This window comes from Pseudomonas sp. GW821-FHT09E04, assembly GCF_059416185.1.
Genome location: NZ_JBWKOR010000003.1, coordinates 397,998 through 455,668, shown reverse-complemented (window position 1 = coordinate 455,668; position 57,671 = coordinate 397,998). Strand labels below are relative to the sequence as shown.

At 60.2% G+C, this 57,671-nt stretch carries 45 protein-coding genes and 1 pseudogene (1 of these 46 only partly in view); 13 read left to right on the top strand and 33 right to left on the bottom strand.

Annotated features, from left to right (window positions below; all coding sequences use genetic code 11):
* Together AC07N4_RS13210 and AC07N4_RS13205 are read right to left on the bottom strand one after the other, a co-directional pair.
* Positions 1-2,235, bottom strand: coding sequence for an Ig-like domain-containing protein (locus AC07N4_RS13210; protein ID WP_096821331.1), 2,235 nt, complete (start codon positions 2,233-2,235; stop codon positions 1-3).
* A gap of 35 nt (positions 2,236-2,270) precedes the next feature.
* The gene (locus AC07N4_RS13205; protein ID WP_096821332.1) at positions 2,271-3,614 is read right to left on the bottom strand and encodes a hypothetical protein; all 1,344 of its coding nucleotides are present in this window, start codon (positions 3,612-3,614) and stop codon (positions 2,271-2,273) included.
* Between the two features lie 307 nt (positions 3,615-3,921).
* Between AC07N4_RS13205 and AC07N4_RS13200 the strand changes: the two genes are divergently transcribed.
* The 5 genes from AC07N4_RS13200 (at position 3,922) to AC07N4_RS13180 (ending at position 12,420) form a co-directional block, all read left to right on the top strand.
* On the top strand, positions 3,922-5,370 hold the full coding sequence (locus tag AC07N4_RS13200; RefSeq protein WP_096821333.1) for a sensor histidine kinase: 1,449 nt from the start codon (positions 3,922-3,924) through the stop codon (positions 5,368-5,370).
* 158 nt (positions 5,371-5,528) lie between these two features.
* Positions 5,529-8,336 carry a multicopper oxidase domain-containing protein gene (locus tag AC07N4_RS13195; protein ID WP_493066697.1) on the top strand — a complete coding sequence of 936 codons (2,808 nt, stop codon included), beginning with the start codon at positions 5,529-5,531 and terminating at the stop codon, positions 8,334-8,336.
* A 17-nt stretch (positions 8,337-8,353) separates the two neighbouring features.
* A complete protein-coding gene (locus tag AC07N4_RS13190) occupies positions 8,354-9,424 on the top strand; it encodes an SCO family protein (protein ID WP_493066698.1) in 1,071 nt (356 codons plus the stop codon).
* A 103-nt stretch (positions 9,425-9,527) separates the two neighbouring features.
* Positions 9,528-11,021, top strand: a complete 1,494-nt coding sequence (locus tag AC07N4_RS13185; protein ID WP_493066699.1) for a sensor histidine kinase — start codon at positions 9,528-9,530, stop codon at positions 11,019-11,021.
* Positions 10,990-12,420, top strand: a complete 1,431-nt coding sequence (locus tag AC07N4_RS13180) for a sigma-54-dependent transcriptional regulator (protein ID WP_096821337.1) — start codon at positions 10,990-10,992, stop codon at positions 12,418-12,420. The genes AC07N4_RS13185 and AC07N4_RS13180 overlap by 32 nt, the downstream gene beginning before the upstream one ends.
* Here AC07N4_RS13180 and AC07N4_RS13175 read toward each other — a convergent pair.
* Entirely contained in the window at positions 12,411-12,779 is a 369-nt protein-coding gene (locus tag AC07N4_RS13175; protein WP_096821338.1) for a hypothetical protein, read from the bottom strand. The two genes, AC07N4_RS13180 and AC07N4_RS13175, sit on opposite strands and share 10 nt — an antisense overlap.
* Positions 12,780-12,916: 137 nt before the next feature.
* Here AC07N4_RS13175 and AC07N4_RS13170 point away from each other — a divergent pair, with 137 nt between their 5' ends.
* Positions 12,917-13,723 carry a class I SAM-dependent methyltransferase gene (locus AC07N4_RS13170; RefSeq protein WP_493066700.1) on the top strand — a complete coding sequence of 269 codons (807 nt, stop codon included), beginning with the start codon at positions 12,917-12,919 and terminating at the stop codon, positions 13,721-13,723.
* Between the two features lie 55 nt (positions 13,724-13,778).
* Here the strand turns inward: AC07N4_RS13170 and AC07N4_RS13165 are convergent.
* The 18 genes and pseudogenes from AC07N4_RS13165 to AC07N4_RS13080 all read right to left on the bottom strand — a co-directional run.
* Positions 13,779-13,919, bottom strand: a pseudogene (locus AC07N4_RS13165) (addiction module antidote protein); the annotation flags it as partial.
* Positions 13,920-14,065: 146 nt separating this feature from the next.
* Positions 14,066-14,758, bottom strand: a complete 693-nt coding sequence (locus AC07N4_RS13160; RefSeq protein ID WP_192560360.1) for a GNAT family N-acetyltransferase — start codon at positions 14,756-14,758, stop codon at positions 14,066-14,068.
* Positions 14,759-14,872: 114 nt separating this feature from the next.
* On the bottom strand, positions 14,873-15,664 hold the full coding sequence (locus AC07N4_RS13155) for a ChbG/HpnK family deacetylase (protein ID WP_493066701.1): 792 nt from the start codon (positions 15,662-15,664) through the stop codon (positions 14,873-14,875).
* Positions 15,636-16,820: a GNAT family N-acetyltransferase gene (locus AC07N4_RS13150; RefSeq protein WP_273537473.1), complete on the bottom strand. Its 1,185-nt coding sequence runs from the start codon at positions 16,818-16,820 to the stop codon at positions 15,636-15,638. The genes AC07N4_RS13155 and AC07N4_RS13150 overlap by 29 nt, the downstream gene beginning before the upstream one ends.
* 4 nt (positions 16,821-16,824) lie before the next feature.
* A complete protein-coding gene (locus tag AC07N4_RS13145) occupies positions 16,825-17,514 on the bottom strand; it encodes a GNAT family N-acetyltransferase (protein ID WP_102622398.1) in 690 nt (229 codons plus the stop codon).
* A 70-nt stretch (positions 17,515-17,584) separates the two neighbouring features.
* On the bottom strand, positions 17,585-19,504 hold the full coding sequence (locus tag AC07N4_RS13140) for a hypothetical protein (protein ID WP_493066702.1): 1,920 nt from the start codon (positions 19,502-19,504) through the stop codon (positions 17,585-17,587).
* Positions 19,501-20,808, bottom strand: coding sequence for a lipopolysaccharide biosynthesis protein (locus AC07N4_RS13135; protein ID WP_096821373.1), 1,308 nt, complete (start codon positions 20,806-20,808; stop codon positions 19,501-19,503). The genes AC07N4_RS13140 and AC07N4_RS13135 overlap by 4 nt, the downstream gene beginning before the upstream one ends.
* Entirely contained in the window at positions 20,805-21,806 is a 1,002-nt protein-coding gene (locus AC07N4_RS13130; protein WP_096821345.1) for a polysaccharide deacetylase family protein, read from the bottom strand. The genes AC07N4_RS13135 and AC07N4_RS13130 overlap by 4 nt, the downstream gene beginning before the upstream one ends.
* A gap of 13 nt (positions 21,807-21,819) precedes the next feature.
* Positions 21,820-22,956 carry a glycosyltransferase gene (locus tag AC07N4_RS13125; protein ID WP_493066703.1) on the bottom strand — a complete coding sequence of 379 codons (1,137 nt, stop codon included), beginning with the start codon at positions 22,954-22,956 and terminating at the stop codon, positions 21,820-21,822.
* On the bottom strand, positions 22,949-23,917 hold the full coding sequence (locus AC07N4_RS13120) for a glycosyltransferase (protein ID WP_096821347.1): 969 nt from the start codon (positions 23,915-23,917) through the stop codon (positions 22,949-22,951). Before AC07N4_RS13120 ends, AC07N4_RS13125 begins: the two co-directional genes overlap by 8 nt.
* Complete coding sequence (locus AC07N4_RS13115) at positions 23,914-25,284, bottom strand: O-antigen ligase family protein (RefSeq protein ID WP_273537465.1); 1,371 nt, start codon at positions 25,282-25,284, stop codon at positions 23,914-23,916. Before AC07N4_RS13115 ends, AC07N4_RS13120 begins: the two co-directional genes overlap by 4 nt.
* On the bottom strand, positions 25,281-26,375 hold the full coding sequence (locus tag AC07N4_RS13110; RefSeq protein ID WP_493066704.1) for a glycosyltransferase family 4 protein: 1,095 nt from the start codon (positions 26,373-26,375) through the stop codon (positions 25,281-25,283). The genes AC07N4_RS13115 and AC07N4_RS13110 overlap by 4 nt, the downstream gene beginning before the upstream one ends.
* The gene (locus AC07N4_RS13105) at positions 26,372-27,964 is read right to left on the bottom strand and encodes a GumC family protein (RefSeq protein WP_096821350.1); all 1,593 of its coding nucleotides are present in this window, start codon (positions 27,962-27,964) and stop codon (positions 26,372-26,374) included. Before AC07N4_RS13105 ends, AC07N4_RS13110 begins: the two co-directional genes overlap by 4 nt.
* A gap of 17 nt (positions 27,965-27,981) precedes the next feature.
* Positions 27,982-29,007 carry a polysaccharide biosynthesis/export family protein gene (locus tag AC07N4_RS13100; protein ID WP_096821351.1) on the bottom strand — a complete coding sequence of 342 codons (1,026 nt, stop codon included), beginning with the start codon at positions 29,005-29,007 and terminating at the stop codon, positions 27,982-27,984.
* Positions 29,008-29,028: 21 nt separating this feature from the next.
* Positions 29,029-29,676 carry a CpsD/CapB family tyrosine-protein kinase gene (locus AC07N4_RS13095; RefSeq protein ID WP_096821352.1) on the bottom strand — a complete coding sequence of 216 codons (648 nt, stop codon included), beginning with the start codon at positions 29,674-29,676 and terminating at the stop codon, positions 29,029-29,031.
* On the bottom strand, positions 29,676-30,422 hold the full coding sequence (locus AC07N4_RS13090) for a sugar transferase (protein ID WP_096821353.1): 747 nt from the start codon (positions 30,420-30,422) through the stop codon (positions 29,676-29,678). Before AC07N4_RS13090 ends, AC07N4_RS13095 begins: the two co-directional genes overlap by 1 nt.
* An 18-nt stretch (positions 30,423-30,440) precedes the next feature.
* On the bottom strand, positions 30,441-31,478 hold the full coding sequence (locus AC07N4_RS13085; RefSeq protein WP_493066705.1) for an NAD-dependent epimerase: 1,038 nt from the start codon (positions 31,476-31,478) through the stop codon (positions 30,441-30,443).
* Complete coding sequence (locus AC07N4_RS13080; protein ID WP_493066706.1) at positions 31,475-32,827, bottom strand: UDP-glucose dehydrogenase family protein; 1,353 nt, start codon at positions 32,825-32,827, stop codon at positions 31,475-31,477. Before AC07N4_RS13080 ends, AC07N4_RS13085 begins: the two co-directional genes overlap by 4 nt.
* A 391-nt stretch (positions 32,828-33,218) precedes the next feature.
* Between AC07N4_RS13080 and AC07N4_RS13075 the strand changes: the two genes are divergently transcribed.
* The 5 genes from AC07N4_RS13075 (at position 33,219) to AC07N4_RS13055 (ending at position 39,843) form a co-directional block, all read left to right on the top strand.
* A complete protein-coding gene (locus AC07N4_RS13075) occupies positions 33,219-34,916 on the top strand; it encodes a sulfatase-like hydrolase/transferase (RefSeq protein ID WP_493066707.1) in 1,698 nt (565 codons plus the stop codon).
* 50 nt (positions 34,917-34,966) lie between these two features.
* The gene (locus tag AC07N4_RS13070) at positions 34,967-35,620 is read left to right on the top strand and encodes an ABC transporter ATP-binding protein (RefSeq protein ID WP_493066708.1); all 654 of its coding nucleotides are present in this window, start codon (positions 34,967-34,969) and stop codon (positions 35,618-35,620) included.
* Positions 35,617-38,088, top strand: coding sequence for an FtsX-like permease family protein (locus AC07N4_RS13065; RefSeq protein WP_493066709.1), 2,472 nt, complete (start codon positions 35,617-35,619; stop codon positions 38,086-38,088). Before AC07N4_RS13070 ends, AC07N4_RS13065 begins: the two co-directional genes overlap by 4 nt.
* Positions 38,078-39,145, top strand: a complete 1,068-nt coding sequence (locus AC07N4_RS13060) for a lipocalin-like domain-containing protein (protein WP_493066710.1) — start codon at positions 38,078-38,080, stop codon at positions 39,143-39,145. Before AC07N4_RS13065 ends, AC07N4_RS13060 begins: the two co-directional genes overlap by 11 nt.
* 113 nt (positions 39,146-39,258) lie before the next feature.
* On the top strand, positions 39,259-39,843 hold the full coding sequence (locus AC07N4_RS13055) for a hypothetical protein (RefSeq protein ID WP_096821360.1): 585 nt from the start codon (positions 39,259-39,261) through the stop codon (positions 39,841-39,843).
* 328 nt (positions 39,844-40,171) lie between these two features.
* Here AC07N4_RS13055 and AC07N4_RS13050 read toward each other — a convergent pair whose 3' ends face one another.
* Complete coding sequence (locus AC07N4_RS13050) at positions 40,172-40,993, bottom strand: glycosyltransferase family 2 protein (RefSeq protein ID WP_102622409.1); 822 nt, start codon at positions 40,991-40,993, stop codon at positions 40,172-40,174.
* 244 nt (positions 40,994-41,237) lie between these two features.
* Here AC07N4_RS13050 and AC07N4_RS13045 point away from each other — a divergent pair, with 244 nt between their 5' ends.
* The gene (locus AC07N4_RS13045; RefSeq protein ID WP_273535306.1) at positions 41,238-42,056 is read left to right on the top strand and encodes a VanW family protein; all 819 of its coding nucleotides are present in this window, start codon (positions 41,238-41,240) and stop codon (positions 42,054-42,056) included.
* 55 nt (positions 42,057-42,111) lie between these two features.
* A complete protein-coding gene (locus tag AC07N4_RS13040) occupies positions 42,112-43,086 on the top strand; it encodes a tetratricopeptide repeat protein (RefSeq protein WP_102622795.1) in 975 nt (324 codons plus the stop codon).
* Positions 43,087-43,131: 45 nt separating this feature from the next.
* Here AC07N4_RS13040 and AC07N4_RS13035 read toward each other — a convergent pair whose 3' ends face one another.
* The 11 genes from AC07N4_RS13035 to AC07N4_RS12985 form a co-directional block, all read right to left on the bottom strand.
* Positions 43,132-44,157 (bottom strand): hypothetical protein, encoded by a 1,026-nt coding sequence (locus tag AC07N4_RS13035; RefSeq protein WP_273535257.1) that lies wholly within the window; start codon positions 44,155-44,157, stop codon positions 43,132-43,134.
* 130 nt (positions 44,158-44,287) lie between these two features.
* Positions 44,288-44,785 (bottom strand): hypothetical protein, encoded by a 498-nt coding sequence (locus tag AC07N4_RS13030; RefSeq protein WP_102622797.1) that lies wholly within the window; start codon positions 44,783-44,785, stop codon positions 44,288-44,290.
* 168 nt (positions 44,786-44,953) lie between these two features.
* Positions 44,954-45,424 (bottom strand): hypothetical protein, encoded by a 471-nt coding sequence (locus AC07N4_RS13025; protein WP_102622798.1) that lies wholly within the window; start codon positions 45,422-45,424, stop codon positions 44,954-44,956.
* A 157-nt stretch (positions 45,425-45,581) separates the two neighbouring features.
* Positions 45,582-46,052, bottom strand: coding sequence for a hypothetical protein (locus AC07N4_RS13020; RefSeq protein ID WP_493066711.1), 471 nt, complete (start codon positions 46,050-46,052; stop codon positions 45,582-45,584).
* Entirely contained in the window at positions 46,049-51,085 is a 5,037-nt protein-coding gene (locus AC07N4_RS13015; protein WP_493184134.1) for an RHS repeat-associated core domain-containing protein, read from the bottom strand. The genes AC07N4_RS13020 and AC07N4_RS13015 overlap by 4 nt, the downstream gene beginning before the upstream one ends.
* Positions 51,082-51,822 (bottom strand): DUF4123 domain-containing protein, encoded by a 741-nt coding sequence (locus AC07N4_RS13010; protein ID WP_493066732.1) that lies wholly within the window; start codon positions 51,820-51,822, stop codon positions 51,082-51,084. The genes AC07N4_RS13015 and AC07N4_RS13010 overlap by 4 nt, the downstream gene beginning before the upstream one ends.
* Positions 51,812-53,854 (bottom strand): type VI secretion system Vgr family protein, encoded by a 2,043-nt coding sequence (locus AC07N4_RS13005; protein ID WP_495077480.1) that lies wholly within the window; start codon positions 53,852-53,854, stop codon positions 51,812-51,814. The genes AC07N4_RS13010 and AC07N4_RS13005 overlap by 11 nt, the downstream gene beginning before the upstream one ends.
* Positions 53,855-53,984: 130 nt before the next feature.
* Complete coding sequence (locus AC07N4_RS13000) at positions 53,985-54,500, bottom strand: Hcp family type VI secretion system effector (RefSeq protein WP_007918282.1); 516 nt, start codon at positions 54,498-54,500, stop codon at positions 53,985-53,987.
* Positions 54,501-54,820: 320 nt separating this feature from the next.
* Positions 54,821-56,200: a 2-oxoadipate dioxygenase/decarboxylase HglS gene (hglS, locus tag AC07N4_RS12995; RefSeq protein WP_493066066.1), complete on the bottom strand. Its 1,380-nt coding sequence runs from the start codon at positions 56,198-56,200 to the stop codon at positions 54,821-54,823.
* 111 nt (positions 56,201-56,311) lie between these two features.
* Positions 56,312-57,250 carry an alpha/beta fold hydrolase gene (locus tag AC07N4_RS12990; RefSeq protein ID WP_102619566.1) on the bottom strand — a complete coding sequence of 313 codons (939 nt, stop codon included), beginning with the start codon at positions 57,248-57,250 and terminating at the stop codon, positions 56,312-56,314.
* 16 nt (positions 57,251-57,266) lie between these two features.
* Positions 57,267-57,671, bottom strand: the end of a protein-coding gene (locus AC07N4_RS12985; RefSeq protein ID WP_493066067.1) for a flavin-containing monooxygenase. The gene runs 1,050 nt beyond the window's last position; 405 of the gene's 1,455 nt are visible here — the last part of the coding sequence; its start codon lies off the right edge, out of view; its stop codon occupies positions 57,267-57,269.

Below are 57,671 nucleotides of genomic sequence, written 5' to 3'. Positions count from 1 at the left end.
TCAGAGGGTGGTCACCGAGATGGTGCGTACGGTGCCCTGGGACGAACGGATGGTGGCGGTCGGGTTGGCCGATGGCACCACCGTCGTGTTGTTCAACGTCAGCCGCCAGCGTCCGGTGACCGGTACCGTCGTCGTGCCCAGGGTGACCAGTCCGGTCGGGGTGGTGACCTGCACGGTGATGGTGTTGCCGGTGGTCACCGATGAGGTGCCGGCGAAGTCCCAGTTGAAGCGGTTGCCGGAACGGGCCTGCACGGTCGAGGTGGTGATCGTGAAGGTTTCCGCCGCTGGCCGTGGCGACACTTGCACAGTGACCGTGGCCGGCGTTGACTGGGCGCCGAAGCTGTCCCGGGCGATGTAGGTGAAGGTCGTGGTGAAAGCGGTGGTCACGGTGGCCGGTGGGGTGTAGGTGATCACCGTGCCGTCAGTGCTGACGGTGCCGCGTCCTGCCGGCGGTTGGGTCAGGCTGGCGACGCCCAGCGGCGTGTTGCCTTCCGGATCGGTGTCGTTGGCCAGGACGTTGATCGGGATCGCCACGCCCAATGTGGCGACGCTGTCGGCGACGGCGGTCGGTGGCCGGTTCGGCGCGACGCTGATGGTCACCGTGGCCGGGTTCACCGAGGCCAGGCCTTTGCTGTCCTGGGCCTTGTAGGTGAAGGTCGTGGTCAGCGGTGCGTTGACCACGGCTGGCGGGGTGTAGACCACCGAGGTGGTGCCGTTCAGGGCAACGGTGCCCTGGCCGGCCGCCGGTTGGGTCAGCGCGGTGATGGTCAGCGGTACGTTGCCGTCCGGGTCGTTGTCGTTGGTCAGCACGTTGAGGGTGATCGGCACGCCGAAGCTGGTGCTGCCGGTGTCGGCGACGGACAGCGGTGCCTGGTTTTCACCGGTGTCCGGCGCGTTGCCGACGACTACGACCGGCTCGGTGTCGCTGCCGCCAGCGGCGGATTTGACCGTGACGGTGGCCGGCGGCTGGGTCAGGTCGGCGACGGTGATTTTTTGCAGGGTGCCGGTTTTCGACAGGCGTCCGTAACCTTGGGCAACCATGTCCGGCACGGCGACTTCATCAGTCGACGTGGCTTCGATCAGCAGGCTGTGGTTGGCCCAGCTGTAGCGGGCGGTCTGGATTTTCACCACGTCGGTGAGCTTGGCCGATACCGAAGTCGGGCGCGTTGTCCCGGCCGGGTTGGTTGCAGTCACGACAATCACCGATGGCAGGGTCCCGTTGCCCAGACGCTGGCCGAAGAACAGACCGTTGTTGTCACCCAACAGACTGGTCTGGCACGGCGTTTTCGGTGGACCGGGCAGCAGCGCCAGGGTTTCGCGGAAACACAGGGTCGAGCTGCTGTCAGCCTTGGCGAACACTTCGGTACGCACACCGGCCGACGTCCGGCGATAGGTGGCGCGATCGAGGGCGACGTGGGTCTGTTGACGGTTGTCGAGGACCTTGCCGGCGACGGTGAACAGGGTGGTCTGAATCGAGCCGGCGCCCGAGGGACCGTCGATCCGCACGAAGTTGGTGTTGAACGGGCTGCCGGTCACCGCTTCGGTGAGGTTCGGGTCACCGACGAAGGTTTCGATGCTGCCGGTGTCCGGGTTCACTTCGGTGTACGGGCCGTTGATGCTGCGCAGGAACGGTCCGATGGCGCCGTTGAGCGCACCGCTGAAGTTGCCCGGAGCGCCGATGCCGACGTCCTTGGTGATGTTGATTGCCCGCCGGCCTGGCGTGGTGACAGTGACCGTTTCCACACCGTACGGGTGGGTGATGGTGTAGGTCCCGGCCACGGGCACGTTCACCCGGATGCGGATCCGCGCAAAGCTCTGCTGATCGCCATCCACCGGGTTTCCCGAGGCGAAGGCCGCTTCGATCCCGGCAACATACGCGTCCATACCGAAACCGGCGCCGTTGTTGGGGATGTTGGTTTCCGCCAGGAACCAGAAGGCTTCCGGTGGCCAGTTATCGGGGAAGACCATCGGCAGCGTGTCGTCGAAAATCCCCGGTTCCGGCAGCAGGGTGCACATGTACGCCGGCGGGGTGGCGGCCGGCACTCGCGAGCTGGCGGCGCGGGACTGGCAGAGCTCCATCGACAGCAGGTTGTTGTCCTGGTACCACATCGGGAATTTCCCGGTGGCGAAGGTGTAGGGGCCGGGATCGACGGCGGCCAGTTGCGCGAACGCACTGCCGGTCAGCGAGATTGTCAGCCCGAGCGCGTTGAGCGCGAAGCGTGGCCACTTGTTCATGATGCCTCCTGATGCGGATCTGGGCATGTGAGCGTTCATTGCACGATGACCACTTCTTCGGTATCGCTGCCGCCGTTGGACGACGTCACTCGCACCTTGGCCGGTGGGATCGGGGTGATCCCGGTGGTCAGGGTTTTCACTGCGCCGTCACCGCCCAGCGCACCGATGGCGGCGCCGCTGCCGGAGGTGGCGGTGAGTACCGGCGGCGAGGTTTCGTCACTGGTCGAGGCCACCAACGTCAGTTGCCCGGAGCTCAGGCTGTACTCGGCGCGCTGGATCACCACCAGGTCGGTCAGGGTCATGGGCAGGGTGGTCGGCGAGCTGGTCGCGATGGCCAGGTGGTTGTCGGCGGTCACTTGCAGCGTGGTCGGCAAGGTCGGGTTGACCTGCGATTGCGCGTACCAGCTGCCGGTGCTGTCGGCCTCTTTGAGGTTGAGCACCGGCGTGCTGCTGGTGACCGCGACGGTGGCCGGAGCAGGCGGGGCTTTGACGAATACGTCTTGTTGGGCGACCGGGGCGCTGTCGCCGGGTTTGCGCGAGTAGGTGCTGCGTTCGGTGATCAGCGGTGTTGGCCGAACCACCGTCGACAACTTGCCGGAGACGGCAAACACCGTGGTGCGCAGATCGATCCCGCCGGGGCCTTCGATGCGGATGAAGTTGGTGTTGAAAGGACTTCCGGTCACCGCTTCTTCAAGGTTCGGGTCGCCGATGAATTGTTCGGCACCGCCCGCCGGATTGGTCTCGGTGTACGGCCCGTTGACGCTGCGCAGGAACGGCCCGACGTCACCCTTGAGCGCGCCGTCGTAGGTTTTCGGACTGCCGATGCCGATGTCGCGGGTCATGTTGATCGCGCGGCGACCGGGGGTGTCGACGGTGAACACTTCGACGCCGTACGGGTGAGTGATCACGTAGGTCCCGGCGGTGGGTACATCGACCCGGATGCGGATGCGGGCGAAGCTGATCTGGTCGCCTTCCACCGGATCGCCGCCACTGAACGCCGCTTCGACGGCCGAGCCGTAGGACAGGTTGATGCCCCGGGCCGCATCGACAACGGTGCCGTCGGCGGTGAACCAGAACGCTTCGTCGGGAAAGTTGCTCGGGAAGACGATCGGCTGGGCGTCGTCGAACACACCGGGTGTCGGAATCAGCGAGCACATGTACGAAGGGGCGCCAGGCGTGCTTGGCACGCGCGAGCTGAGCGCTTTGGACAGGCACAGGTCCAGCGTACGACCGTGGGTGTCCTGATACCAACTGGCAAATCCGCCGGTCGCCGGGGCATAGGGTCCGGGATCGACGGCGAACAGAGCGGCCTGGGCAATGCCCTGGGCCAAGGCGCTCACGACCAGGACGGTCGCGGTTTTGGACAGTAAAGGGTGCATGAGTTAATCCCTCTATCGAAGTGCCTGCCCCTTGGGGGTGGGTCAGTTGCAGAGGGGCTTTACAACTTCCATACCAACGACCCCGTAACGGTCGGGAGAAGCCCGTGGCGCAAGGGTTGGCAAGTGAGGGTGGGGATTTTTTGCAGCGCGGGCATCGGGCGACAGTCCCCAGGATTGGGGATTGTGGGGCTCAGTCGGCAGAGCGGATTTGCAGATCGATGATCGTGGGGCCGTTCACCCCCCGCATCCGGGCAATCACCCAACGGTGGGCTATAACCCTATAGGGACGTATCGGGAAGTCGCCGCCATGAACATGCAGTCAAAATCGCTACCGGTCGAGGAGAGCAGCCTGCGGCTGGGCTCGCGCAAGCAGCCGTTCAATCTGCTGCGCTGGTTTTCATTGATCAGCATGGCGGTGATCGGCACGGTGGCCGTGGCGCTCGGGACGGTGTCTACGCGATTCGTGATCGAGGAAAGCGTACAGCGCGATGCCTTGCTGACCGCGCAGTTCATTCAGGCCATCGCGTCGGCGGAAGTGCGTCACGTCTCGATCCCCAATATCCGCACCATGGGCGAGTTGCTCGACCCGCGGCAGGACAACGATTTTCCCGACGTAGACCCAGCGGCCCGGGCCAATGCCCGAGGCGAGTTTCTCGATCACATTGCCCACTTGCCGGACGTGATTCTCGCCAACATTTATGCGCCGGATCGTCTGGTGATCTGGTCGACCAACCCGGCGCTGACCGGTACGCGGATTCACGCCGATGAAGACCTCGACCGGGCGTTCAATGAAAAGATTCCGGTCTCGGCCAGTTACCACGACGTCGACAAGGGCCGTGAAGAGCAGAAGTTCGTGGTGCCGCCGGAATACATCTTTATCGAGAACTACATCCCGTTGTTCGACGCCGATGGCAAGAACGTCACGGCGATGGTCGAGATCTACAAGGAGCCCAAAGACCTGATCGCCCGCATGGAGCGCGGTCTGACCCTGATCTGGCTGGCCACGGCGCTGGGCGGCGGGCTGATTTATCTGGGGCTGTACTGGATCGTGCGTCGGGCGGCGATCCTGTTGGCGGTCCAACAAAAGCAACTGATCGCCAACGAAACCTTCGTTGCGCTGGGCGAGATGTCCTCGGCGGTGGCACACAGTTTGCGCAACCCGTTGGCGACCATCCGCTCCAGCGCCGAACTGGCCCTGGAATTCGACGCGGGGCCGGCGCAGAAGAACATCAAGGACATCATCGGCCAGGTCGATCGCATGTCGAAGTGGGTGCGCGAACTGTTGCAGTCACTGCGACCGCTCAACGACGAACCGGAGCCGGTGAACCTGGTGGCGGCGCTGCACGAGAGTCTGGTCGCGTTCGAGCAGCAGATCGCCAAAAACGCGGTAAACGTGGTGTTTCATCCGCAACAAACGCCGATGGTGCTGAGCCAACCGGTGCAACTCACGCAAATCCTCAACAGCCTGTTGGCCAACGCACTGGAGGCGATGGACAAGGGCGGCACGCTGACCATTACGCTTGAGCCAACGGACAGCCGAGGTGTCAGCGTCATGCTCAGTGACACCGGCAAAGGCATGAACGAAGAACAGCGCAGCATGGCGTTCCGGCCGTTCTTCACCACCAAGCAGGGCGGGCTCGGCGTAGGGCTGGTGCTGGTCAAACGGATCATGGAGCGCTTCGGCGGCGGCGTGACCCTGGACAGCCGCGAAGGCGAGGGCACCACCGTTCGTCTGGCGTTTCAGCTCATCCAGTAAATTGGGGTGAACTTCCCCCAGGAGCGGGTGTCAGGCCCCGGTCACCGGGGAGTGGGGAATGCAACAGCGTCTGTAACGGCTTGTTTCAACGGGGATTAATACTTTGGCGAGGTAATTGCAAAACACCATCACCCCTTCCTTAGATGAGGCGGCTGGTGATGGACAGAGCAACGCGTTACCCCAACAAGTTATTCCTGCTGACGCCGTTAAGCGTCTTTCTGGCATTGACCCTCGGCACCATGGCGGGGGTTCGAGCGAGCCCGATCGATGACGAGAACCAGCCGGAAGCCTCCGACCCGTCGGCGTACTACGACGAGCCGGCCGATGAGCCGGCGGCACTCAACGCCATCCTGACCATGCCCGAGGCCAACGAAGATTCCTTCGATCTGCCTGACGGGGTGAAAGGCACGCGCAACACCACGCGTTCGGAAAACATCCTGCCGCCGACCGTGCAGACCAGTTTCAATTACCCCACGAATGGCAAGCCGAGCCCGTTGTACGGCGCCCAGCCGTTCACTCAGCAAATCGTATTGTTCGAAGAGTTCGGCCCGGAAAAACTCGACCCGACCACCCCGGCCGCGCCGTTGGGCTTTCCGCCCGCTGCCATCGGCCCGGCGCCGGCCCAGGACCCGAACAGCGTTGCCCGCAGCGCGCCACCCGGCACGGCGCTGGACGCGTTTTTGCGTCAACCGGGGCTGACACCGTTCCCGAGCCAGTTCTCCAACGTCGTCGACCGTAACCCGTGGCAGTCGCAAATCGAGTTGTTCCTCAACCGTCACATCGGCTCGTCCGCCGAAGGCCGGCCACCGGGAAAAGGCTGGGCTCACCAGCGCTGGAACGAGTTCTACCCGCAAGTCGCCTACAAGACCGTGCAGACCGGCGCGCGTCTGAATGGCGGTCTGCGTGACAGTCGGCAGATGCACGGTTATGCCGTCGGCGAGTTCGGCCCCGGCGGTCTGTACCACAACGTCGCTGGCGTGCCGGCGACTGATGGCACGGCCAAGGGCGTCGATGCACGTTTCCACCCGGCGATGCCAGTGCAGAACCACAATTCGGTGTGGACCTTCGACGGCACGCTGCCGCCGAAACTGCTGATGGTGCGCTACGGCCAACCGGTGATGATGCGCCACTACAACGGCTTGCCGATCGATCCGTCAGCCAACCGCGGTTTCGGCCTGCACACCATCACCACCCACGAGCACAACGGCCACGCACCGGCGGAAAGCGACGGCTATGCCAATGCATTTTTCTTCCCCGGCCAGTATTACGACTATCGCTGGCCGATCCAGCTCGCCGGTTACGACAGCATCAACACCAAGGCTGAAGACCCGCGTGCGGCGTTCCCGTGTGCACCGGGGGAAACCCTGTGGGTCAACGACCTTGCACCTGCGAAGAAGACCTGCGACCACGGCACCATCAAGATCCGTGGCGACTGGCGCGAAACCATGAGCACCCACTGGTTCCACGACCACATGCTCGATTTCACCGCGCAGAACGTCTACAAGGGCAACGCGGCGATGATGAACTACTACAGCGCCCTGGATCGCGGCAACGAATCGGTGAACGACGGGGTCAACCTGCGTTTCCCCAGCGGCAGCGCCTTGCCGTGGGGTAACCGCGACTACGACGTCAACCTGGTGTTCGCCGACAAGGCCTGGGATCAGGAAGGCCAGTTGTGGTTCAACCCGTTCAACACCGATGGCTTCATCGGCGATCAGGTGCTGGTCAACTGGCAGTGGAAACCGACCCTCGACGTGCGTGCCCGCAGTTATCGGTTCCGCATCCTCAACGGTTCGGTCTCGCGCTACTTCAAACTCGCGCTGGTACGGGAAATCAAAGGCACCGGCGGTGAATTCCAGGGGCCGAAGAACTCCGGTGTTTCCTACAGCCGGGTGCCGTTCCACATGATCGCCAACGACGGCAACATCATGGAGCACAGCGTGCCGTTCGATGGCTCGATGGATCTGGATGCCGACGGCGACAAACAGAACCACAACGCGATCCTGCCGACCCAGGGCATCGCCGAGCGGTTCGACATCATCGTCAACTTCTCGAAAAACGGCATCAAACCGGGCGACAAGCTGTTCTTCGTCAACCTCCAGGCCCAGGACGACGGCAAAGGCCCGAAAGAGACGATCTCGCTGTCCGACGTGCTCTCCGAGAAGTACCTGGCGGTGATCAAGCAGACCAGCAAAGGCCCGCAATGGGACAGGGGTGATCCGGCAGTGGGCAAGGTCTTGCAGCTCAACGTCAAGCCTTTCACCGGGCAGGACCTGGCCATGGACCCGGCAGCCTACGAACCGGCCAAACCGGGCAAGGCTGAAGGCATGGTGATGATCCCGCTGAAGATCCACCGCGACAACGCCGCCGACAAGGCGCTGCTGGCCAACGCCCGTCACCGGACCTTCACCTTCGGCCGCAGCGACGGCACCGATGAAGCACCGTGGACGGTCAAGACCGATGGCGGCTTCGGCTTCCACATGGACCCACGCCGGTTGAACGCCTCGACCAAATTGGCCAGCGGCCCGACCGATGCCGGCACCGCGGGGTTCGGCACCCTGGAAGTGTGGAACATCAAGCTTGGCGGCAAGGGCTGGAGCCATCCGGTGCACGTGCACTTCGAGGAAGGGATCATCCTCAGCCGTGGCGGCAAGGCCCCGCCTGAGTGGGAAAAATGGGCGCGCAAGGACGTCTATCGCATCGGCTCGGAAGCCGACGGGTTGGACAGCGTGGAAATGGCAATCAACTTCCGCGAGTTCGCCGGGACTTACATGGAGCACTGTCACAACACCCAGCATGAAGACAACTCGATGCTGCTGCGTTGGGACCTCGAGAAACCCGGCCAACTGCAATTGATGCCGACACCGCTGCCGAGCTGGGATGGCGTGCGCTACGTCAACTCCGCCGCGCTGCCAACCTTCCGCACTGGCGATGGCTTCGGCCCGCAAGTGACCGTGAAGAAATGAAAAGGGAGGGAGCCGACATGACCCAGCCAACGCCGCGCTCCCGCGCCTTGGGCATGCACTTGATCCTGGTGCTGGTCACCTGCCTGCTCGGCAGTCAGGTGCTCATCGCTCATCAAGTGCAGCCCGAAGGCGCCAGCGAATCCGCCACCCCGTGGGGTGGCGACTATTTCCCCAACACCCTGCTGACCGATCAGGACGGCAAGCAGGTGCGCTTTTTCGATGACCTGATCAAAGACAAAGTGGTGGTGATCAACTTCATCTTCACTTCATGCAGCGACTCCTGCCCACTGGAAACCGCACGCCTGCGCCAAGTGCAGAAACTGCTGGGGGATCGGGTCGGCCAGGACATCTTTTTCTACTCGATCAGCATCGACCCTTTAAGCGACACCCCCGAAGTGCTCAAAGCCTATTCGCAACGGTTCAAGGTCGGCCCTGGCTGGAAATTCCTCACCGGCGAATTCGAAGATGTCACCGACCTGCGCAAGAAGCTCGGGTTGTTCATCGAAGGCGTCGACAACGGCCGCACCAAGGATCACAACCTGAGCCTGATCGTCGGCAACCAGAGCACCGGGCGCTGGATGAAGGCGTCGCCGTTCGAGAACCCGTGGATCCTCGCCGATCAACTGGCCAACACCCTGCAGAACTGGAAGCAGCCAAGTATCGAGGAAAGCTACGCCAATGCGCCGGACATTCGTCCGCCGAGCAATGGCGAAGAACTGTTCCGCACTCGCTGCGCTTCATGTCACAGCCTCGGCCCGCAGGACGGCGAAGGCATCGGCATGCGCAACATCGGCCCGGACCTGATCGGCGTGACCCGCCAACGCGATCCGGCCTGGCTCAACCGGTGGATCCGTGAGCCGGATCGAGTACTGGCGGAAAAGGACCCGATCGCACTGCAACTGTTCGAACAATACGAGCGGATTCCGATGCCCAACCTGCGCCTGGACGAGCTGTCGGCGCAGTCGATCATCGACTTTCTGCGCGATGAAACCGAGCGTCAGCACCCCACCACGCAGCCCTTGGCTGACGGGGCGTTGACGCCAATAACACCGGCCGCCAGCAGCGAAACGGTGAGTCGCATGCGCTAGCGGCTAAATAGCATCATTGAGTCCTGTATCACGGTCATTGCCACCTACACTCAGTCGTGAGGTGGCTGTAACCGGTTCGATACACAACGCCAGGGCACCCCCCATGCAACGACTGGAAGAACAAAAAACACCTGCGCCGAATGTCGCGGCAGCAGCCATCAAGAGTTGGGGCGGACAGTTCAATCTGCTGCGCTGGTTCTCGCTGGCCAGTTTTTTCATCATCGCGGCGGTGGCGCTGGGGCTGGGCTATATCTCCACGCGTTTTGTGGTCACCGAGAGCGTGGAGCGCGATGCGTTGCTGACGGCGCAATTCGTCCAGGCCATCGGCGATGCGGAAATGCGCCATGCCGGCATCACCCCCCTGCGCACCATGGGCGAAATGCTTGACCCGCGTCAGGACGAAAATTTCCCCGACGTCGATCCGGTGGCCCATGGCGCGGCCCGGGCCGAATTTCTCGATCATGTCGAACACTTGCCGGACATCCTGCTGGCGACGGTCTACGCCCTGGATCGCTCGGTGATCTGGTCGACCAACCCGGAGCTGATCGGCGTGAAATTCGAGGACGATGACGAGCTGGACGAATCCTTCGAAATGAAAGTGCCGGTGTCCTCCAGCTATCACAAGATCGACGACGAGAAACCCGAACAGAAGCTGTCCCGCGAACCCAAATACCTGTTCATCGAAAACTACATTCCGATGTTCAACGCCGACAAAAGCAAAGTCATCGCCATGGTCGAGATCTACAAGGAACCGGCGGATCTGGTGGACCGCATCGACCGTGGTTTTGCTTCGATCTGGGCGGCGACGATCCTCGGTGGCGCGGCGATTTATCTGGGGCTGTTCTGGATCGTGCGCCGTGCCTCGACCTTGCTGCAGAGCCAGCAACAGCAACTGATCAGCAACGAAACCTTTGTCGCGTTGGGCGAGATGTCTTCGGCGGTGGCTCACAGCTTGCGCAACCCGTTGGCGACCATCCGTTCCAGCGCCGAACTGGCCCAGGAAGTGGCCAGCCAGAGCGCCCAGCGCAATATCGGCGACATCATCAGTCAGGTCGACCGCATGTCGCGCTGGGTGCGCGAGTTGCTGGTGTCGCTGCGGCCGATGAACGATGACGGTGAAGCGGTGGACCTGCTGGCGGCGGTCGAAGACACCCTGGGCGCGTTTGATGCGCTGATTCGGCGTAGCGGGGTCGACGTGCGATTCAACCCGCAGGACTGCCCGCCGGTCGTCAGCCAAAGGGTGCTGCTGACGCAGATTCTCAATAGCCTGTTTGCCAACGCCCTGGAAGCGATGCCCAAGGGCGGCGTGCTGAGCGTCGACATTGAAACGTCCCACGCCGGCCAGGTGTGCATGACCCTGGGCGACACCGGCAAGGGCATGAGCGCGCAGCAGCAACAGCTGGTGTTCAAACCGTTTTTCACCACCAAGCAGGGCGGCCTCGGGGTTGGCCTGGCACTGGTCAAAAGAATCATGGAGCGTTTTCAGGGCTCGGTCGTATTGACCAGCCGCGAGCAGGAAGGAACCCGCGTCAGTCTCAACTTTAAAGTGGCATCGGGAGGGGAATATGGAACACAGCATTCTGCTGGTCGAGGATGACGAACTGTTGGCCGACAATATTCAGACCTACCTGGAGCGCAAAGACTTCGAGGTGACGGTTTGCCATTCGGCTGAAGACGCGCTGGGGCAACTGGAAAGCTTCATGCCGGACATCGTGCTGACCGACAACTCGCTGCCGGGCATGAGCGGTCACGACCTGATCCAGAAGCTGCGCATCAGCGCGCCGGATCTGAAAGTGATCATGATGACCGGTTACGGCAACGTCGAAGACGCGGTGGTCGCGATGAAGGAGGGCGCCTTTCATTACGTCACCAAACCGGTCGCGTTGCCGGAGCTCAAACTGCTGCTGGACAAGGCTCTGGCCACCGAGCGGATGGAGCGCACGCTGTCGTTCTATCAGGAGCGCGAGGCGCAGAAATCCGGGGTGCAGGCGCTGATCGGCGAATCGGCACCGATGCAGCACCTGAAAAACACCATCGGCCAATTGCTCGAAGCCGAACGCCGCATGACCAACGGCGATCTGCCGCCGGTGCTGGTGGAAGGTGAGACCGGGACCGGCAAGGAACTGGTGGCGCGTGCGCTGCATTTCGACGGCGCGCGCAGCAAAGGCCCGTTCATTGAATTCAACTGCGCGTCGATCCCCGCCAACCTGGTGGAATCGGAGCTGTTCGGTCACGAGAAGGGCGCGTTCACCGATGCCAAGGATCGTCGCGTCGGGCTGGTGGAAGCGGCTGACGGCGGCACGCTGTTTCTCGACGAAATCGGCGAAATGGATCTGGTGCTGCAGGCCAAACTGCTGAAGTTGCTGGAGGATCGCACCATTCGCCGGGTCGGCTCGGTGAAGGAGCGCAAGGTCAACCTGCGGGTGATCAGCGCCACCAACTGCAACCTCGAACAGATGGTGCAGCAGGGCAAGTTCCGCCGTGACCTGTTCTTCCGCCTGCGGATCATCTCGATCAAGGTGCCGCGCCTGTATGCCCGGGGCGACGACGCGTTGCTGCTGGCGCGGCATTTTCTCGCCAGCCACGGCAAGCGCTATGGCAAACCGAATCTGCACTTCAGCCAGCAGGCCGAAGAGCTGCTGCTCAATTACACCTGGCCGGGCAACGTGCGCGAACTGCGCAACATGCTCGAACAGACCGTGCTGCTGGCGCCGAACGACATCATCGCCGCGCACCAGTTGAACGTGTGCATGAGCCTGGTCGACGAGCCGCCGCTGCATCAGCATCACGAGGTGCCGCACTTCGAACCGCGCCCGGCGAGCAACACCGAGTCGATGAACCTGCCGGAGGTCGAGCGCGACATGGTGCGCAAGATGCTCGACAAGACCGACTGGAACGTCACCAAGTCCGCCCGCTTGCTGGGCCTGAGCCGCGACATGCTGCGTTACCGCATCGAGAAGCTCGGCCTGGCACGCCCGGACAAACGTCAGTGGTAGACCGCGTTACTCCGAGGGTTCGGCGGGCTCAGGCACTCCAGCAGGCACGTCGGGTCCAGCACCTCGTCATTGACGTAGATGCCGCGCTCGGCATCGTACGTGCGGATAAACACCCGCACCGTCGCATCGGCCACGGTCGGCAGTTGTGAATCGTGGAAGTCGTGGCGATCGGGGATCACCACGAAATCCTGCGGCGTGGTGTCATCGAACGGCCGTGGCGGCTGGGCATTCAGCGACGGCGGCGCCGGGTGGGCGAAGGGCTGGTTCGGCCCGTAGTAGTTGAAGTTGCTGTCGAGGGCTTGTGCCTGTGTGGCGGCGAGCAGACAGGCGGATAACAGCAGCCGGTTGAATGTTTGCATGGCGACACCTGTGGAAGCGGTTTTCCCCAAGGCTATTAACTATAGCCGCCCGTTGGCTTACAAGTTCGCAACAACCTGGATCGGCAGGCTCAACTAGACTCGGGCCGCTCAATCAAGAGCATCGTCCGGAGTGCGCCATGGAAGTGCCAAACAACAAGAACGCCATCGAAAGCAATCGTCAGGCGTGGAACGATTCAGCCCGTCATCATCAGGAATCGCCCGAGTGGCAGGCCTTGTTGACCGAGGTCGCCCAGGCTGATTTCTCCTGCCTCGACTCAACCCTGCTCGGTTTGCTGGAGCAGGTCGGCGTCGATGGCAAGGACGTCGTGCAACTGGGTTGCAACAATGGCCGCGAGAGTCTCTCGCTGTTCGCGCTCGGTGCGCGGAGTGTCGTCGGGGTCGACCAGTCGGCGGCGTTTCTCGAACAGGCCCGGGAGCTCAACAGCCGCTCGCCGCACAAGGCCGAATTCGTCGAAACCGATATTCATCACCTGCCCGAATCACTGCGCGGTCGCTTCGACGTGGCGCTGATCACCATCGGCGTCCTCAACTGGATGCCCGACATCGGCGAGTTTTTCCGCCATGTCGCCTCGACCCTCAAACCGGGCGGGCAACTGGTGATCTACGAAACCCACCCGTTCCTGGAAATGGTCGATCCTGACGCCGAGGATCCGTTCCGCCTCGCGACCTCGTATTTCCGCGAAGAACCGTTCGTGCAAGAGGAACCGATTGTCTACGTCGGCAAGGTCGAACAACAGGCCGCGCCGTCGTACTGGTTCGTGCACAACCTCGGCGCCATCTTCACCGCCGCCCTCGAAGCGGGGCTGAACATCGCGCATTTCAAGGAATACCCGCATTCGAACCGGGAAGAGGCGTATGACCAGTACTTGAACCGCGAGGCGCAGATGCCGATGTGTTTTACGTGGGTGGGGGTGAAAAACTGAGGCAGGTACAGAAGGGAGGGTCGAAAGCCGCTCTCCCTTTTGGGGCAAGTCGGATACGGGCTTCGGTCACGTATCCGATAGCTCGAAGTAACTCTTCATCGTCACCCTCTGCCAGTACCTGAGAGAGGTATTCACGGATGGCATTCAAATCAACCAGCAATGCCTTCATATCAAAATCGGATTTGTTTTGATTCATCGGTCTGCCTCTGTGTTTCTGCCTGAATGTATTCATTCACATGGCTGAAAGCAGTCAGCGGGAGCCGAAACTGAATGGCGCTGTTTCTTATACGAGAGTAGGAAGAATCTGCAGCGTCCACTGACGCCGCAGACTCAATGAGTGGATCAAGCCTGCGCCGCCGCCGTCACCACCGGCCGCCCCGGTTTGCGCAACGGTTCCAGACGCGAACCTTCATACCGAGTCTCACGGAAGAACCGCCACTTTCCAAACAACCCATAGACGTGGGTGACGCGGCCCTGTTCGTGATAGCCCATGCGAATGTGCAGTTTCAGCGCCGGGATGTTGTGGGTTTCGCAGACGTCCACCACCTTGTGGCAACCCTGGGCGGCCATGGCTTGCCAGAGGGTGACTTGCACGTCCACCGACAGGCTGCTGCCGAAGTAGGCGCGGGTCATTTCGCCGCCGAACTCGAAGAACTCGCCGGGTTTGACCGGGAATTCGCAGCCGTAGTAATGGCGGTCGTGGTAGTTGCGGGTGCTGCCCCAGATGAAGCCCACTGCGTGGTCGTCTGCGTCGAGGTACATGTGCCCGGTGTGACCTTCGGCTGCGAGTTCGGCCATGGTCTGCACGCGGTCACCGAAGTGTTTGGCGAAGGCACCGGTGTTGTGCGGCGTGATGTCGACTTTGCGCAGGCCTTCGTAAGGGCGCAGCTTGTGCGGCGGCACCGGGCTGATCAGGTCGCGCTCCATCCACAGCAGTTCCCAATGGAAGAACACGTAGCGTTTCCACAAGGTGCCGAAGGTGCGGCCCAGGCCTTTTTGCTTGATGCGTTCGCGCAGCTTTTCAATGACGCTCATATGCCCTCCGTGGCCGCAGCCCGGGTGTTTTTGGATGTCGCTCTGGTGGGTATAGATCAAGCCTGCAAGTTCATTTCGAAGTGCCATCTTCGAAAGTATTGCAAGTTGTGTAACTCAATCGAGTGCCGCGGCACCGCGCAGAAAATCCTTGTTCAGGTCGGCATAGGAGGCCCGTGGAACGCCCGCCAGCCGCTGCTCTAACACGCGGCTCAGGGACTCTCCAGGTTGCAGATACGCATCACCGAAATCAGCCCCGAGCTGATTCGGATGCGCGACGATTTCCAGCACACCGTCGGTCGGCGCGGGCTCGTTGCGCAGGTCGATCGGGGTGCAGACGTAGTCCGCCGTCGCACCGGCCAGCCCTTGCAAACGACGGTTGAGCAAGCCTTTGAATAGGCGTTTGGGCAGGCTGAGGTTTTGCCCCAGGTTACGTGCCAGTCGCACCGGTACGCCCTGGTGGGCGGCGAAGCGCGCGACGATCTCGCCGATCGGCCAGATGTTGTGCACGTGCTGATGGGAATCGATGTGGCTCGGGCGCACGCCATGATCGACACAACGTTGCCACTGCGCCTGCAATTCCTCCTGCACCGCTTCGCGATCCGCTCGACCGAGCCACAGGCTGTACCGCGTCAGGTTGAGGTCGAACACACCCTGGCTGTCGCAGAAGGTGGGGCGAGCGAGAATCGCCTGGCTCAGCGGCCGGCCATACGTCAGGTTGAAATGCAGGCCGATCCGCCCCTCCAGCAAGTGATGGCGGGCCATCGCGCAGGCGGCTTCGAACGCCGGCATGTTGGCCATGGCCGTGGCGGAACTGATGACCCCGGCCTGGAAGGCGCTGAAGATCACCGCGTTTTCGTTCGGGGTCAGGCCGAAATCGTCAGCGTTGACTATGACTTGGCGAGGCATGTTCGCCCTCCGTGGTGATGGCGGCGGGTTTGCCGACGGGTTGGGCGATCGCCGTTTGCCGACGTGCTCGCCACTGCTGCAGTTTCGGTTTAAGCCGCTGCCAGACACGCAGCCCAAGCCCCAGCAACAGGCCGCTCGGGCGCCAGGAGTAGAAGCTCCAGCGCCAGTGTTCCAGTTGCCCGGTCATGCGTTCGTGCAGTTGGTGACTGGAGTTTTCCAGGCTGACCCGCGAGGCATCGATCCAGCGCCAGTGATCGTCCAGGCCCCAGCGAATCCATTCCTCCAGCAACACCCGACCGCTGCCCAGATCGGCGTACTGCGGCAGGAAGGCGAGGTTGTAATCGTAGAGCCGGCCCTGTTCGAGCAAACCGAGTCGGTAGCTGATGCAGCGCCCGTCCAGCTCCAGCGTGACCACCCGCACCAAACCCTGTGCGGCGAGGGCGGTGAAGGCGCTTTCGATGCAGCGGCGGCTGCGTTCGCTGGCGAAGATGCCGACGCCTTCGTCGCCTTTCCAGCTCACCGCTTCGACTTCGCTGATGGCTTGCAACAGCGGGCCCATGGTCACGGCATCGGGAATGATCCGCCGCACGACAGCACCGCACGCAGCAATCCGTTTGCGCGCACGGCGCAGTTTGTAGCGCGGATCACCGGAGACTTCCTGAAGATCGGCGTCACTGATCAGGTGCACCGGCACCCGACAGCTCAAGCGCCGCTCGCCAGTTGAACTGCGCGCCATCCATTCGGTGAGGGCGCTTTCTTCACCCGCCGGCTCAGACAGTTCGTTGAGCTGCAGCAACGCGTGGGGGATGCGCTGGCGAATGAGCAACAACGCCTGACGCAGGCTGTCGGCCTCAAGCTCGGACAGCAGCGCCAGGCGATCCGCCAGCGGATAACCGAGGTGATGCACCACGCCAAACGGTATCCCGGCAAAGCGCTCACGACTCGCCACCAACGGCAGGCACAGGCGCAATTCGTCCGCCTCCCAGCCCAGCAGAATGTGCAGATGCTCACTCGCGTCGAGTGTCTGCTCTGCCGCGATCAACCAGCCGAGGCTGTTGAACGGCGTGTGATCCGTCACCCGCAGGCGCAGCGCTTCATAGGCTGCTGCCGGGAAGTCGGGTGCGCACAACGAAGTGCGCCATTCGAATCGCGCCATAGGCTCAGGTCGCCGTTGCTGTGACGGAGGGACGGGAAGGTTTGCGCAGCGCATCCAGACGCGAGCCGCTGTAGCGGGTTTCGCGGTAGAAACGCCAGCGGGCGAACAGGGTGTAGACGTTCATGATCCGGCCCTGTTCGGTGTAGCCCATGCGCAGGTGCAGCTTGAGCGCCGGGATGTTGTGGAACTCGCAGACGTCCACCACTTTGTCGCAGCCCTGGGCGGCCATGGCTTTCCACAGTTCCAGTTGCAGGTCCACCGACAGTTCGGTGCCCCAATAGGAACGGGTCAGTTCGCCGCCGAATTCGAAGAACTCACCGGGTTTCACCGGGAACAGGCAGCCGTAGTAATGGCGGTCGAAATAGTCCCGGGCGCTGCCCCAGATGAAGGCCACCGCATCGCCGTGATCGTCGAGGTGCATGTGCCCGGTGTGACCTTCGTTGGCCAGCTCCGCCATGGTCCCGACGCGGTCGCCGAAGTAACGGGCGAAGGCACCGGCGTTGTCCGGCGTGATCTTCACCACCCGCAGCGGCGGGTAAGGCTTGAGGCTGTGGGGCGGCACCGGGCTGACCAGGTCGCGCTCCATCCACAACAGTTCCTGATGGGAAAAGAAATAGTGCTTCCACACCTTGGCCAACGTGGCACGCAGGCCTTTCTGTTTAATTTGCTCGCTGATTTTTTGCAGAATGCTCATGGTCGTTGCTCCTGATGACGAGTCATCGCGCGGCACAGGCCTGCGCGGCGGAACATCAACGGACGGTTCATCAAGCGTTCCAGCTCAGAGAAAACAGGGTTTGCCCCGGCAGCTCGAAACGCACACGACCGTCCTGGCAGCGGAAGGGCGCGTCGCGGCTGCGGTTGTCGGCGCCGAAGTAGCGCAGGGCGCCGTTGTTCAACGGGCACTTGGCCCCCGCCAGATCGACACGCTGCAACCGCGTGCCCTTGTTGACGCCCAGCAACCCGCGCTGATCGTCGCCGGCCATCGCCAGCACATCGACTTCGAATGCATCGTTTTCCAGCCACAACACGTTGTGCAGCCAGTGCTGCTGGATGAACTGCTGGGCCAGGCCCACCGGTTTCAGTTCGAAGTGTTGTTCATCCGCCGAGACGCGCAACATGCCTTTGGGGTATTCCGGTTCATCGGCGGCCTGGAACCAGTTGAGCATCGTCAGCAAGCCGTCCTGGGAGGCGTTGATCACCACCGAGGCCCACCACAGCGAGGTGTAATGGGTTTCCTGATCGTAGGGGCTCAGGCTTGAGCCGCTGGAGAGATTGGTCTGATCCAGGAGCAAGGCCTTGCGTGGCTGACCCTTGGCATCGAGGCCGACCAGATCGGCGGCGCGGCGCACGCTGTCGCGGTAGACGCGGGTGGCGAGCAGGTCGCGGATCATCCATTCGTGCCAGGCCAGCGCATCGACCTGATCAGCGGATTCGCCCAGCAGGCGTCGGGCCCAGTCGATACCGCGTTTGCTCGCCGCGTTGTCGGCGAACGGGCCGTTGACCAGCCGCGAACTGGCCGGCATCGCAATGCGCACGCCGGCCCTGGCATTGGCCGGATCGCTGCGTACCTGGCGGGCCATGCTGGTGAAGATCGAACGGTATTGCTCGTAGCTTGAATAGTTGAGATTGGGCTCGTCGGCAAAGCCGATGTAGTGCGTGCCTTTGCCGCCAAGCAGTCGCGTGCTCGCGAGCCAGGCGTCGAGGCCGTTGTTGCTTTGCACATCGGCGCGCAGATCAGCCTGGCGCTGGCTGCCGGCGAGCAGGGTGATGTCCTGGCGGATGCCGAAACGGTCCTGATAGACCTGACGAAACGCATCTTCGAACTGCGGCTTTTTCGCCGTCACATCGACGAAGCTGTAGTAACTGGCGGCCGTCGGTTTCAACGCATCGAGCGCCGCATGACTGGCGGGCGGCGGCATCACGTAGGGCAGGGCGATGCCCAGGTCCGGCGTGCGACCGAGGACTTTGTCGTGCAGGGTCAGGCGGGTCTGGCCATCGTCTTCACGCAGCGGTTTGAGCTGTTGCGGATTTTGCGCGAACAGATTGGCCGTGCCATCGAGCCAGAACGCCGCTTTGCCACTGCCTTGCAGACGCAGGCGCCAGACTTGTTCGCGATCGCTGACCGGCAGCGCGAGCTGATCGAACTGCCAATAGGCGCGATACGGTTTTAGTGCCAGCGACAGTTGTTGGCCGTCGCTGACCCGCTGCGCTTGCAGGGCGCTGACGCCGCCGTGGAATTTGCCGGCGAGCACCGCGTGTTCACCCGGTGCAATCTTGAAAAACAGCTCATCGCCGTCACGGGTCTCAGCGCTGAAATGCACCTTGGCCGGGGCGAACAGCGCCACGGTGTTTTCGTCGTGCTCGACCCGGTAATTGCGGAAGCTGTAGCCGGGGATTTCCAGTTGATAACTCGCCGCGCCCGGCGCCAACGGCCAGCTCTGGCTGCCACGGGTTTCGCTGGCCTTGATGAAGCGGTCGCCCTGCAATTGGCCCTGGCCGTCGAGCAGGTACAGGTGCTCTTCGTTGGCGTCCGCCTGCCACGCCGGCGCCCAGCGCACGGTCACGGTGTCGGGGCGATCCGCTTGCAGGTACAGGCTGCCGTCGCGAATGTCGCCCCAGCGCATCGACGCCGCGAAGGCGTCCAGCGACAGACCGAGTCCGAGCAGCAGGGCCAGGCGTTTCATGCCGCCTTCCGACGCTGCAACATCAGCCACATCGGCGTGATGTCAGCGGGCAGGATGATCAAGGTTTGCCAGAACGGCACGCCGCTCAACCGGCAGTACAACACCAGCATCGCCACGGTCACCGCCAGGTAGGCAATCGACGATGCCGCTGCCGCGCCGACGATACCGTAGGCCGGGATCATCACCAGGTTCAGGGCCAGGTTGAGCAGGGCACCGAGGCCCATCAGCAACGACACGGTGCCGGGACGATTCTTGCCCAGCAGGTCGAGCCGCAGAATGCTCGCGTAGCACAGGCCCAACAGGCCCGGCAGCAACGCCAGCAGCGCCGGATACGCCGGTTGGTAGGCGACGCCGAACAACGTGACGATCAGCCATTCGCCGATCACCGCCATGGTCAGGCAGGCGCCGAGCATCACCGTCGCCGTCAGGCGCAGCGCCAGCGGGGTGACTTTGTCCATGCCTTCGTCCTGTTGCAGCAGGCGTTTCATCAGCGGGGTAGTCACCGCTTCCGGGACGATCAGCAGCAGTTCGGCGGCGGCGCTGGCCATCGCGTAATGACCGAGTGCGGTACTGCCGAGCAGGGCGCCGATGAACAGGTAATCGGAACGCAGGATCACTTGCTGGAACAACAGGTCCGGATGGCTGCGGGCGCTGTAGCGCAGCAGTTCGTTCTGGCTGGCGCGGTCCCATTGCAGCTGCAACGGTTGTGCGCGCTTGAGCCAGACCCAACCGGCCAGCACCACCAGGCTGATCCCGGCCAGCCAACTGATCAGCGCGGCTTCCAGTGCCGCTTCCTTCCACATCCAGAACAGCGCGAGAAACAGCAACAGCGGCGCCAGGGATTCCACCAGCCGCAAGGCATTGAACGCGACCACGCCGCCGGACGCATTGTGCAACGTCAGCAGGCCGCTCTTGAGCACGGTCAACGGCACGGCCAGCAGCAACAGCCAGGCCAGCAGGCCCAGTTGCACGGTCACGTCCAGTTCACTGCCGAACTCGCGCACCAGCGCCACCACCAGCAAGGTCAACAGACCCGCCAGCAAGCAGCCAAACACCAGTACTTGCGCGAGCAACAAACCCATCGGCCGCTGCTTGGCGGCCTGATAGCCGACCGCAGAATTCAAGCCGCCACTGGTGGCCGCGCTGATCAGGTCGGGCAGGGTACTGAGCAGGGCAAACAGCCCGCGCTCACTGGGGCCGAGGATCCGCGCCAGCAACACATTCCTCAGCAGGCGCAGGGCAATCATCGCCAGCTTGGTGCCCATGCTCAGCGCCAGGTGCTTGAGGTAACTGCCTCGACTCATGGTCGCGCTCCGCGAAAGATCCGCCACGACAGCAGTTCCGGGTTGCGCGCAGTGCGCTGGCTGACCCCGAAGCGCGGCAGGTTCAGCGGATCACCCGCGCCGCGATAGATCCCGGTGCCGGTGCCGAGGGCGAACGGATAATCGTGGTTGGCAATCTGTTCGCGCACCCGTGCGTCGTTGTCGCCGTTGGGGTAGCAATACACTGGCAGTGGACGGTTGCAGCCATTGTGCAGGGCATCGCGGCTGCGACTGATTTCTTCGCTCAGGCGCACGTCGTCGAGTTGGGTCAGGATCGTGTGACTGGCGCCGTGAGGACCGAAACGCACCAGCCCCGAAGCTTCCATCGCGCGCACCTGATGCCAGTCCAGCGCCTGGGGCTGCGACTCTGGCGGGCATTCGTCGGTCAGGCGTTCGAGCATCAAAGGGTCAGAACTCTTCAAACCTTGCAGGTAGTGCAGCAACGTCAGGCTGCGACGATCCACATCGATGTCGTCCATCAGCACCGGCAGCGGGTGGTGAATCGCCTGCAAGCAGTCGATCAGGTGCATGCGCGGTTTTTCACCGTGGCTGCCCCACAGGGTTTCACCGATGCTTTCCCACCAGAAGCGCTGGCGGCTGCCGATGAAGTCGGTGGAGAGGAAAATGCTCGCCGGCACCTGATGTTTCTGCAGCAGCGGGAAGGCGTTGGCGGCGTTGTCGCGCCAGCCGTCATCGAAGGTCAGCGCCACTTGCGGGCGTTCGCTGCGCAGGGCGTTGGGCTGGAGGATTTCCATCAGCGGCACGCAATCGAAATGCTTGCGCAGCCACACCAGCAGATGCTCGAAGGCTTTCGGCCCGACGCACAGTTCGTTGCGATGCGGCAGGTCGGCGGCGCGGTCGTTGGACAACACCCGGTGCAACATCAGGATCACCCCGGCGCCGTGCAACTGGTTTCGCCCCACGGACGAGTTGAGATAGAGCCAGCCACTGGTGCGTTTTATCAGTTGTTTGATCGCCATGGCTTGAGCCCTCTCAACGGTTTTGGTCAGGGTTCCACTGGGCGTAACGCTGGCCGCGCAGGAACTGCCACAGGCCGATGCTCATGCCGGCCAGTGTCACCAGCAGGAATGCCGCAAGGCGGAACGGTTTGGGTAAGCGGTGTTGCGAATCCAGCAGGCCGGCAATCGCGATGCCGTACCCAAGCAGTTGCGCGATCAGGCTCAGGCGATAGAAACCGTGGTCGTCCCACAGCCAGAAATTGCTCAGCAGCAACGGCAGCAAAAGAATCGGTGCCAGACGCCGGATCAGTTTGTGGCTGATCAATGCAATCGAATACAGCCCGTGCTTGAACGGATTGAGCAGTTCGCTGCGCTGGGCCAGGCTTTGCAGGCCGCCGACGGTGACCCGCTGACGCCGACGGAACTGTTTGTCCGCTTCATCGACGCCGTGGTCGATCACTTGCGCTTCAGGCACGTAAACGATGCGTTTGAACTTCACCGGGGCGCAGGTGCTGATGAAGAAGTCGTCGTTGACCTCCGCCGGCACGTCCTCGAACAGTTCCCGGCGCAGGGCGAGCAACGCGCCATCGGCGGAGACCATGCAACCGGTGCGGTTCTCGACCCGGCGCAGCCAGCCTTCGTAATGTCGGTACAGGCTGTCGCCGACACTCAAGCCGCCGCCGGTGACCGGGATCACCATGTGCCCGGCGCAGGCGCCGACCTGCGGATCGCTCAAAGGCGCAAGCAGGTAGCCGAGGGTTTCCCGCGACCATTGGTTATCGGCGTCGGTGAACACCAGAATGTCCCCCGTGGCCAGCGCCGCGCCGGCATTGAGCGTCGCGGCTTTGCCCTGACGCGGCAGGTCGAGCACGGTGATTCGCGGGTCGACGACATTGTGCGCGCACGCCACGGTGTCGTCGGTGGAGCCGTCGCTGGCGAGGATGATTTGCAGGGTGGCCGGCTGATAATCCTGGGACAGCAGCGAACGCAGCTTGTGTTCGATATGCCGCGCCTCGTTGTGCGCGGCGATCACGATGCTGATGTTCAGCGGCGGCGCCGGGCTGTGACGCCACGCCGGGAACAGCGGCGCCAGCAGCGTCAGCAGCAACGGGTAGCCGACATAGGCGTACACCGGCAGCAGCAGGCACATCCAGAAAATGAACTCAGCCACGGGCAGGCCTCCTGGCATTCCAATGACACAGACTGAGAATGAACGCCGCACCCGCCAGGTGCAGGCGTACCCAATGCAGCCCCCACAGTTGCAGGGTCAGGCCGAGGTCATGCTGTTGGCGACTCTGACGGATGCTGAGTACCAGCGCCGGTATCGTGGTCAGTGTCACCATGACGGCGGCGTGATGGGGGAAACCGTTGAGCAGCGCGGAAATCGCCAGCAGATCCAGCAGCCACGCGGCCAGCGACAGCAATGGAAAACGCAGCAACCGCAGGCTGAACCCGTGAGTGCGCAGCAGTTGCAGGTGACTGCCCTGGCGCCACATTTCCTTGCCCATCCATTCGCGCCAGTTCATTTCGTAGCCCCAGTGCAGCGCCACGCTTTCGTTGACCGACAGCAGCCGCGCGCCCTGTTCGCGCTGGCGCAGGGTGAACTCTTTGTCTTCGCCGGTGCGCAGGGTTTCGTTGAACCCGCCGACCTTGTCGAACCAGCGCCGACGCATCAGCAGGTTGGCACTGGGCAGCCAGTCCACGGCATGGGCGGCGTGGGAGATCGGCCGTTGGGTACGGCGTTGCCAGGCCACGGCGTACCACGGCGCGGCGGCGGGGGTGTGCAGGTCCAGCCCGAACACGTCGGCGTGGTTTTCGGCTTCGAGGGCGAACAGCCCGGTCAGCCAGTCTTCGGGCATTTCGATGTCGGCGTCGATGAACGCCAGCCATTCGCCGGTGGCGATGGCGGTACCGCGATTGCGCAAGGCGCCGATCAACACGCCTGGCACGACCAGCACTTGCGCACCGAACTGGCGAGCGATCTGAGGGCCGTCATCGCTGGAACCGTTATCGACCACGATCAGTTCACACTCGACATTGGCCGCGTGCGCGGCTTTTTGCGCGGCCAGCAGGGTACGGCCGATGTGACGGCCCTCGTTGTACATCGGGATGACAACACTGATCCGGCTCATGCCCGGGCCTCCGTCAACGGTGCTTGCTCGGCTTTCAGGCGCAGGACACTGGTCAGCGCGAGCATGATCCACACGTACTTCTGATTCGGTGCACTGAGAAACATCAGGAACAGCGTCAGCGACAGGAAACTCACGCCAAGGTGGGTCATCAGGTCCGCTTGATCCCAGTCCCGTCGTTGCATCCAGGCGCGACGGGCGCGGATCAGGTTGTACAGGCCCAGGCCGAGCATGCCGACGAACAACAGGCCGGCGGGAACCCCCAGTTCGCTGAAGACTTCCAGGTAGGTGTTGTGGGCGCGGCGGTATAGGTCGCCGATCTTGCGGTTGGCGGAGAATGCCTTGGCGTAACCGGTGGTGGCGTAATGCAGCGGGAAGGTGCCGGGGCCGGAACCGAGCAGCGGATTCTCGCGGATCATCTGGCTGCCGACCACGATGTACGAGGCACGGCGACCGAGGGATTCGTCATCGTGGCCACGGGCACCGGCGCTCAATACGCTCAACGACTGGATGCGCGCGATGTAGCCGGCGGGCATTGCGTAGATCGCCAGTGGAATCACGATCGCCAGGCCGAGCATCGCGAAGCCGAGGTGACGCGGACGAATCCGCGACAGTTGCGCGCGGTAGTGCCAGCAACCGATCACCAGACTCAACGCCAGTACCACCAGCCCGGAACGGGATTCGGTCTTGGTCATGCCGCCGAGCAACAGCAGGCAGCACGCGCCCCAGAACAGCCGGTGCAGCAGGTTCGGGCCGCGAATCACCAGCAACAGACCCAGCGGCACGGCGAACGCGATCAGCAGGGCGAAGGCGTTCGGGTCTTCGAGCAGGCCGGCGGCGCGGCCCTGATCCTGGAATTTGGTCGAGAACATCGCCATGGCGCAAGTGGCGCTGACGCTCAGGGTCACCAGCCGGGCGAACAGGTCGAGGTTAAGCTCGCGGCCGATCAGCAAGGTGATGACGAACAGAATCAGGCCGACGCTGAGTTCGCGCAAATGCCCCAGCGACATGCCCAGGTCATCGGTGTTGAGCAGGCTCAGGAAGTACAGGACCATGAACCAGATCAGGTAACGCCAGATGTTGCTGCGCAGGCGTTCCGAAGGAATCTGGTGCATCGCCAGTTGCAGCATCAGGATCACCGCCAGCGACGCGCCGATGAGCTTGCTGCCCGACAGCGAACTGTCCTTGAAGAAACCCTCGAACGGCACCAGTGCGGCGATGCCGAGCAGCCCCCAGGTCGGCTTGCGGTAAAGCACCGCGAACCCCACCAGACCGAGCACCGCGCCCGGCGCCAGATAGGGCCATGGGCTGGCCAGCAAGGCGATGCAGACCAGACCCAGCAGACTGACGATCGAGAGCGGGAAAATCATGCGCGTGCCTCCCGTGCCGTGCGGATGTACAACTGCGACCAGCGCTCGGCCAGGGCCTTGAGGTCGTAGCGGTCCTGTTGCGTGCGTTTGGCGTTGTCGCGCAGTTTGCGCGCCAGCGCGGGTTGGCTCAGCAGCGTGTCGAGCTGGCGGGCGAGGGCGCTGCTGTCGGCCGGCGCGGCCAGCAGGCCGTTGTGTCGGTCTTCCAGCACATCGGGAATTCCGCCGACCGCGAACGCCACCACTGGCACCCCGGTCTGCATGGCCTCCAGCAGAATCATCGGCGTGCCCTCGGTGCGCGAGCTGATCACCAGTGCGTCGAGTTGCTGCCACCAGTGGCGCATGTCGGTCTGATAACCCGGCAGACGAATGCGCTGTTGCAGCCCGGCGGCGTCGATCCGCGCCTGAAGTGCCTCGCGCTCCGGGCCGTCACCGAGCATCACCGCGTCGAGTTGCGGATGTTGATGACACAGTGGGATCAGTGCATCGAGAAACAGGTCCGGACCTTTTTCGCTACTCAGTCGTCCGACGTACCCGGCGAGCCAGCGCTGATGATCGACCTCCGGCATCCGTTCAGCGACCGCCGCCGGCAGACCGTTGGGGATCACTTGCAGCTTTTCCGCACGGACGCTGGCCTGGCGGTGCAGCACCGCGATGCTTTCGGCCACGCACACCACCCTATCCACCGACGCGGTACGGCACAGTTGCAGGCTCAGCCAGGTGTAGAACTTCTGCTTGCGGCTGCGCGGGGTGAAACCGTGTTGAGTGATCACCAGCGGCAGCCGTAACAGCGTGGCGCCAACCCAGCCGAACAGCAGGCCTTTGAAATTGTGGGTGTTGATCAACGGACGTTCCGCCCGGCGCTGACGAAGATGCCCGAGCAATGCGCCGAGCCCGGCGCAACCTTGGGCATCGACGCCCGCCGCGCGAAAGCGCTCGATCAGTTCCGGCGGCGCATCGAGAAACAGCACCTGATGCTGCCCCGGTGTCGCCAGGCAATGATCCAGCAACATTCGCTCGGCCCCATAGAAGCCGCCACTGCTGAGCAAATGAATGATCGGCAGGGCGGCGTTCGGGGAGGACGGGGTGCTCAATTGCGCACCCAGTGCACGAAGCTTGGCACGGTCCAGTTCTTGTGCGGATTACCCGGCTGAGTGCTCTGGTCGTTGATCACCAGCAGCACCGGCAGGCCCAGCTCGTGGCTGATTTGCGCCGGGTGTTTGAAGCGGTGATCGAAGAACTCACGCACGTAGACCAAGGCAATCGCCAGCAACAGACCGGTGAACAGGCCGAACGGAATGATCAGCAGCGGTTTGGGGAACGCCGCTTCGGTCGGTTCGAACGGCGGGCTCAGGACCCGGGCGTTGGACAGGTCGTCGTTCAGCGAGCGAGTGGTGCTGCTTTCGGCAAAACGCTGGGCGTAGGTCGAGAACGCGGCGTGCAGGGCGTCGATTTCAGTGTCCATCTGCCGCAGCTTGCTCTGGGTCTGCTGCAACTCGTGGATCCGTGCCTTGAACTCGGCGATGCGCGCGGTTTTCTGATCGATCACCTGCTGAACCACGGCCAGGTCGTTGGTGCGCTCCTGAATGCGGTTGCTCACCACTTTGAGGAACTGCTGACGGGTGCGGGCGATCTGCTCCCGGGTCAACAACATCGGCTCGCTGCCAGGCTGGAACACCGCCAGATCGTTCATGTAGCGACTGACCTGGGTGGTCAGTTGCTCGCCCAGCTGTTTGATCTCCCGATCCTCGAACGCCACGTTGTCGACGGTGGTGGTGAAGGTGTAGGGGAAGGTGTAGTCGTTGAGCTTGTTGTTGCTGGCGGCAGCCAGGCTGGTTTTCAGGTACTCCAGCCAGCGTTGGCTTTGCAGCAGGCGGTCCTGATACAGGTTCAGCGCCTGCTCTTCAGTGTTGATCGCGTTCAGGCGGAAGGTGATTTCTTCCTTCGGATCGGACGCGCCGACACTTTCAAGCAAGGCTTGCCGGTTGCCTTCCAGACCATCGAGACGCACCTGATACAGGTGTTTTTTCGATTCGTAGAACGACTGCGGCAGGTCGATCGATTGCAGCGCCTGACGGCTCACCAGATAGTTTTGCAGCAGGGCTGAAACGAACGTCGTGCCTTGATGCGGATCGGGGAAGCTGTAGACGATCGAGATCACGTTGGAGCCGGGCAGGGTCTCGATCTTCAGGCTGTCGATGGCCTGTTGCGTCAGCGCATCGAGGGCGGTGTCGCGCACCGGATCGGTTTCAAGGCCCAGCACGTTGCGCAGCGGGTTGATCAGGTACTGACGCAGCGGCGAGGTGATGTAGCGCTTGAACGGCTCGCCAATCAGCCGGGCGAAGACACCGGGCGACGGGGTGTACTCACCCTTGTCCCGCAGTTCGCTGATGGTCTGACGGATCAGCGCCGGCGAGCGCAGGATATTGCTCTCGGTTTCCATGTCCGCCAGCGACGGCGGGATGAACGTGGCGTTGTCCACGGTCAGCGACGTGGTGGCGTCGCCCTGGGAGAGTTTTTTCGACTGCACGATCACCTGGGCGGTGATATCGAAGCTCTGTTTGAGCACCAGCGGCAGCACCAGCGCGATCACTGCAAAGATCAGGAAGACACGCTTCACCAGTTGCTTGTTGGCGAAGAAGATCCTGAAGAACTCATGCAGGTAGTTTTCCTTTGGATTCATGTCAGGTCACCCGAGAGTCAGTTGTTGTTGCTGCCTTTGTTGTCGACGCGATAGCCGAAGCTGAAACCCACGCCCTGGAACAGCACTACATCGGCCAGTTGCCTTGCGAGTTCGCCGGCGCTGGCCAGTTTGGTTTTCGGCACGTAGAGCATGTCGTCCGGTTGCAGGTAGGCGATCTGCGAGGCATCGCCGGACAGGGCTTTTTCGACGTCGTAACGCACGGCCTGCACCTGATTGCCATTGCGGCGCATGATCACCACGGAATCCAGGCGCGCCTTGACGTTGGTGCCACGGGCCAGGGTCAGCGCTTCAAGCACCGAGACCGGCCGACGGATCGGGTAGGAGCCGGGCTGGCCGACTTCACCCAGCACATAGATCTCGTTGCCGGCGGTGGACTTGAGCAGCACGTCCACGGTCATCCGTCCCGGCAGTTGCGCGTAGCGTTTGTTGAGGAAGGTTTCCAGTTGATTGACGGTCATGCCTTGCAGCGGCACGGCGCCGATTTCCGGGAAGCTCGCGTAGCCGTCGGTGCCCACGGTGATCTCGCGGCTCATGCCGGTGGCCGGGTGGTTGAGGGCGCTCTTGAGGTTCTGCTCATTGGTCAGCGGGCTGATGATCTGCACGGTCAGCTGATTGCGATTGGGCTGGAACAGCTGCTTGCGTTGGTAGGCACGCTGGATTTCCTGGCGCGCTTCGTCGCTGGTCAGCCCGGCGATTTTCACCGAGGTGTTGGCGCCCGGCAGTTCGATGGTGCCGTCCGGCAACACCAACTGGTTGCCGTTGAGCTGGCTGGCGGCGGTGAAGTTCAGGCCGATCTGATCACCCGACTGCACGCGGTAGGCGTCCGAGCCGCTGGTGCTGATGTGGAAGATCACATCCAGCACATCCTGCGGGCGCAAGGTCTGTTCGACCTTGGGCATGTCGGTGGCCTGGGCGTTGGCCGGCGGGGCGGTGAGGATATTCACCGGCATGCTCTGGGTTTCCGAGTTGCTGGAGCAACCTGCAAGCGGCAGCATCAGCAGAACCAGTATCTTGGCGTTCATGGCGTCATCCCTCGCGTTTGCTTACAGGTTTTTGTAGAGCCATTTGGGCATGTAGTACTTGCGCCGGTTGAACACGCTGCCCACCACTTTCGCCCCGGCCTGGGTCAGCCGTTGCACCGCGGCCTGGGCGACTTCCCAGCGGGTGTCCTCGGCACGCACCACGAACACCACCCCGTCGACCTGCGTGCTGATGACCAGGGTGTCGGCGGCCGAATACACCGCATCGCCGTCGATCACCACGAAGCGGTACTGGCTGCCCAACTGGTCGAGCAACGGGCTCAGGCGCTCGGCGGTCAGGTGTTCCATGGTGCGGATTGGCCGGCCGTTGGGCAGCACGTGGAACGGCAGGCTCGACACCTGCACCACGCAGTCCTGCAGCAGCGGCGGGCTATCCGGGTTGAACAGCAAGTCGCGCAGGCCGCGCTCCTTGCTCAGGCTCAGTTGCTGGGTGAGGTTACCGGCCGACTGGCTGGCATCGACGTAGAGCACCAGGCCGCTGCTCATCTGCGCCAGTTGACTGGCCAGGGCCAGCGCGCTGGTGGTCGTGCCGGCACCGGGGTTGGCGGCGGTCAGGAACAGGATCCGCAGATCCAGATCCAGCACGGTCGAGGTCAGGTTCGACTCGCTGGGGCTGGCAATGCTCAGGCTTTTGTTGGTTGAACCGTCCATTAGCTTGCTCCGTGGCCGCTGAATACTTTGAAAGGGGTTTTCAACAGAATCTTCAGATCAAGCAAAAGGCTCTGCTCGGCGATGTAGCTGAGGTCCAACTCAACGCGCTGGTCGAAGTCGATGTTGCTGCGTCCGGAGATCTGCCACAGGCCGGTCATGCCGGGGTAGATCGCCAGGCGCGCGAGGTGACTGTCCTTGTAGCGGTAGGCGTTGAACGAGGTCGGACGAGGGCCGACCAGGCGCATGTCGCCGGTCACCACGTTGATCAGGTTGGGCAGTTCGTCGAGGCTGGTGCGCCGCAGGAAGCCGCCGATCCGGGTGATGCGCGGGTCCTTGTCGATCTTGAAATCAATAGCATCGGCACCGTGCTTGTTGAGGTGGCGCAGCGATTCTTTCAGCTCTTCGGCATTGGCGACCATGGTGCGGAACTTGAACATGCCGAACTTGCGGCCGCGATAGCCGGTGCGTTTCTGCACGAACATCACCGGGCCTTTGCTGGTGAACTTGATGGCGAGCGCCAGACCGATCAGCAACGGGGAAATCATCACCAGAATGACCAGCGCGCCGAAGCACGCCACCACCCGATTGGTGCGGGACAGTTGCCATGGTCGACCGCCTTCGCGACCGGTCACCCAGCCCTGGCCCTGGCGGTGGATCGCCGCGTCGAGGCGCATTCGCTGTTCCGGATCCATGCGTTTGTCTCGAACCAATTGTTGGATCGGTACACCTTTCTCATGTCCAGTCATGCAGTCCTCCGCTGATGTTCAGCCGCGAGCGGCGCGTGGGCGATAGGCCGTGGGGTAGTAGTCGCGATACCAAGCGATGAAACGCCCCAGTCCTTCATCCAGCTCGATCCGGGGCTGGAACCCGGTGGCCTGGGCCAGATCATCGGTGTCGGCACAGGTGTTGAGCACGTCGCCCGGTTGCAGGGGCAAGAGCTCGACCACGGCTTTCTGACCGAGGTGCTTTTCCATCAGCGCCAGGTAGGTTTTCAGTTCCACCGGGTGGTGGCCGCCAATGTTGAACAGGCACCACGGGGCCATGCTGCTGCCCGCGTCGGGGTGTTCGCGGTCCCATTCCGGATGGTTGTGTGGCGGATGGTCGGTGAGGCGCGCGATGCTTTCGACGATGTCGTCGATGTAGGTGAAATCACGCTGGTGCCGACCGTAGTTGAACAGCTTCAGTGGCGTGCCTTCGGTGATGGCCCGGGCGAACTGGATCGGCGACATGTCTGGCCGGCCCCATGGCCCGTACACCGTGAAAAAGCGCAGCCCGGTGCAAGGAATCCCGAACAGGTGGCTGTAACTGTGAGCCATCAGCTCGTTGGCTTTCTTGGTCGCGGCGTACAGCGACAGCGGGTGATTGACGCCGTCGTGCACCGAGTACGGAATGTGCTGGTTGGCGCCATACACCGAACTCGACGAGGCATAGATCAAGTGTTCAACCGGGTGATGCCGGCAGCTTTCCAGAATGTTCAGGAAGCCACTGAGATTGCTGTCCATGTAGGCCCGTGGATTTTCCAGCGAGTAACGCACCCCGGCCTGCGCCGCGAGGTGGATCACCACTTGCGGGCATTCACGGACGAAGAGGGCGTCGACGGCGGCGGCATCGGCCAGGTCAACCCGGGCGATCTGGAAATCACCGACCTGGTCGCGCACCCATTGCACGCGATCCAGTTTGAGCTGCGGGTCGTAGTAGCCGTTGAAGTTGTCGAGGCCAACCACCTGATGCCCGTCGCGCAACAGTCGCAACGCGCAATGGGCACCAATGAACCCGGCCGCACCGGTGACGAGGATTTTCATGGGCGCAACCCGTCGGGCGAAATGTGTCGCAGACCGATGCCGCTGTAGTGCAGGCCGGCGGCCGCCACTTGTTCCGGGTTGTAGAGGTTGCGTCCGTCGATGATCACTTTGGCGCGCAGCTTGTCGGCCAGCAGCTCGAAATCCACCACGCGGAAATTCTTCCACTCGGTGCAGATCACCAGCGCATCGGCGTCTTCCAGGGTGTCGTCGCGCGTGGCGCACAGGTGCAGGTCATCACGGTAGCCGTAAATGCGCCGGCACTCGGACATCGCTTCCGGATCGTAGGCCTGGACGCTGGCGCCTTCGGCCCACAATGCATCCATCAGATAGCGGCTGGGGGCTTCGCGCATGTCATCGGTATTTGGCTTGAACGCCAGGCCCCAGACGGCAATGGATTTGCCGGCCAGACCTTGCGGGAATTGCGCCTTGAGTTTGCTGAACAGGATGTGCCGCTGCGTGTCGTTGACGTCGGTGACACTGCGCAGCAGTTTCAGCGGCATGCCGTAGTGCTCGGCGGTGTGCAGCAGGGCGCGCAGATCCTTGGGAAAGCACGAGCCACCGAAGCCGCAGCCGGGGTAGATGAAGTGATAGCCGATGCGCGGGTCGGAACCGATGCCCTTGCGCACCGCTTCGATGTCGGCGCCCAGCAGTTCGGTGAGGTTGGCCAGCTCGTTCATGAAGCTGATGCGGGTGGCGAGCATCGCATTGGCCGCGTACTTGGTCAGCTCGGCGCTGCGGTTGTCCATGAACATCAGTTTTTCGTGGTTGCGGCAGAACGGCGCGTACAACTCGCTCATCTGCGCCCGTGCTTCATCGTCCTGAGTGCCGACGATGATCCGGTCGGGGCGCATGCAGTCGGCGAGGGCGCTGCCCTCCTTGAGGAATTCGGGGTTGGACACGATCCGCACGTTCAGGCCGCTTTTGCCGCGCCGGTGCAATTCATCGCTGGCGGTTTTCAGCACCTGGTCCGCCGTGCCGACCGGCACCGTGGATTTGATGATCAGCGTGCGATCGGCCTCCATGAAGCTTGCGATCTGCCGCGCCACGTTGAGCACGTGACTCAGGTCGGCGGAACCGTCTTCGTCGGCCGGGGTGCCCACCGCGATGAAGATCAACTCGGCGTGTTCTACGGCATCGCTGGCCTGGGTGGTGAACAGCAGGCGCCCGGCCTTGATGTTTTCTTCCAAAGTTGCCGATAGACCCGGTTCACTGATCGGCGGAACTGCCTGTTGCAGTTGTTTAATCTTGTTCGGGTCAATATCGACGCACAACACACGATGTCCGACATCGGCGAGTGCCGCAGCTTGAATCAGGCCAACATAGCCCGTACCAAATACGCTCACGTCCATATTGGCGTGCCTCGTAAGACGGTGGAGGAAGATCGAATTGGAACTGTCAAAAGGGGTATAGCGCAGCGTTGGCAAACCATGTCAGCAAAATGACATGTTGCATGTGTATAACACCCCCATTTTTGGGGGCGATTGGCCATCAAGTACTTGCTATATCTGGATTTGTCCCGTCCTTGACATGTTTTTCACATTTCAAAGAAAACGATAAACGGTCGTAGGCCACAAAATACAAGGCCTGTAACGACTTGGGTGTGTCAGTTTTGAGTCAATGTTTTTTTGACGCTTTTGGCCAAAGTCCGACAGTTCTTGCGCTTTGATGGCCCGCTGCTAGTGTCAGAAAATGGCCGACAAGCGATTGACCATGCCCCGTCGCAAGCGCCCCGGAATCGCCATGTTTCGATATTTGAAAGAACTGCTTTTAATTATTTATCTACTGCTTTATTCCGAATATTACCTTGAGCGTTTAAACGCCATGGGTATCGGCCCGGCAGTACTTCTTTTTGGCGCGATGTTTTTGGCGCTGACTTTCGCATTATTACTAACGGCCTATATACGTCAGACTTTCATTCGGCACTTGTTCGCATTAACGATGTTTATTTCGGCGGTGTTCTTTGATGTTTACACCCGGGTCACCGCCGACTACCTGACGTACAGCAGCTTCGTCTCGCTGGTGTATTCCGGCGGTTTCATCCAGGAAGCGGCCTACCAGTACCGGGACGCGATCGTCCACGGGGCGCTCAATGGCCTGCTGCTGTTGGTCGGCATCGGCCTCAAGCCACGGCATTCGATCCCCGTGCCAAATGCCTGGCGGATCGCGGCGCCGTTGTGCGGCGTACTGCTGCTGAGTGCGGTGTTGTTCATGCGGGCCGGGGAGGGCGCGCGTGGATTGCCGATCATGTACACGCCGCTGGCCTACCTCAACCTGTTCGGCTATGAGGCGCTGCACAACACCGTCGGCCCCCGTGAGCCGGTGACCCTGGCGCGCAACGGGCCTGCGGTGGGCCACGACATCGTGCTGATCATCGACGAAAGCATTTCCGGCAATTACCTGGACATCAACGCGCCGTTCGGCGTGCACAGCAACCTCAAGCAGGCGCCTGCGGGCGTCGACATTTTCAACTACGGCTATGCGGCGTCCATCGCCAATTGCAGTGCCGACACCAACGTCACCCTGCGCTACGGCGGCACCCGCGCCGATTACATGCGCATCAACACCACGCTGCCGCCGATCTGGCAGTACGCCAAAAAGGCCGGCCTGCGCACCGTCTACATCGACGCCCAGCGCACCGGCGGCAACCTGCAGAACCTGATGACCGACACCGAGAAAAAGGACATCGACGAATTCGTGCAATTCGACCAGACCAGCGTCCGTGACCGCGACATGGCCGCCGCTGCCAAACTGATCGAGTTGCTCAACGACGACAAACCGGAGCTGGTGGTGATTAACAAGGTCGGCGCGCATTTCCCGGTGCACGACAAATACCCCGATGCGTTCATGGCCTACCGCCCGACCTTGCCGCGCGGCCAGTTCACCGAAGTCGCCGACACCGGCAAGCGCGATGGTTTCAACGGCCAGCCCGATGACTGGGTGCTGTACCGCAACGCCTATAAGAACACGGTGCTGTGGAATGTCGGCGAGTTTTTCTCGCGGGTGTTTGCCCAGGCCAACCTGAACAACGCGCTGCTGATCTACACCTCGGATCACGGTCAGGATCTGCATGAGCGCGGTAATCCTGGGCTCAACACCCATTGCGGCGGTGACCCGGTGGAGGAAGAGGGATTGGTGCCGCTGGTGGTGATTCAGGGCGATCAATTGCACACGCTCGACTGGTCGACCCAACTGGTGGCGAACAAGGATCGCTCCAGTCACTACAACATCTTCCCGACCCTGTTGCAGTTGATGGGCTATGACCTCGCGGGGATCGAGTCGGTCTACGGCAAACCGCTGAGCGTGCCGACGGCAGATGATTTCACCTTCAACTACCGCTTCAATGCGCGGTTGGGGGCCAAGCCCGAGTGGAAACACATCGACCTGAACAGCATCGTCACGCCGGGTGAGGCGCCGACCAGCGTTGCAGCCGGACAGTAACCCTGCGCCATCCGCTATCCTTGCCCCACACGGATCGATCGGATGGCGGCATGCTGCAGGTTCAAAACGTCTTCAAGAGCTATCTCACCCCTCAAGGCCCGTTGCCCGTATTGCAAGGCATCGACCTGACGCTCAAACCCGGCAGCAGTCTGGCGCTGATGGGCGAGTCGGGCAGCGGTAAAAGCACGCTGCTGCACCTGATCGCCGGTCTGGATAACGTCGACAGCGGCAGCATCCGCAGCGGCGAACATCGACTCGACGCCATGAACGAGGCGCAACTGGCCAACTGGCGGCGCACGGAAATCGGTCTGGTGTTCCAGCAATACAACCTGATCGGCAGCCTGCGGATCGAAGACAACCTGGCGTTTCAGGCGCGACTCGCCGGGCGGCATGACCCGCGCTGGCAGAACCATCTGGTGCAGCGTCTGGGCCTGGGCGATCTGCTCAAGCGTTATCCCGAACAACTCTCTGGTGGCCAGCAGCAACGTGTTGCACTCGGCCGGGCATTGGCGTCGCGGCCCAAGCTGTTGCTGGCCGACGAACCCACCGGCAGCCTCGATGAGGCGACCAGCGACGAGGTCCTGCGCCTGTTGCTGGAATTGCTCGACGACACACCGACCACTTTGCTGATGGTCACTCACAGTCAGCGCGTGGCCGCGCGACTGGCGGAGCGGGCGGTGCTATCCAGCGGTCGTCTGACGTGAGGGTTTTTCGGCAAACGTTGATCGCGTTGCTCAGTCACTGGCGGCGGCATCCGGTGCAGTTTTTCAGCGTGCTGACCGGACTGTGGCTGGCCACCAGCCTGTTGACCGGTGTCGAAGCGCTCAACAGTCAGGCGCGGGACAGTTACGCCCGCGCCAGCCAGATGATTGGCGGCGAACCCCAGGCCAGCCTGAGCACGCCGAATGGCGCGACGTTTTCCCAGCAATGGTTTGTCGATCTGCGCCGTCAGGGCTGGCCGGTATCGCCGGTGCTGCAGGGCCGGTTGATCCTCAAGGGCCATGAATCTCAGCGCCTGCAATTGATGGGCATCGAGCCGGTGTCCCTGCCGGCCGACAGCGCAGTGGCGGGGCAGGCGATGCCGATCGAACGCATCGTCGATTTCTTCAGCCCGCCGGGCAGCACCTGGATTTCTCCCGAGACCTTGCAGGCGTTGAACCTGGTCGAGGGCGCTACAGCGCAAACCGAAACCGGCCAGACGTTGCCACCGTTGAGGGCGCAAACGGACATGGCTCCCGGCGTACTGCTGGTGGATATCGGTGTTGCCCAGCGCTTGCTCGAACAACCCGATCAACTGTCGCGGCTGCTGTTACCCAAGGACTTTCACGCCGACGTGCCAGCCGCGTTCAAAGGCCAGTTGCAGCTCAAGAACAGCGGCGAAGAAAACAATCTGGCGCGGCTGACCGAAAGCTTTCACCTCAACCTCGATGCCCTGGGATTTCTCTCGTTTGTCGTCGGCCTGTTCATCGTCCATGCCGCCATCGGCCTCGCACTGGAACAGCGCCGTGGGCTGTTGCGCACCTTGCGCGCCTGTGGTGTCAGCGCGCGGATGCTGATCGCTTGCCTGATCGTCGAACTCGGTGCACTGGCGTTGATCGGCGGCCTGTTCGGCGTCGTCAGCGGTTACTGGCTGGCGAGCGTTCTGTTGCCGGATGTCGCCGCCAGCCTGCGCGGGTTGTACGGCGCGGAAGTGGCGGGGCAGTTGCGCCTGAGTTCCTGGTGGTGGTTCAGCGGTATCGGCTTGAGCCTGCTCGGCGCGTTGCTGGCCGGGGCCAACAGTCTGCTGCGGGCGGCGCGGCTGCCGTTGCTGGCGGTGGCCGATCCGCAAGCCTGGCACGAACAGCATGCACGCTGGTTGCACCGGCAGGGCTGGGTGGCCGGGGTGTTTGCCGCGATTGCGTTGATCGCGCTACTGTTGGGCAACAGTCTGGCCAGTGGTTTCGTGTTGATGGCGGGGTTGCTGCTCGGCGCGGCGCTGGCGTTGCCGGTGGTGCTCAGTGCGCTGTTGAACGGCTTGCTCGGGCGCAGTCGCTCGGTGCTGGGGCAGTGGTTTCTCGCCGATTGCCGACAGCAATTGCCGGCGCTGAGTCTGGCCCTGATGGCGTTGCTGTTGGCGATGGCGGCAAACATCGGCGCCGGCAGCATGACCGCCGTTTTCCGCCAGACCTTCAACGACTGGCTCGAACAACGTCTCACCGCCGAGCTGTATCTGAACCCGAGCAATCCGGCCCAGGCCCGCGAGCTCTACAGCTGGCTGAAACAGCAACCGAGCGTCACGGCGGTCCTGCCCAACTGGCAGGTTTCGGTGACGCTGCAAGGCTGGCCGACGGAGGTGTTCGGCATCATTGATCATCCGCACTATCGCCAGCACTGGCCGTTGCTCGAAGCTCGGGGCGACGATCCTTGGGCTGCGCTGGCCACCGACGATGCGGTGATGCTCAGCGAACAACTCGCCCGCCGGCTCAAGGTTCGGCCGGGCGATCACCTGACGATTCCCACGCCGGGTCTGCCGTGGTCGCCGCGCATCGTCGGGATCTACGCCGACTACGGCAATCCCAAGGGGCATGTGCTGGTCAACAGCAATCACCTGCTGCGCAGCTGGCCGCAACTGACGCCAAACCGTTTCAACCTGCGCATCGAACCGCCAAAAATCCCCGCACTGCTGAGCGCCTTGCAGGCACGTTTCCAGCTCGAGGACAGCCGCATCGTCGATCAGGCGCGGCTCAAGGGCTGGTCGGTACAGGTTTTTGAGCGAACCTTCGCCGCGACGGCCGCGCTCAACAGCCTGACGCTCGCCGTCGCCGGGGTGGCGCTGTTCATCAGCCTGCTGACCCAGAGCCAGAGTCGCCTCGGTCAACTGGCGCCACTCTGGGCCTTGGGGGTGACGCGACGGCAATTGATGCTGCTCAATCTCGGTCAGACCTGGTTGCTCGCGGTGCTGACGCTGGTGCTGGCATTGCCGTTGGGCATCGGGTTGGCGTGGTGTCTGGATGCGGTGATCAACGTTCAGGCTTTTGGCTGGCGTTTGCCGTTGCGGGTGTTTCCGTGGCAGTTGTTGCAACTGACCGGGCTGGCCTTGCTGGCGACGTTGCTGGCCTCGGCGTGGCCGCTGTATTCGCTGTACCGCACGCAACCGGCGGACTTGTTGAGGACGTTTGCCCATGAGGATTAGCTTTGTCGTGGTGTTTCTGGCGCTGATGCTCAGTGGCTGTGACAACCCGGCACCGGAGCAGAAAGGCTTCGCCGGAATGGGCGCCCAGGCGCAGGCCTTCACGCCGGTAGTACCGGGGCGGGTGTTCAGCTTTCCGGCGGATCATGGCGCCCATGACGGTTTTCGCATCGAGTGGTGGTATGTGACGGCCAATCTCAAGGATGCCCAGGGCAATGATTTCGGCGTGCAGTGGACGTTGTTTCGCAGCGCGTTGAACGCCTCGCCGGAACAACCGGGCTGGGCCAACCAAACGATCTGGCTTGGCCATGCGGCGGTGACGTCGGTCAATGTCCATCACGCCGCCGAGCGTTATGCCCGTGGCGGCGTCGGGCAGGCCGGGGTGCATGCCGCGCCATTTGAGGCGTGGATCGATGACTGGCGTTTCGTCAGTCAGGCGAGTGATCCACTGGGCGACATGCAGCTCAGCGCAAAGGACAAAAACTTCAGCTACCAACTGCGCCTGACCTCCAGCCGCCCGCTGGTGCTGCAAGGCGATCACGGCTTCAGTCAGAAATCCGAACAGGGCCAGGCGTCGTATTACTACAGCCAGCCGTTTTTCCAGGCCAGCGGCACCCTGCAAATCGACGGCAACACCTACACCGTCAACGGCCCGGCCTGGCTCGACCGCGAGTGGAGCAGCCAACCGCTGACCGCTAACCAGACCGGTTGGGACTGGTTCTCCCTGCATCTGGACGACGGCGCGCACGTCATGCTCTACCGCATGCGCCAGAAGGAAGGCGCGCCGTACTTGACCGGCACCTGGATTGCCGCCGATGGCCAGACCGAAACGCTGCACGCCGCGCAGATCAAACTGACCCCGCAGGACACCGCGAAGGTTGCTGGCCGTTCGATGCCGGTGCGTTGGTCGATCGGGATTCCGGAAAAAAATCTGCAGATCACCCTCGATGCAATCAACCCGGACGCCTGGATGAACCTGCGCATCCCATACTGGGAGGGGCCGGTGCGGTTGAGCGGCAGTCAGGGCGGGCAGGGTTATCTGGAGATGACCGGGTACTGATTCGCCCTGTGCGAGGAGCAACGGCCGATCAGCGTCTATGCTCCTTCGCACGCACGGCGCTGAAACCGATTCGGCGCGGTGTGCTGCCATTCATCACAGGGAAAGTACCGCTTATGAAGCTCCAAGCACTGACGCACGCCATCGCACTTGCCACTGTCCTGTCCGCCACCAGCCTCACGGCATTGGCCGCCGACATTCCATTGTCCGCAGCGGTCGAGGCCGACCAGGTCACCACCAAAGTATTGGCGGTCGACCCGGCCAATCATCAGGTTGTCCTTGAAGGCGCGGAAGGTCGCCAGGTGCACATTCAGCTCAGCGACAAGGCGAAAAACCTCGGCAACCTGAAGGTTGGCGACAAGGTCGACATCCAGGTTACACATTCGATCGCCGCTTTCCTGGACACCGACGTGGATAAAGGTCTGCCTGGCTCCACCGAGCGTACCGGTGAGCTGCGCAATGCCGTGGGCAGCAGCAACCCCGGTGGCGAGGCGTTCCGTCAGATTCAGGTGCAACTGAAAATCACCAGAATTGATTTGAAGAAAAAGCAGGTCACTCTGGAAAACCCTTCGGGCCAATCGAAAACCCTCAACGTCGAAAAGCCTGAAATCCAAGCCAAGCTCAAAGATCTGAAAGTCGGACAGAGCGTTGTGGTCACTTACACCGATGTATTAAAAGTGACCAGTGCACATGAAAGCTGAGTATTAACTCTACAGATTGACTGTTCTTGTACAAATAGTTGTATGAGAACAGTCATATGAAATGTTTGAGTGGGAGAATTCTGAAAGTTTGTCGGGAAATATCGATGATCAATATTCGTTAACGTTTTAGTACATAAAATTCATTATCAATTAGCACGACATATCCGCCAACTTCCATTAAAATCCCTCCCGTTCGCCCAGTGTCAGGGCTCTTTACCGGTGCATGGATTGCCAGGCCATTACACTGGGCGAACACCTCCTCCAGAGAGATGGCTAAAGAATTCAGATAAAAAAAGGGCGACTGTGAAGTCGCCCTTTTTTATTGTTCTCAGGATTTGGCAGGTCGCATGCCTTGCTGCATCTGAATACGCTTGAGTGTTTGCTGGTACATGGTGGTGCGGCGGTGGTTCTTGGCGTAGCCACCGGCGGCGGCCACGGTGCCTGCCTGGATGTGATCCAGGTAGCGGAAGATCGTACGCGGCGAAAGAAATCTGATGCCGTAGCCGAGGCTGCTTAATCGATCCTGCAGCGTGTATCCCGGGACCCGGTCGTCCATCGAAAAATGCAGCCCGTGCGCCTTGATCAACCGTGCATTCCACAAGGTGCAGAAGCTTTTCAGGTGGGTTTCCCGGTAGGGTTTTGGCTCCCGGGAACGCAGGCCCAACTGAAGTTTTGCCCGCCGGAAATAGTGTTTGAAATAACGCGAAGACAAGCGCCAGGTGTCTCTTAGAACACCCCGATCAAGCTGTTCGACACAACCGACTGCTGCTGTATCCAAAGATTGCATACACTCGTTGATCATCATTGAAAAGACAGTGCTGTCGAACACGAAAGTGTCGGTGTGCAGCAGAAACAGGTAATCGGTTTCAACTTTCGCAAGTGCCAGATCAAGTGCCTTGCCATGAGCAATATGTCCGGGTTCCTTAGCCGGCGAGGGGCGCTCGATCAAGTTGATCCAGTCAAGGGAACGCAAGTAAGTCAGACTTTCGTCCGCAGAATCGTTGTCCACCACCCACACCGGAATCTGATGATCCTTGACGTATTGCTGGAGAAACTCCAGGCACATCCGGGTTATTTCCGGGGTTTTGTAATTGACCAATACAAGACTGAACGCGGGCTGTTGTGCCGAGGGGAAATCAAACGCTCTCATGGTCAGGGCTCACATCAAGTTGAAGGGTTTTGCATGCGGCAATCGATGCTCGCAACCCGCTGCTTTGTGGCCCGGATGGTAGGGACGCAACCTTAGTTCAAGCTTAATTTTGGAGCGGTCGGGTTCAGTCGACTTGTTACGGCGTGCGACGCAAGCGCAGGCCGCGCACACGGCGACTTTCCACGGTAAGATGCGCCGCCATTTTCAGATCAAGGAAGACAACGGCCCGCGCCGTTTGCCACGGATGAAACCACTTTCCCTCTACCACCCGGCCCTCTACTGGCTGCGCGTGTGGCAAAAAAGACTGTTCCGCCACATCGCCTGGCACTGTTCGAGTAAACGCTACGCACGACCTGCCGCGACGTCCGAGCGCTTGCCGTATCGCTACCTCAAACACACCTCCAAACTGATTCGCAAACTCGGCGACTCCGACCTTGCGCTGCAACACAACAAAGTCATCAACCTCAAACTCGCCGTCGCCGCCATCGACGGCGTCACCATCGCCCCTGGCGAATATTTCTCCTTCTGCCGCCTCGTCGGCCGCCCGACCCGCCAACGCGGCTATGTCGAAGGCATGGAACTGTCCTTCGGCCAGGCCCGCACCGGCATCGGCGGCGGCATCTGCCAACTCAGCAACCTCATCCACTGGATGGCCATTCACTCACCCCTGGTCGTCATCGAACGCGCCAACCACAGCTTCGACCCCTTCCCGGACGACGGCCGCGTCCTGCCGTTCGGCTCTGGCGCGGCGATCTTCTACAACTACATCGACCTGGTGCTGCACAACCCGACGGATCGCAGCTTTCAGCTGAAGTTGAAGGTCGGGGAGACGCAACTGGAGGGGGAGTTGTTGTGTGATCGGGAGCGGGCTTATCGGTATCACGTGTTTGAGTCGGGGCATCGGTTTGTGCGGGAGGGGGAGCGGGTGTTTCGGGAGAATGAGATTTGGCGGGAGGTGAGGGAGAAGGGGCAGGTGGGGGCTTTGGTGGAGAGGGAGCGGTTGTATGGGAATCGGGTGGTGGTTAAGTATGAGGTTGGGGAAGGCGCTTTTGAGGTGACGTAAATCTATTGGCTGGTTGTTGTTTTTTTCAATTTTATCGATTCACAAGGACGTTTCAATGAACCGCTGTTTCAAGACTTTCATCCCGGTCGGTGTGGTGCTTTTTACTCTGTTCAGCACAGGCAACACATGGGCACAGGAACCGCGAGCGCTGTACGACGCGATGAAGGGTGGGGTCTGTTCGCCTAACTCGGAGCGCTTGCACGAAGACGCGGTAAAGGGTGATCTGCAAGCACAACTGGAATTTGGCAAAGCCATTCAGCAGAACCTTTGCGGGGTGGTAGAGCAATTCTCGCCCGGCATGCCTGAAGAGTGGTTTCGCAAACCTGCAGAACAGGGAAATGCCGAGGCACAAGCCGAACTCGCCCACGAACTGAGTTCGGACTGGAGTGTAGAAGGTGAAGACGCCGGGGTTTACTGGAGTCTGAAAGCTGCGGAGCAGGGCAATGCGAAAGCGCAATTCCATCTGGCGCAGATTTATCATCGTGGTGGCCGCTCGATAAAAAATCTCAAGGATATGGACAAGGCTATGGCCTACTACAACCAGTCCGCCGAGGGCGGTTATCCCGATGCCTACATGCTATTGGCGATGATCTACCAAGAAGGGGATGGGGTCCCACAGGATGACGTAGCGGCAGCCAAATGGCTCCGTAAGTTCGCCGAGACGGGGAATGCTTCTGGGCAGTTTGATTTTGCAGAAATCCTGGCTGCCGGGCGAGGTGTTGAAAAAGATGAAGTCAGTGCCTTCGATTGGTTTAGCAAGTCGGCTGCCCAAGGAAATAAGTACGCCCAATATGAGATGGCGCAGATGCTCGAACAGGGCCGTGGAACGAAGCGCAATGAACGGGAAGCGGCCAATTTCTATCGCAAGGCGGCTGATGCCAAATATGGCAAAGCTCAATTGGCGTTGGGGAACATGTACGCGCAGGGCAGAGGTGGGTTGAGCAAGAGCAAAACCAAGGCGAAATTCTGGATGCTCAAGGCGATTGAAAGCTCGGCACCTGGGGCTCAGGAAGCGTTAAACAAGCTTTGACGTGGCTAGCAACAAGGGGCGATTGAAGTCGCCCCTTGTTGTACATCAGACTTCCTGTTTCCAGGCTGAAAGGGTGATCACAGTTCCCTCTTCTTTTCGATTGTTGATCTCGATTTTGTAGGTCCCGCCACCGATATACCCCTCAACAAGTGCTTTTCTCTCGGTGCCGCTGATCTCGGAGTCTTTGGCTTGTTGCTTGTAAAATTCCAACACGCTTGCGTACTCGGTGTAGGTCTGCAGAATGACCTCGAACTCATGTCGTGGCCGGCCGGCTATTTGATCCCAGTCGCCATCCATAGGGGCGCCTACCATGCCGGGCGTTATGAATTTTCCGTGTGCTCCAGCACCGATCAAATGAGCTTGTTCTGGAAGCAAGGGAAGCATGAATTCGGGAAAATCTGACGGAAGCTGTGAGGCGCTCCACGCCGCCTTTTTCGGATCTGTGGAAACGTATTCCACGGTCGCAATTTTCTGCACATTAGCGCGTGTTTCAGGATCGTCGCTCTCGGCAAGGATGGCTTGCATGGGCGGCAACTGCTTACTCCAGGTAACAAGAGGCGCAGCATCATCTTTTTTCGCGCCTTTCGACTGGAAGATAGTCAGCACAGTGTCCGTTAGGTCATTACAGCTCAACGACTCTTCTCGGGACTTTACAGTGCAGTGTCCGTTTACCAACCCGACCGCAACCAGTTGACCTTTTTCATCCAGCAACAAGGCAGCCCGTTCGACACCGTTATTACGGTCATTCATGGCTGTAATCATCTTTTTCCCAGCGGGAACACCCTCTTCAAAAGACGAAATTTCTGAATCTAGGGATTCAAGGACCTGCTGCACGATCATGGTGTTGTCGTTTGTGTAGCTACCGGTCGCATAGCCAAAAAAATTAACCAGCGAAGTTCGGATCGCGGGATCCTGATTGAGTTTCGGGGGAGTGGGTGCTGCGGGATCATTTGTCAGCAACAACGCAACGGTGCCGTCGGGACGTTTTTCTGAGCGTAGTGACAGGGCGGTTGCGTTCAGGGAAAGAGTCAAGGCGAGGATGAGGGTTAGGGAGCGCGTTAGGTGTGGCAAGAGACAGTCCTTTGTGTTGGTTGTAAATCAGATTGTGAGGTTGGTTTTATGAGGGGGGTTAATGAAACGAAAAATAAATCTGTCGCCTTTGGTTATATGTTCCCTTTGATTATAGGTCTGTTTGGTGAACTCAGTTGCGAAAGTAGAGTTCGTCGATCTGCCGTCGTCGAATCGACAAATATTCTTCCCAGACTGTCGGAAAGTCTTCGTCGCGGGTGAAGGGGAAGGTCAGGTAGATGTGTTTCCCGCTAACGCTTAAATACTGCCTGGTCCGTTTGAATGCGGGCTGCTCGTGAACTGATACAGTCTCATCATAACCATCGTGGCGCTGGTGGATACTGATCCGGTGCGGAGCAATCATTCCTCGTGAAAAGTCGATGACCCAACTACTGTCCACGGCAGTGGTGAGGTAACCGTAGACGCCATTGTCGGATAAGCGAATACACGATCTTGCGTGTACGCCCTCGTCATCGTTTACAAGCACAACTTGGTCGTTGAAATAATTGATGCGATTTTGATTTGGGCCTGTTAGCAGAAGACCCCAACCCTCTGCTCCCATATGGAACTCACCTGTATTGTTAAATTCTGCAATCCAGTCGTTCGGTAGGGTGATTTTATGGCAGTTCATGTTGAGTTTTTAGTAAGTTTAGTGGTCGGGCGGGTAGTGAGTGGATGTGTTGTTCAAAGCTATGGAAACTGATTCCTGGAGATCTGTTTTAGTGATAATACGGACGGATTTATTCTCTTGAACGAAAACAAATCTATCCTTTTGAATTTTTTTGGGTCTGTGGATTTGTTAAAGTTTTTCAATGTCTATAGCGCAGCCATTGTTTTTTAATATTTGAAGCTCTTGCTCAAAGGAATACTTCGATGAGGTTTCGTTTTTTTTGTCGTATTCTTTTCTTAGTAGTCTAAATAGGGTGCTGACATTGTTTTTTGCTTTTTTGTCAAGGCTTTCAGTTAGGTCGTATTTCTCGTCTGAAAGAAAGCTTATTCTGTTTTTTAGGATGTAGTATGCGGCTATATTTGAGAGCAGGCCCGTTGCATCCTCGTAATTCTCGCTTAGATACTTTGCGTAGTCTTCAAATATTTTTGTCAAAAGGCTCTGAGGCGTTTTTTGATTTTTTAAAACACTGCACATTTCCTGCCAATTGCTGACATAGAGGTGGTCACCCCAATCGGAACCTCTAGCGAAATAAATCCCTTCACCTTTGAAAAACTCGGAAATTTCATGCTGATCCAAGGCGGTTTCAAATGTGGTTTTCATTGAGGCTTTTCCCAATCTTCGAAGTTTTTCAGCAGCGTTCCAATATATCTGTTGTGGGTGACGCTTTCTGAGCCGATCAGGACTAAAAAGTGACTGAAAAGGGGATGCCCATTCGCTTAGTCCCCTTTGGCTTATAGATCCCAGCACCCCAAAAAAATCAGAGGTTATCTATGTTGGCTGGACCTCCGTCGTTGATGAGCTTGCTCATCCGGCGATTATAAAGCTCTAACTCTTGAGGATCGTTGTTAGTCGTGACTGTTTTTCTAAGAAAGCTCATAACAAGAGAGATTTTCTGTTTGTAACTATCAGTACTGTCTCGCACAAGATCAAATCCATCTTTTGACAAGAAAGGATGCTTGTTTCTTAGATAGTAATAACAACCGATGTTTTCAAGTAGGTCGTTGGCATCATTTTTTGTAGGCTCAATGGAGTTTAAGAACTCGCTGAAAGCATCCCTCAATATTTCCGTCGAGTTGTTAAGGGGGGTCAAATAGCCGCAAAGTCCCTGCCAATTTATGATGTGCAGCTGAGTTCCCCAATCCGGATCTGGTGTAAAGTACTGGCCATTTCCTCTGAAATAGTCAGGGAATTCATTTTTTTTAGAAGCTATTTCAAAGTTGCTTGTCATTGGAGTTGTTCCCAGTCGTCGAATTGGCTTAGAAGTTTATTCATGTCAGCGCCGTGATTGATTTTCTCAGAGCCAATGAGGGCTGCTTCTTTTGTACCACTCTTCGTCTCGCCCCCAGGAACCCACTCTTTAGGATAAGCACCTGCTTCATTGCCGTTCGGTATCTCGTACTTGAATCGTGGATCGTCAGGTTTTATTTTTACTAAGTAAATTTTAGCTGACGATAGATCGTTTGAACCAAGATTTAGTTCTCGATTTAGAACTTCCCAGTCACCACCACTCGCTTTGTATTTTGCAACCACACTATCCATTTCGGAGGGCAGACCTACAAATTTTCTAGGGGGAAAGGTCGGATACGAGGAACGCTCAATCCACTGGTCAATAACAACAAATGAACCACCTTGTTGCCTGAATGCTTCCTCGTGAAGGTTTACATATTGCTCCGGCAAATATTCACGTGCGCTTCCAGGTCGATTGCCTCGCTCTAAATTGATAACGTCATCATACTCAGATTGACTCATCGGGATTCGATCAGGTTTTGTTGCATTTGCTGTGTTGCTTGGTGGCTTGCAATCAGCACCAGGGCAGTTGTCTAACCCCAGCGGATCCACCCAACCCGTAGGGTTCGGAACGTATTGGTAGTTATTCAACCCACCCGCAAGCTTGATCGGATCCGGCGTCAGATACCGCGCTGTGTTCGGATTGTAGTAGCGGTGCCGGTTGTAATGTAACCCCGTCTCGGCGTCGAAGTACTGACCCTGAAAGCGCAGCGGGTTGTCGATTTCGCTGACATCCAGTGCCGCAAGGTTGCCATAGGCACGGTATTTAGCCGACCACATGATCTCGCCGCTGTAGTCGGTGAGTTCCTGCGGTGTGCCGAGGTGGTCGAGTTGATAGTAGAACGGCGTGGCCTTTAGTGGACCCTCGCCGTCGAGCATCGCCAAGGGGCGGAAGCTGCCGGGTTCGTAGATGTAAGTGCGATAGCGGTTGTCGGCGCTTTCGGCGATCAGACGTTCGCCTTGCCACAGGAATTCGGTGGTATGGCTGTCGACGGTTTTTTCGATACGGCGGCCGAAGGCATCGTATTTGTACGACGCTGTACTGCCACCCGGCAGATTTACGCCGATCAGACGATGCTGGCAGTCATAACGGTATTCAGTGACGAGTTTTTGTTCGGTGCCGCGCCGCTCGCGGATCAGGTTGCCGTAGGCGTCGTAGTCGTAGTGGCGGTCGCCCTGCATCAGCAGGCGGTTGCCTTTGACGTTGGCCAGGTTGGCAACGGGCATGTCGGTCTGACCGAGCAGGTTACCCGCCGGGTCATGGGCAAAGCTTTCGGGTGTTGCGCCACGTACGTTGATCAGACGATCCAGCGGATCGTAATGGTAGCTGCGATTGCCTTTGCGGCTGTCGTCGATGCCGGCGAGGTTGCCGTTGGCGTCGTAGTTGTAGCGACGCTGGAACAGGTTTTTGTCGCGTTGACTGACGCTGTGCGCTTGCAGGCGACCTTGTTCATCGTATTGGTATTGGCTGAGCAGCAAACCTTGCTGGCGTTGCTGTTCACGACCGGCACTGAACTGGTGGGAAGTCAGGCGTGTGCCGTTGAGGTCGATGCTGCTCAGATGCCCACCGGGTTGGTGGCGATAATCGAGTGTGCTGCCATCCGGCAGGCGGCAGTGATTGAGCTGTCCGACGCTGTCGTATTCGTAACGTGTTGTGCCCCAGCCCTGATGCTCGGTGATCAGCCGATCCTGCACATCATATTCATAAGCTAGCGGCCAATGACCATCGTCCACGTTGACCAGACGGCCAAGTGCATCGTAGCTGTAGTGAATTTCCTCGCCGTCAGGCAGGGCTTTCACCAGCAGTCGGCCGGCGGCGTCGCGCTGGTACTCGGTGACCAGTTCGCTGCCGTCTTCGCCGAATTCGGTTTTCTTCAGCAGCTTGCCGTTGAGGTCGTACTCGTAGGCAGTGCGGCGTCCGTCGAAACCGGTTTCCTGCTGGATTAGCCCGTTCGAGTAGTAATCCAGCTGATAGTGTTCGCCGCGTTCGTTTTCTATGTCGGTGAGCAGCAGGCGTGCGTTGTCATAGCGATAACGCAGTTGAGTGCCGTCCGGGTTGATACGACGGCTGACCAGGTGCAGGTTATCGGCATACTCGTAACGGGTTACGCGGCCCAGTTCGTCGCGTTCAGCCGTGACGCGACCGTACGGGTTGTAGGTAAACGCGCGGGTTGCACCACCGGGCAGGGTGATCTGTGCCAGACGGTTTGCAGCATCCCACTGGTAGTGGGTGATTGCACCGGTTTCAGCCTGACGTGTGATCTGCCGACCGAGTGCGTCGTAGCGATATTTGCGCTGACCGCCGTCGGGCAGGCGCTCCTCCAGCAACTGGCCGAGGTTATTCCAGCCCAGTTGATGGCGGCTGCCATCAGGGTGTCTGATTTCCAGTAAGCGTCCCTGGCGATCGTAGCTGTAGTGCGTCGAGTTTCCATCTGGATCAATTTGTTCGGTGATATCGCCCTGGTCGTTGCGCCAGTAAATCCATTTGGCCGGGCCACGGTTAACCACACGGACGTAACCGTGGTAGTACTCGTAGGAGGTCGGCATGTCTTCCGGCGGGATGACCGCGACCAGTCGACCGGCCTCGTTGTATTGGTATTCAGTGACTGCGCCGAGTGGATCCTTTTCGGCGATCAACCGGCCTTGGTCGTCGTAAGCCTTAAGGTGTTCCGCGCCATCCGGATCGACCTTGGCGACGAGTCGAGCCTTGTCATCGTGGGTGTAGACCTCTTCGCTGCCATCGGCGTTGGTAACCGTGACACTACCTTTGTCATCCCAGGCGTATTGCGCGTCCATCTGCGAGAAGCTGGCCCAGTGATGGATGCAACGCGCTGACTTGCCTTCCTTTTCCCATTCCCAGTAGAAGCTGGCGCCACCGGCGAGTTGCCGCTCGAGAATGACGTTCTGTTCGTTGTAGGTGTAACGCTCGGATTCACCGGCAGCGTTCGTGGCTTTGATCAGGCGTTGTTGAGCATCGTACGTGTAGGTGACCAGCGTCTGGACGGTGCTCCATGCATCTTCCAGATTGTCTGCCGGGACGAATTGCTGATAGTCGATGGCGACGATGTGTTTGCGGTCGTACCGAACCAGAAGTGCTCGACCGGCCCCGTTATCCACGCGCTTGATTCGACCGTGGATGTCACGGGTTATGTGCAGGCGATTGTCGTAGTTGTCGCTGATGGCGATCAGCGTCGCGCCTTTGCTGTTATAGCGGAAATGATAGAACTGCTTGCGTTCACCAGCCTGCGTGAGCACCAGTTCGGAAGGATCATTGCCGATGAAGATCGCGGCTTCCGAAAGGCTGTTGGTGATTGCCGGACGCTGCTCGCTCGGCATAGGAAAAGTCGTGACACGGTTTTCGTGGTCAGTCCAGACGACTTCATCGCCATTGATGTCCACTCGTTGGGCGAGGGCATGGCTCCAGCCAAAGCCGAGACCGCAATCCATTTCTGCCGCACTGGTGCGATAGAGACGCGTCCAGGTGAAGGGCAGCAATCCGCCGAGTTCGCCGTCGGTAAGTGTCAGCAATTCTTCGCCGGTGACCATCGAAACCGGACAGCCATTGGTGCATGTCTTTTTTGCACAAGAGGCACTTTTGTCGTCGGGTGTCTTGGACTGATCAGGAGCGTCGTCGACCTTTTCCTTCGGTTCAAGCTTGTGTTGATTCTGTTTTTTATCCCGCGGAAATGATGAAGCGTCCTTGACCTCCTGTTTCGGGGTATCTGAAGTTTTCGGCAGCGGGCCCTTGGCTGGTTGCTCCGCTACCTGGCTTTTCGGTGCGGCCTTGGTTGGTTGGGGTTTGGGCTTGGGCGCTTCAGCGGCGGCTTCGTCGATCTTCAATGCTGCCGTTTTGGCAGGCTTCATCGGCACATTCTTGGCGCTGGCGATGATTGGTTTCGACACCTCCGCATGAGCGGGCAGGGCGTGTTTGTTGCTGAGTGTCATCAGAGTAGAAGCAAGATCATCCAGGTACTTGATCGCTTCACCCGATTTGACCGTGGACAGGACTTTTGTCCCTGCTCTTACAGCCAGTCCGGCACCACCCGTCAGGCAGATACCCACCAGTACGTTGATCAGAAACTCCGAAGCAATCGCCGTCATAACGTCGACGATGACCTGCGGCGGAAGCATGCCGACCCACGCCACAATCGCCGAGACATAGATGAACATCAGCGGCTCGTCGCTGAGGATCAGCAACCCTGAAGCGATGGACTCTTTCGACGCGGCATATAGCTTGTCGATTTCGATGTCCGACAGATACTTTTTGAGTTTTGCGTAGTTTTTTCGCGGATTAGCGAGCAGCTCGAACAGGCTTTTGATGTCGTCCCACAAACGAAGCAGAGCTTTCTCAAAACCATCCAGTGCCCGTTTGAGCAAAATGACCGAGCGCCCGGCGCGATCTGCCGCCGAGTAGCTCGCCCATTGCGGCTGAAACTTACTCGACCATTCGCTTTGCAGCCAACCATCAAGCTTGCCGATAACGCCTTGATAGGAGTCATAGAGCGCTTTGACGTCGTTCTGCGAGACGTTGGGAAAGAACGTGATGCGGTAGGTCTGACCCTTCTTGCAGCCTTCAACCACCTTGATGCCGGTTGGGCCGATCATGGTCTCGATGACCGGTCCGGTAACGTCGTCGTAGAAGGTGCCTTTGGTCACTGGCTCCAGTTTCACTGGAGTATTGCCAATAGGGACGAATCGCGCCGACTCAAACATATGGATCAGCGTGAAATCACCCACCAGTGGGCAGGTCGCATAGGTTTCCACGGCGCCGGTTTTGGTCTTGCGTTTAGTCACGCTGACTTCATTGCCGACCTTGAAAGTCTGGTCGACATCCAGCGCCCAGCCTGTCCAGAAACCGTCAGCCCAATCCTTGTAATCGCTCAGGCAGTTTTTGAAGTCTTTGAGAATCAGGCTCACGTCAGGTGTTTTGGCGTCCAGCACGCGCAGGACCAATGTACCAATCGGGGTATTCATGACGTGACTTCCTTTGTCAGCTCAGCAGCAAGACGCTCTGCCATTTCTTCTGTATTTGGGTTTTGGCGTACGAAGCGCTCGACCTTTCTACGCAGGTTGGCTTCAGGGAATTCGAAGTAAAGCTCTGGACAGTCCTCTGATAGCCACTGCATCAGGTTTTCGACGACGGTGGTGTGATCCTTTTTTGCGAGGACATCCAACAGCGTTTGAGGCACTTCCCACCAAGGCCAATCTTTCGCAGGCGGCACTGCTCTTCGGCCCACTTCAACGCTTTTGCCATTGATCAGATATCGCTCGAATACCGGTAAAACTTCGCCGGTAGCAGGGCCAAGGGTTTCTATGATCGGGTAGATATGCCGACCATCCCAAAATCGAAAAAATACCTCCGTGGCATCTGGCATACGAACTTGGGTCAGGCTACGTAAATGCTCCAGTACCAGATCTGGATCGCAGGTAGACACGGCGAGCCACCCCCAATCCAATGCGTCAGTTTCAGCGATCCACGACAAGAATCCAGCGTTCGGGGTGATTTCTGCGAGGTATGGCATCACCGGTTTCCAATCGGCGTATGGCGTTCCGCTCCAGATAGGTAGAAGTTGCGGAGCCGTATCATGCTGATAAAAGGGCTTGAGTGGCTCTGCATCGCTGGCAGCACTGACGATCAAGTACAAGCGCTCGTCTCTCTGCAGCGGCTGTTGTGCCAGCCAATCCTTGGGTGTCAGTCGATTAGATGGCACAGGCACCTGCCTTACACTTCTCACACTCTTCACAAAACGGCGCATTACGCTTGAGGGTGTTGATCTGCGCCGGTGTCAGCACGGCACCCGCCTTATCGGCATCGGCCTGTTTCAGTACGCCCGGCATCAACGGCGCCGCACCGGTGCCGCTCCCCGGCCCACCGCCGGAGTTGATGTTGATCGCCGGCCCGCTCATGGTTACGCCGCCGCCATCGATCTTGATGAAGCTGCCACCCCCGACCAACGTCAGTTCAGCCCCAGCCTCCAGCACCACCTTCATGCCGCTGCTCAGGTGAATTTCCTGCCCCGCATCGATGAACTGCCCGGTGCCGATCTTGATGTGCTGGTTCACGCCCACGGTCAGGTGGTCGTTGGCCCGTGCTTCGACTTTGCGGTCTTCGTAGACGGTGTGGTGTTCTTCGGCCTTGAATTCCGTGTAGCTGTTCTTTTCCACGACGTCGTGGCGTTCGTTGCCGACGCGGATTTTCTGGTCGTGTTCGATGTTTTCGTCCCAGTCGCGCTGGGCGTGGAGGAAGATCTGTTCCTGGCCTTTCTTGTCTTCGATGCGCAGTTCGTTGAAGCCACCGCCGCCCATCGAGCTCAGGGTCTTGAAAGTGGTGCGCGTCTTGTTCGCCGGCAGGGCGTACGGGACGGTGTTTTCCTTGTGGTACAGGCAGCCGCTGATCAGCGGCTGGTCGGGGTCGCCTTCGAGAAAGGTCACCAGCACTTCCATGCCGATGCGCGGGATGGCGATGCCGCCGTATTGGGCGCCGGCCCAGGCTGACGACACGCGCAGCCAGCAACTGGTCTTGTCATCGGCGAGGCCGTCGCGGTCCCAGTGGAACTGCACTTTCACCCGGCCGTATTCGTCGCAGTGGATTTCCTGGCCTTTAGGCCCGGTGACCACGGCGCTCTGGCTGCCGAGGATGCGCGGTTTCGGGTGGCGCAGGGGCGGCCGGTTCGGCACGTCCCACGGGGTGGCCTGGAAGCGGTTGCGGTAGCCCTGATGGAAATCGTCTTTCAGCGCGGTGGTGTCGCTGGTCACCGATTCTTCCAGCACTTGCGGTTGCTTGCCTTCGTGATGGACTTCGGTGAGCAGCCACAGGTCATTCCACTTGGCCTTCGGGTGTTCTTTCAGCGCGAGGAAATGGCCGCTGACCAGCAGCGGCTGGTCGCTCTTGCCTTCGGCGAGCTGGAAGTCGCTGCGATGGCGTTCGAGGGCGCGTTTGGCCAGGTGTTTGCCACGCTCGCGGTCGACGAAACGGCCGGGGTAGTCGTAATCATCGAGGTCGGGCAGGGCGTCGCCACGGTTTTCGCTTTCGAGGGTGATGCGCGGTTTTTCGAAGTCGTAATCGCGGCGGGTGGTGCGGCTGGTACGGGTTTCCAGGCGCAGGTCGAAGCGCTTGATCACCGGGTCGCTGGCGACCATGCCGGAGTCCTGCTGATAGGCCACCGGCGCCAGTTTGTGGAACACCGTCTGGTCGTCGCCGAACACCAGTTTGTGCGCCGTGGCGCTGTGCTGGAAGTGGTAGTGAATGCCTTCTTCTTCGCACAGGCGCTGGATGAAATGCAGGTCCGATTCGTCGTACTGCACGCAGTAGATGCGCTCGGGGTAGATCGAACCGGTCTGGAACTCATAGGCGTTGCCCTGGATGCCATGTTCTTCGAGGACCTTGCCGATGATTTTCGGCACGCTGAGGTTCTGGAAGATCCGCTGGTTGATCCGGTGCGCCAGGTACGCCAGTTGCGGGCGCAGGGTCACGGAGTAGCGCGTCAGGCGCTTGCCGGAATCGCCTTGCGCGGCGCGGTAGATCAGGCCGTGGATGCCGCTGCCGTCGGGCGACAGCTGCAAAAAGGCCGGTTTGTGCAGCAGGGTTTCGAGGTTCAGCGACGGCTGCTCACTGACCAGCTCCACCTCGAACACAAAAGGCTGGCTGATGGCTTCCCGACCGGTGAGGGTAAACACCTGAAAGTCGTTGGAAAGACCTTCGACGGTCAGGGCAAAGTGAGTTTCATTGGCCGGCGCGAACATCCCTTGTTCCTCGTGCTGTACAGCGGCGTTCGTCGATGACCGCCAAGCGGATCAACGCACGCGAAATTCTGGAGGGCGTAAACAACATCGACCAGCAGAGCTGGCCGATGCTTGAAACGATCAGCCGTAATTAAACGACTGGAGCACGCCAGTCATCGGAACCCGAAGTACCGGATACTTCGTGGGTCCAGGTGATTTTGCGGTAGGTGAACTGCACTTCTTCCAGGTGGGTGAAGTGCGAATTGCCTGGATCCTGGCAGTTGTGCATTTTGTTGTTGATGGCGACGATGATCGCGTCTTCCAGTTTGGTGGTGTAGTAGTGCTCTTGGGTGCCTTGCGCCGAAGTGCGGTACCACTGGATAACGATTTCGCTCATGCGCTCGCCGGAGGTCAGTGCTGCTTGCAGCAGAGGCGAAGCCTTGTCGTAGACCTTGGTGATCACAACTGGCTTGTGCACGCGCTGACCGGTTGGCTGACCGGATTGTGGGTCACGCGGGATGATCACGTCGTGGGTGAAAGCCTGAACCATAACCTGGTCTTCGTGGCCTTCCTGGTAGGTGTTGCCAACGGAGTCGGCGGTGAAGGCGCCGGCAGTGATCAGGCCTTGTTTTTCGCCGGTAACCGACATGTACGCTGGTGTTGCCATGGGATGCTCTCCTTGCGGATAAAGTTAGGGTGCCCGGGAGGCGAAATCGCCCGGTGGGTGCCTGACTGTTATCAAGGAGCGTGCCAACATTTTCGAAGCCTCGTAAAACCGGGGGGATGGCGCTGGCAGTCATTGAATTTCGTGAAAAACGGCAGCGTTTCAGGCGAAAAGTGCGCAAGAAGTTGCGCAGTACTGCGCAACTTCTTGCGCACTTGGCTGGAGGCCATGAGCGGCGTGGCTTGTAGCGGTTTTAAGGGGCGTTTTATTACGTACAACTGCGCAACTTCTTGCGCAGTATGGCCAAACGCCGCTTCGTCGCCTTACCGAGTCAGCACGGTGAGGCATTCTTCAATCGAACGCTGCTGCGTCTCGGCATACAACCTCAATTCATCGATGGTCGAACGCCCCAAAGCCTGTTCGAACGCCTGACGATTGGAATGCTCACCATAGTGCGTCTGCGCCACATCCCCCAGGTTTGACTGAAAAATCCCCGCCGCACTGACCGGCAGGAAATCTTCGTACACCAGCGGTTCGGCTTTCACATACCCATCGCGTAACAACGCTTGCAGCGAAACATCAGCCGGACGACCCGCCGCAAGCCCTTTGTCTGTCAGGAAATAACGGAAGTACGCCAACTCCTGCTCGCGCATGCCCTCGAGGCTGTCAGGGAATTCGCTGAAGTGCTGGGTCATCAGCGTGTTGTAGCGTGAGGCGTTGGCTTCGCTGGGGAAGTCGCCCAATTCATCGCGTGCCGCATTCAGCAGACGGTCGTACAGCGCCCGGCCCTTGGGGGTCAGCGCCGCACCGCGTTGTTCGATTTCACCGAATCGGGCGCTGTGGCTGCCGCGGGTGTGCGTCTGGTCGGTGAAGGCGATCGGCTCGTCCAGCGCCTTGAAACTGGTCTGACGCAGCAGGATCGGATGCTGCCGGCGCGGTGGCCCTTCGATCACCGCTTTGGGTGTGATGCCGTGCAGCGGCATCTTTGCCTGAACGATGTCGATGTCCAGCGTACGCGGTGTCAGGTGGTTGATGTGCGGGCCCTTGAACGCGACGACATCGGCGATCAAACGATGCTGGGCGCTGAGCGTCTGGTATTGCGCGGCGGTGACGGTGGCGCTGTGGTGCCAGCGAAAAGTCTCCAGCGCTTGCAGGACAAATTCCCCGGCCTCGGATTCATTCAACCCGCCAGCGGCTTCAGCCTGCTCGATCAGACGCAACGCGGTTGGGGTGAAGATCGAACGCTGATCCAGCACCGATTGCGCGAAGGCCCGCAGCTCGGGGTCTTCAATCAACTCAAGTCGCAGCAACGAAGTGAACACCCGGAACGGGCTGACCTGTAGCGCATCTTCATGCACCGCGCGGAACGCCGTGGAGTGCACCGGCACTCCGGCGGGGGTCAGGTCGTAATAACCCACGGGTTGCATGCCCATCACCGCAAACAGGCGGGCGAGGGTGGCCAGTTCGGTCGCGGTGCCAACGCGGATTGCGCCATGGCGCTCCATGTCCAGCCGTTCGATTTCGCCGGTGCTGTGCAGTTGACGGGCGATCTGCGGCTCGCGCGACAGCACGTCGAGGTTGGTCTGTTCCACCAGTTCCATCAAGGCGCCATACAGCGGCACTTCTTCGCGGTACATGTCGGACATCGCTTTGGAGAAGCGTTGGCGGATCAGGTCGGGGCTGACGAAAGGCTGCACGGTCATGAAAAAAATTCCTGGCACGGTCACGTAAAGGATGGGGGAAAAGATCGCAGCCTTCGCCGACGCGGGCAAACGAAGAATCCTACGAACTTCATTCTGCCAACGACTGACCGTTTACCTGTCCTGACGCGAGTTCTCCCCCAGGAACTCCCGATACAAACGTGCCGTGTTCGACGGCTGCTCGACCATCGGCATGTGACCGACGCCGTCCCACACATCGACCCGCAGATTGGCGATGCCCTTGCTCCAGACCGGCACGCTGCTGACATCGATCAACCGGTCCTTGCGGCCCCAGAGCAACAGCCCCGGGCATTTGATGTCCGGGAGTTTTGGCTCCATCGGCGGACTGGCGCGGAAATCCCGGAAGATCTCTTCCAGTTCATCCCGGCGTTGTTCATAGCGCTGGGCGATGGCATCCAGCACCAGCCCCGGTACCCAGGGCGGCGAGGCCATGGTCATCGCATAGAAGCGTCGGAATTCTTCCCGGGAATTGATCAAAAACGGATTGTGCCCACGTGCCAGATGGCGCTCCATGTCGCTGGGCTCCGGCGCGGTGACGCCGGCCGGGTCGATCAAGGCCACCGAAGCGATGCGGTCCGGGTAGGTCGCCGCCAGCCACGCGGCGATGTAACCGCCCATGGAGTTGCCGATCACATGGACTTTCTCGACCCCGCAGACGTCGAGCAACTGGATCATGCGCTTGGCCTGCACCGCGATGTCGTAGCCACCCCCCGCCTTGAAGCCGGTTTCGCCGTGGCCGGCCAGGTCCGGAATGATCACTCGATACTGACTGACGAAATGCCGGGCGAAGCGCAGCCACAGGTTCTTTTCCGCGCTGTAGCCATGCAGCATCAGAATGCTGCTCGACGCTTCATAGGGCCCGCCTTGCCAGGTTGACACGGTCATTTCGGCAATCGGTACTTCAATCTTGTGCAACCGGTACAGCTTGGCCTCCAGGGCCGCGCTCAGGTCGTAGAGCCAGTGGCCGACCGCCGGGTAGCTCAACCAGCTCCAGGCCACGAAAACTGCGAGGGCGACAAACAGCAAGAGCATCGGACGTCTTCCTTGTTCAAGACAGAATGTGGTCGGCCGGTTTCAGCGCCCGGGTCAACCGGTGATAGCTGAAACTGAAGCCCGGGAACATTGCGATCACATGACCGCTCTTGCTTTGATACCAACTGTGGCAGCCGCCGGTTTTCCAGACCGTGCGCTCCATCTCCCGGTGAATCATCTGAGTGTAGGTACGTTCTGCTTCGGGGCGAACTTCGATGCTGCGCAGACCTTTGGCCTGCACGGTGCGGATGCAGTCGAGGATGTAGTTCATCTGCGATTCGATGATGAACAGCGCCGAGGTGTGGCCTATGCCGGTGTTCGGCCCGGTGACGATAAACAGGTTGGGAAAGTCCGGCAGGCTGGTGCCGAGGTAGGCGCGCGGGTATTGCGCCCAGACGTCGCGCAGTTGCACGGCGTTTTT

What these genes read in the sequence shown, in the direction of transcription:
- AC07N4_RS13210 (WP_096821331.1), bottom strand. Translation starts at nt 2,235, where the DNA reads ATGAACAAGTGGCCACGCTTCGCGCTCAACGCGCTCGGGCTGACAATC.
- AC07N4_RS13205 (WP_096821332.1), bottom strand. Translation starts at nt 3,614, where the DNA reads ATGCACCCTTTACTGTCCAAAACCGCGACCGTCCTGGTCGTGAGCGCC.
- AC07N4_RS13200 (WP_096821333.1), top strand. Translation starts at nt 3,922, where the DNA reads ATGAACATGCAGTCAAAATCGCTACCGGTCGAGGAGAGCAGCCTGCGG.
- AC07N4_RS13195 (WP_493066697.1), top strand. Translation starts at nt 5,529, where the DNA reads ATGGACAGAGCAACGCGTTACCCCAACAAGTTATTCCTGCTGACGCCG.
- AC07N4_RS13190 (WP_493066698.1), top strand. Translation starts at nt 8,354, where the DNA reads ATGACCCAGCCAACGCCGCGCTCCCGCGCCTTGGGCATGCACTTGATC.
- AC07N4_RS13185 (WP_493066699.1), top strand. Translation starts at nt 9,528, where the DNA reads ATGCAACGACTGGAAGAACAAAAAACACCTGCGCCGAATGTCGCGGCA.
- AC07N4_RS13180 (WP_096821337.1), top strand. Translation starts at nt 10,990, where the DNA reads ATGGAACACAGCATTCTGCTGGTCGAGGATGACGAACTGTTGGCCGAC.
- AC07N4_RS13175 (WP_096821338.1), bottom strand. Translation starts at nt 12,779, where the DNA reads ATGCAAACATTCAACCGGCTGCTGTTATCCGCCTGTCTGCTCGCCGCC.
- AC07N4_RS13170 (WP_493066700.1), top strand. Translation starts at nt 12,917, where the DNA reads ATGGAAGTGCCAAACAACAAGAACGCCATCGAAAGCAATCGTCAGGCG.
- AC07N4_RS13160 (WP_192560360.1), bottom strand. Translation starts at nt 14,758, where the DNA reads ATGAGCGTCATTGAAAAGCTGCGCGAACGCATCAAGCAAAAAGGCCTG.
- AC07N4_RS13155 (WP_493066701.1), bottom strand. Translation starts at nt 15,664, where the DNA reads ATGCCTCGCCAAGTCATAGTCAACGCTGACGATTTCGGCCTGACCCCG.
- AC07N4_RS13150 (WP_273537473.1), bottom strand. Translation starts at nt 16,820, where the DNA reads ATGGCGCGATTCGAATGGCGCACTTCGTTGTGCGCACCCGACTTCCCG.
- AC07N4_RS13145 (WP_102622398.1), bottom strand. Translation starts at nt 17,514, where the DNA reads ATGAGCATTCTGCAAAAAATCAGCGAGCAAATTAAACAGAAAGGCCTG.
- AC07N4_RS13140 (WP_493066702.1), bottom strand. Translation starts at nt 19,504, where the DNA reads ATGAAACGCCTGGCCCTGCTGCTCGGACTCGGTCTGTCGCTGGACGCC.
- AC07N4_RS13135 (WP_096821373.1), bottom strand. Translation starts at nt 20,808, where the DNA reads ATGAGTCGAGGCAGTTACCTCAAGCACCTGGCGCTGAGCATGGGCACC.
- AC07N4_RS13130 (WP_096821345.1), bottom strand. Translation starts at nt 21,806, where the DNA reads ATGGCGATCAAACAACTGATAAAACGCACCAGTGGCTGGCTCTATCTC.
- AC07N4_RS13120 (WP_096821347.1), bottom strand. Translation starts at nt 23,917, where the DNA reads ATGAGCCGGATCAGTGTTGTCATCCCGATGTACAACGAGGGCCGTCAC.
- AC07N4_RS13115 (WP_273537465.1), bottom strand. Translation starts at nt 25,284, where the DNA reads ATGATTTTCCCGCTCTCGATCGTCAGTCTGCTGGGTCTGGTCTGCATC.
- AC07N4_RS13105 (WP_096821350.1), bottom strand. Translation starts at nt 27,964, where the DNA reads ATGAATCCAAAGGAAAACTACCTGCATGAGTTCTTCAGGATCTTCTTC.
- AC07N4_RS13100 (WP_096821351.1), bottom strand. Translation starts at nt 29,007, where the DNA reads ATGAACGCCAAGATACTGGTTCTGCTGATGCTGCCGCTTGCAGGTTGC.
- AC07N4_RS13095 (WP_096821352.1), bottom strand. Translation starts at nt 29,676, where the DNA reads ATGGACGGTTCAACCAACAAAAGCCTGAGCATTGCCAGCCCCAGCGAG.
- AC07N4_RS13090 (WP_096821353.1), bottom strand. Translation starts at nt 30,422, where the DNA reads ATGACTGGACATGAGAAAGGTGTACCGATCCAACAATTGGTTCGAGAC.
- AC07N4_RS13085 (WP_493066705.1), bottom strand. Translation starts at nt 31,478, where the DNA reads ATGAAAATCCTCGTCACCGGTGCGGCCGGGTTCATTGGTGCCCATTGC.
- AC07N4_RS13080 (WP_493066706.1), bottom strand. Translation starts at nt 32,827, where the DNA reads ATGGACGTGAGCGTATTTGGTACGGGCTATGTTGGCCTGATTCAAGCT.
- AC07N4_RS13075 (WP_493066707.1), top strand. Translation starts at nt 33,219, where the DNA reads ATGTTTCGATATTTGAAAGAACTGCTTTTAATTATTTATCTACTGCTT.
- AC07N4_RS13070 (WP_493066708.1), top strand. Translation starts at nt 34,967, where the DNA reads ATGCTGCAGGTTCAAAACGTCTTCAAGAGCTATCTCACCCCTCAAGGC.
- AC07N4_RS13060 (WP_493066710.1), top strand. Translation starts at nt 38,078, where the DNA reads ATGAGGATTAGCTTTGTCGTGGTGTTTCTGGCGCTGATGCTCAGTGGC.
- AC07N4_RS13055 (WP_096821360.1), top strand. Translation starts at nt 39,259, where the DNA reads ATGAAGCTCCAAGCACTGACGCACGCCATCGCACTTGCCACTGTCCTG.
- AC07N4_RS13050 (WP_102622409.1), bottom strand. Translation starts at nt 40,993, where the DNA reads ATGAGAGCGTTTGATTTCCCCTCGGCACAACAGCCCGCGTTCAGTCTT.
- AC07N4_RS13045 (WP_273535306.1), top strand. Translation starts at nt 41,238, where the DNA reads ATGAAACCACTTTCCCTCTACCACCCGGCCCTCTACTGGCTGCGCGTG.
- AC07N4_RS13040 (WP_102622795.1), top strand. Translation starts at nt 42,112, where the DNA reads ATGAACCGCTGTTTCAAGACTTTCATCCCGGTCGGTGTGGTGCTTTTT.
- AC07N4_RS13030 (WP_102622797.1), bottom strand. Translation starts at nt 44,785, where the DNA reads ATGAACTGCCATAAAATCACCCTACCGAACGACTGGATTGCAGAATTT.
- AC07N4_RS13025 (WP_102622798.1), bottom strand. Translation starts at nt 45,424, where the DNA reads ATGAAAACCACATTTGAAACCGCCTTGGATCAGCATGAAATTTCCGAG.
- AC07N4_RS13020 (WP_493066711.1), bottom strand. Translation starts at nt 46,052, where the DNA reads ATGACAAGCAACTTTGAAATAGCTTCTAAAAAAAATGAATTCCCTGAC.
- AC07N4_RS13015 (WP_493184134.1), bottom strand. Translation starts at nt 51,085, where the DNA reads ATGAATACCCCGATTGGTACATTGGTCCTGCGCGTGCTGGACGCCAAA.
- AC07N4_RS13005 (WP_495077480.1), bottom strand. Translation starts at nt 53,854, where the DNA reads ATGTTCGCGCCGGCCAATGAAACTCACTTTGCCCTGACCGTCGAAGGT.
- AC07N4_RS13000 (WP_007918282.1), bottom strand. Translation starts at nt 54,500, where the DNA reads ATGGCAACACCAGCGTACATGTCGGTTACCGGCGAAAAACAAGGCCTG.
- hglS (WP_493066066.1), bottom strand. Translation starts at nt 56,200, where the DNA reads ATGACCGTGCAGCCTTTCGTCAGCCCCGACCTGATCCGCCAACGCTTC.
- AC07N4_RS12990 (WP_102619566.1), bottom strand. Translation starts at nt 57,250, where the DNA reads ATGCTCTTGCTGTTTGTCGCCCTCGCAGTTTTCGTGGCCTGGAGCTGG.